At 70.9% G+C, this 54,756-nt stretch carries 54 protein-coding genes and 1 riboswitch (2 of these 55 cut by a window edge); of the genes, 23 read left to right on the top strand and 31 right to left on the bottom strand.

Features of this window, described 5'->3' with window-relative positions; all coding sequences use genetic code 11:
• The 3 genes in view from E1B00_RS06460 to hda are tightly spaced (each overlapping or abutting the next) and all read left to right on the top strand, a layout consistent with a single transcriptional unit that may run on beyond the window.
• Positions 1 to 61: the end of a CDP-alcohol phosphatidyltransferase family protein gene (locus E1B00_RS06460; RefSeq protein WP_139446791.1), read on the top strand. The gene continues 500 nt to the left of window position 1, outside the view; 61 of the gene's 561 nt are visible here — the last part of the coding sequence; the start codon falls outside the window, past its left edge; its stop codon occupies positions 59 to 61.
• Entirely contained in the window at positions 58 to 1,257 is a 1,200-nt protein-coding gene (locus tag E1B00_RS06455) for an AI-2E family transporter (RefSeq protein WP_139446789.1), read from the top strand. Before E1B00_RS06460 ends, E1B00_RS06455 begins: the two co-directional genes overlap by 4 nt.
• Positions 1,254 to 1,937: a DnaA regulatory inactivator Hda gene (hda, locus tag E1B00_RS06450; RefSeq protein WP_139446787.1), complete on the top strand. Its 684-nt coding sequence runs from the start codon at positions 1,254 to 1,256 to the stop codon at positions 1,935 to 1,937. Before E1B00_RS06455 ends, hda begins: the two co-directional genes overlap by 4 nt.
• Before the next feature lie 12 nt (positions 1,938 to 1,949).
• Here hda and E1B00_RS06445 read toward each other — a convergent pair whose 3' ends face one another.
• The 3 genes from E1B00_RS06445 to E1B00_RS06435 all read right to left on the bottom strand — a co-directional run bounded on the left by E1B00_RS06445 (position 1,950) and on the right by E1B00_RS06435 (position 4,962).
• Positions 1,950 to 3,053 carry a GGDEF domain-containing protein gene (locus tag E1B00_RS06445; protein WP_139446785.1) on the bottom strand — a complete coding sequence of 368 codons (1,104 nt, stop codon included), beginning with the start codon at positions 3,051 to 3,053 and terminating at the stop codon, positions 1,950 to 1,952.
• Positions 3,054 to 3,274: 221 nt separating this feature from the next.
• Positions 3,275 to 3,967 (bottom strand): N-acetylmuramate alpha-1-phosphate uridylyltransferase MurU, encoded by a 693-nt coding sequence (murU, locus tag E1B00_RS06440; RefSeq protein ID WP_139446782.1) that lies wholly within the window; start codon positions 3,965 to 3,967, stop codon positions 3,275 to 3,277.
• Positions 3,964 to 4,962 carry an aminoglycoside phosphotransferase family protein gene (locus tag E1B00_RS06435; protein WP_139446779.1) on the bottom strand — a complete coding sequence of 333 codons (999 nt, stop codon included), beginning with the start codon at positions 4,960 to 4,962 and terminating at the stop codon, positions 3,964 to 3,966. Before E1B00_RS06435 ends, murU begins: the two co-directional genes overlap by 4 nt.
• Positions 4,963 to 5,094: 132 nt before the next feature.
• Here E1B00_RS06435 and E1B00_RS06430 point away from each other — a divergent pair, with 132 nt between their 5' ends.
• Together E1B00_RS06430 and E1B00_RS06425 are read left to right on the top strand one after the other, a co-directional pair.
• Positions 5,095 to 6,510 (top strand): mannose-1-phosphate guanylyltransferase/mannose-6-phosphate isomerase, encoded by a 1,416-nt coding sequence (locus tag E1B00_RS06430; RefSeq protein ID WP_139446776.1) that lies wholly within the window; start codon positions 5,095 to 5,097, stop codon positions 6,508 to 6,510.
• A 73-nt stretch (positions 6,511 to 6,583) separates the two neighbouring features.
• Complete coding sequence (locus tag E1B00_RS06425; protein WP_139446773.1) at positions 6,584 to 7,864, top strand: nucleotide sugar dehydrogenase; 1,281 nt, start codon at positions 6,584 to 6,586, stop codon at positions 7,862 to 7,864.
• Between the two features lie 64 nt (positions 7,865 to 7,928).
• Here E1B00_RS06425 and E1B00_RS06420 read toward each other — a convergent pair whose 3' ends face one another.
• Together E1B00_RS06420 and hslO are read right to left on the bottom strand one after the other, a co-directional pair.
• Positions 7,929 to 8,909: an XOO1806 family protein gene (locus E1B00_RS06420; RefSeq protein ID WP_139446769.1), complete on the bottom strand. Its 981-nt coding sequence runs from the start codon at positions 8,907 to 8,909 to the stop codon at positions 7,929 to 7,931.
• A gap of 151 nt (positions 8,910 to 9,060) precedes the next feature.
• On the bottom strand, positions 9,061 to 9,957 hold the full coding sequence (gene hslO, locus E1B00_RS06415) for an Hsp33 family molecular chaperone HslO (RefSeq protein WP_139446766.1): 897 nt from the start codon (positions 9,955 to 9,957) through the stop codon (positions 9,061 to 9,063).
• Positions 9,958 to 10,025: 68 nt separating this feature from the next.
• Between hslO and mtgA the strand changes: the two genes are divergently transcribed.
• From mtgA to E1B00_RS06400, 3 genes are all read left to right on the top strand, one after another.
• Positions 10,026 to 10,787 carry a monofunctional biosynthetic peptidoglycan transglycosylase gene (gene mtgA, locus E1B00_RS06410; RefSeq protein WP_139446764.1) on the top strand — a complete coding sequence of 254 codons (762 nt, stop codon included), beginning with the start codon at positions 10,026 to 10,028 and terminating at the stop codon, positions 10,785 to 10,787.
• A 9-nt stretch (positions 10,788 to 10,796) separates the two neighbouring features.
• On the top strand, positions 10,797 to 11,735 hold the full coding sequence (locus tag E1B00_RS06405; protein ID WP_139446762.1) for a glycosyltransferase family 2 protein: 939 nt from the start codon (positions 10,797 to 10,799) through the stop codon (positions 11,733 to 11,735).
• Positions 11,736 to 11,811: 76 nt separating this feature from the next.
• The gene (locus E1B00_RS06400) at positions 11,812 to 12,240 is read left to right on the top strand and encodes a CBS domain-containing protein (protein WP_139446760.1); all 429 of its coding nucleotides are present in this window, start codon (positions 11,812 to 11,814) and stop codon (positions 12,238 to 12,240) included.
• On the opposite strand, the gene trhA is transcribed toward E1B00_RS06400, so the two are convergent.
• From trhA to E1B00_RS06385, 3 genes are all read right to left on the bottom strand, one after another.
• Entirely contained in the window at positions 12,237 to 12,887 is a 651-nt protein-coding gene (gene trhA / locus E1B00_RS06395) for a PAQR family membrane homeostasis protein TrhA (RefSeq protein ID WP_139446757.1), read from the bottom strand. The genes E1B00_RS06400 and trhA overlap by 4 nt on opposite strands.
• Before the next feature lie 104 nt (positions 12,888 to 12,991).
• Positions 12,992 to 14,596 carry a peptide chain release factor 3 gene (locus E1B00_RS06390; protein WP_139446756.1) on the bottom strand — a complete coding sequence of 535 codons (1,605 nt, stop codon included), beginning with the start codon at positions 14,594 to 14,596 and terminating at the stop codon, positions 12,992 to 12,994.
• Positions 14,597 to 14,676: 80 nt separating this feature from the next.
• A complete protein-coding gene (locus E1B00_RS06385) occupies positions 14,677 to 15,780 on the bottom strand; it encodes a phytase (RefSeq protein ID WP_139446754.1) in 1,104 nt (367 codons plus the stop codon).
• Positions 15,781 to 15,900: 120 nt separating this feature from the next.
• A riboswitch (SAM riboswitch) is annotated at positions 15,901 to 16,017 on the top strand.
• Positions 16,018 to 16,104: 87 nt separating this feature from the next.
• Here E1B00_RS06385 and metX point away from each other — a divergent pair.
• Genes metX through E1B00_RS06370 form a run of 3 tightly spaced genes read left to right on the top strand, consistent with a single transcriptional unit; the run spans position 16,105 to position 19,393 of the window.
• A complete protein-coding gene (gene metX, locus E1B00_RS06380) occupies positions 16,105 to 17,151 on the top strand; it encodes a homoserine O-succinyltransferase MetX (protein ID WP_139446752.1) in 1,047 nt (348 codons plus the stop codon).
• Positions 17,148 to 18,338: a cystathionine gamma-synthase gene (metB, locus tag E1B00_RS06375; RefSeq protein ID WP_139446750.1), complete on the top strand. Its 1,191-nt coding sequence runs from the start codon at positions 17,148 to 17,150 to the stop codon at positions 18,336 to 18,338. The genes metX and metB overlap by 4 nt, the downstream gene beginning before the upstream one ends.
• A complete protein-coding gene (locus tag E1B00_RS06370; RefSeq protein ID WP_139446748.1) occupies positions 18,335 to 19,393 on the top strand; it encodes a homoserine dehydrogenase in 1,059 nt (352 codons plus the stop codon). Before metB ends, E1B00_RS06370 begins: the two co-directional genes overlap by 4 nt.
• 13 nt (positions 19,394 to 19,406) lie before the next feature.
• On the opposite strand, the gene E1B00_RS06365 is transcribed toward E1B00_RS06370, so the two are convergent.
• Both E1B00_RS06365 and E1B00_RS06360 read right to left on the bottom strand, forming a co-directional pair.
• A complete protein-coding gene (locus E1B00_RS06365; RefSeq protein ID WP_139446746.1) occupies positions 19,407 to 21,131 on the bottom strand; it encodes a hypothetical protein in 1,725 nt (574 codons plus the stop codon).
• A 128-nt stretch (positions 21,132 to 21,259) separates the two neighbouring features.
• Entirely contained in the window at positions 21,260 to 22,384 is a 1,125-nt protein-coding gene (locus E1B00_RS06360) for an NHL repeat-containing protein (protein WP_139446745.1), read from the bottom strand.
• 150 nt (positions 22,385 to 22,534) lie between these two features.
• Between E1B00_RS06360 and E1B00_RS06355 the strand changes: the two genes are divergently transcribed.
• A complete protein-coding gene (locus E1B00_RS06355; RefSeq protein WP_139446742.1) occupies positions 22,535 to 24,865 on the top strand; it encodes a TonB-dependent receptor plug domain-containing protein in 2,331 nt (776 codons plus the stop codon).
• A gap of 611 nt (positions 24,866 to 25,476) precedes the next feature.
• Here E1B00_RS06355 and E1B00_RS06350 read toward each other — a convergent pair.
• The 4 genes from E1B00_RS06350 to E1B00_RS06335 form a co-directional block, all read right to left on the bottom strand.
• A complete protein-coding gene (locus E1B00_RS06350; protein ID WP_139446740.1) occupies positions 25,477 to 26,244 on the bottom strand; it encodes a M23 family metallopeptidase in 768 nt (255 codons plus the stop codon).
• Entirely contained in the window at positions 26,241 to 28,445 is a 2,205-nt protein-coding gene (locus tag E1B00_RS06345) for a putative bifunctional diguanylate cyclase/phosphodiesterase (protein ID WP_176693134.1), read from the bottom strand. The genes E1B00_RS06350 and E1B00_RS06345 overlap by 4 nt, the downstream gene beginning before the upstream one ends.
• A gap of 41 nt (positions 28,446 to 28,486) precedes the next feature.
• The gene (locus E1B00_RS06340; protein WP_139446736.1) at positions 28,487 to 31,546 is read right to left on the bottom strand and encodes a ligand-binding sensor domain-containing diguanylate cyclase; all 3,060 of its coding nucleotides are present in this window, start codon (positions 31,544 to 31,546) and stop codon (positions 28,487 to 28,489) included.
• A gap of 114 nt (positions 31,547 to 31,660) precedes the next feature.
• A complete protein-coding gene (locus E1B00_RS06335) occupies positions 31,661 to 33,043 on the bottom strand; it encodes an L-serine ammonia-lyase (RefSeq protein WP_139446734.1) in 1,383 nt (460 codons plus the stop codon).
• Between the two features lie 84 nt (positions 33,044 to 33,127).
• Here E1B00_RS06335 and E1B00_RS06330 point away from each other — a divergent pair, with 84 nt between their 5' ends.
• Positions 33,128 to 33,355, top strand: a complete 228-nt coding sequence (locus E1B00_RS06330) for a glutaredoxin family protein (protein WP_139446732.1) — start codon at positions 33,128 to 33,130, stop codon at positions 33,353 to 33,355.
• A 6-nt stretch (positions 33,356 to 33,361) separates the two neighbouring features.
• Here E1B00_RS06330 and E1B00_RS06325 read toward each other — a convergent pair whose 3' ends face one another.
• From E1B00_RS06325 to E1B00_RS06315, 3 genes are read right to left on the bottom strand one after another with little or no spacing between them, the layout of a single operon-like run.
• Positions 33,362 to 33,907, bottom strand: a complete 546-nt coding sequence (locus E1B00_RS06325) for a YceI family protein (protein ID WP_139446730.1) — start codon at positions 33,905 to 33,907, stop codon at positions 33,362 to 33,364.
• Between the two features lie 2 nt (positions 33,908 to 33,909).
• Complete coding sequence (locus E1B00_RS06320; protein WP_139446728.1) at positions 33,910 to 34,515, bottom strand: cytochrome b; 606 nt, start codon at positions 34,513 to 34,515, stop codon at positions 33,910 to 33,912.
• Positions 34,499 to 35,128, bottom strand: coding sequence for a YceI family protein (locus tag E1B00_RS06315; RefSeq protein WP_246048496.1), 630 nt, complete (start codon positions 35,126 to 35,128; stop codon positions 34,499 to 34,501). Before E1B00_RS06315 ends, E1B00_RS06320 begins: the two co-directional genes overlap by 17 nt.
• Positions 35,129 to 35,200: 72 nt before the next feature.
• Between E1B00_RS06315 and E1B00_RS06310 the strand changes: the two genes are divergently transcribed.
• Positions 35,201 to 36,814, top strand: a complete 1,614-nt coding sequence (locus E1B00_RS06310) for an ATP-binding protein (protein ID WP_246048494.1) — start codon at positions 35,201 to 35,203, stop codon at positions 36,812 to 36,814.
• Here the strand turns inward: E1B00_RS06310 and hemE are convergent.
• From hemE to E1B00_RS06290, 4 genes are all read right to left on the bottom strand, one after another.
• Complete coding sequence (gene hemE, locus E1B00_RS06305; protein WP_139446724.1) at positions 36,811 to 37,878, bottom strand: uroporphyrinogen decarboxylase; 1,068 nt, start codon at positions 37,876 to 37,878, stop codon at positions 36,811 to 36,813. The two genes, E1B00_RS06310 and hemE, sit on opposite strands and share 4 nt — an antisense overlap.
• A gap of 64 nt (positions 37,879 to 37,942) precedes the next feature.
• Positions 37,943 to 38,197, bottom strand: a complete 255-nt coding sequence (locus E1B00_RS06300; protein ID WP_139446722.1) for a WGR domain-containing protein — start codon at positions 38,195 to 38,197, stop codon at positions 37,943 to 37,945.
• Positions 38,198 to 38,857: 660 nt separating this feature from the next.
• A complete protein-coding gene (gene aroB, locus E1B00_RS06295) occupies positions 38,858 to 39,937 on the bottom strand; it encodes a 3-dehydroquinate synthase (RefSeq protein WP_139446720.1) in 1,080 nt (359 codons plus the stop codon).
• Entirely contained in the window at positions 39,934 to 40,476 is a 543-nt protein-coding gene (locus E1B00_RS06290) for a shikimate kinase (protein WP_139446719.1), read from the bottom strand. The genes aroB and E1B00_RS06290 overlap by 4 nt, the downstream gene beginning before the upstream one ends.
• Before the next feature lie 24 nt (positions 40,477 to 40,500).
• Here E1B00_RS06290 and E1B00_RS06285 point away from each other — a divergent pair, with 24 nt between their 5' ends.
• On the top strand, positions 40,501 to 41,349 hold the full coding sequence (locus E1B00_RS06285; RefSeq protein WP_139446716.1) for an NAD-dependent epimerase/dehydratase family protein: 849 nt from the start codon (positions 40,501 to 40,503) through the stop codon (positions 41,347 to 41,349).
• A 40-nt stretch (positions 41,350 to 41,389) separates the two neighbouring features.
• Positions 41,390 to 41,602, top strand: a complete 213-nt coding sequence (locus tag E1B00_RS06280; RefSeq protein ID WP_139446714.1) for a dodecin family protein — start codon at positions 41,390 to 41,392, stop codon at positions 41,600 to 41,602.
• Here E1B00_RS06280 and E1B00_RS06275 read toward each other — a convergent pair.
• The gene (locus tag E1B00_RS06275; RefSeq protein ID WP_139446712.1) at positions 41,595 to 42,407 is read right to left on the bottom strand and encodes a kinase; all 813 of its coding nucleotides are present in this window, start codon (positions 42,405 to 42,407) and stop codon (positions 41,595 to 41,597) included. The genes E1B00_RS06280 and E1B00_RS06275 overlap by 8 nt on opposite strands.
• Before the next feature lie 67 nt (positions 42,408 to 42,474).
• On the opposite strand from E1B00_RS06275, the gene pdxH reads away from it, so the two are divergent.
• Positions 42,475 to 43,068 carry a pyridoxamine 5'-phosphate oxidase gene (gene pdxH, locus E1B00_RS06270; protein ID WP_139446709.1) on the top strand — a complete coding sequence of 198 codons (594 nt, stop codon included), beginning with the start codon at positions 42,475 to 42,477 and terminating at the stop codon, positions 43,066 to 43,068.
• Complete coding sequence (locus E1B00_RS06265; RefSeq protein ID WP_139446707.1) at positions 43,065 to 43,859, top strand: ABC transporter substrate-binding protein; 795 nt, start codon at positions 43,065 to 43,067, stop codon at positions 43,857 to 43,859. Before pdxH ends, E1B00_RS06265 begins: the two co-directional genes overlap by 4 nt.
• Before the next feature lies 1 nt (position 43,860).
• Here E1B00_RS06265 and E1B00_RS06260 read toward each other — a convergent pair whose 3' ends face one another.
• The 7 genes from E1B00_RS06260 to E1B00_RS06230 all read right to left on the bottom strand — a co-directional run bounded on the left by E1B00_RS06260 (position 43,861) and on the right by E1B00_RS06230 (position 49,409).
• Positions 43,861 to 44,880: a phosphotransferase family protein gene (locus E1B00_RS06260; RefSeq protein WP_139446705.1), complete on the bottom strand. Its 1,020-nt coding sequence runs from the start codon at positions 44,878 to 44,880 to the stop codon at positions 43,861 to 43,863.
• A complete protein-coding gene (locus E1B00_RS06255) occupies positions 44,877 to 45,377 on the bottom strand; it encodes a metal-dependent hydrolase (RefSeq protein ID WP_139446703.1) in 501 nt (166 codons plus the stop codon). Before E1B00_RS06255 ends, E1B00_RS06260 begins: the two co-directional genes overlap by 4 nt.
• A gap of 2 nt (positions 45,378 to 45,379) precedes the next feature.
• Complete coding sequence (locus E1B00_RS06250) at positions 45,380 to 46,651, bottom strand: acyl-CoA dehydrogenase family protein (protein WP_139446701.1); 1,272 nt, start codon at positions 46,649 to 46,651, stop codon at positions 45,380 to 45,382.
• A gap of 31 nt (positions 46,652 to 46,682) precedes the next feature.
• Entirely contained in the window at positions 46,683 to 47,366 is a 684-nt protein-coding gene (locus E1B00_RS06245) for a histidine phosphatase family protein (protein ID WP_139446699.1), read from the bottom strand.
• Complete coding sequence (locus E1B00_RS06240; protein ID WP_139446697.1) at positions 47,363 to 47,806, bottom strand: DUF4426 domain-containing protein; 444 nt, start codon at positions 47,804 to 47,806, stop codon at positions 47,363 to 47,365. The genes E1B00_RS06245 and E1B00_RS06240 overlap by 4 nt, the downstream gene beginning before the upstream one ends.
• A gap of 72 nt (positions 47,807 to 47,878) precedes the next feature.
• Positions 47,879 to 48,700 (bottom strand): pyrroline-5-carboxylate reductase, encoded by an 822-nt coding sequence (gene proC, locus E1B00_RS06235; protein WP_139446695.1) that lies wholly within the window; start codon positions 48,698 to 48,700, stop codon positions 47,879 to 47,881.
• A 28-nt stretch (positions 48,701 to 48,728) separates the two neighbouring features.
• Positions 48,729 to 49,409 carry a YggS family pyridoxal phosphate-dependent enzyme gene (locus E1B00_RS06230; RefSeq protein ID WP_246048492.1) on the bottom strand — a complete coding sequence of 227 codons (681 nt, stop codon included), beginning with the start codon at positions 49,407 to 49,409 and terminating at the stop codon, positions 48,729 to 48,731.
• Positions 49,410 to 49,503: 94 nt separating this feature from the next.
• On the opposite strand from E1B00_RS06230, the gene E1B00_RS06225 reads away from it, so the two are divergent.
• The 5 genes from E1B00_RS06225 (at position 49,504) to E1B00_RS06205 (ending at position 53,835) form a co-directional block, all read left to right on the top strand.
• Positions 49,504 to 50,541 (top strand): type IV pilus twitching motility protein PilT, encoded by a 1,038-nt coding sequence (locus tag E1B00_RS06225; RefSeq protein WP_139446691.1) that lies wholly within the window; start codon positions 49,504 to 49,506, stop codon positions 50,539 to 50,541.
• A gap of 82 nt (positions 50,542 to 50,623) precedes the next feature.
• A complete protein-coding gene (locus tag E1B00_RS06220; protein WP_034213074.1) occupies positions 50,624 to 51,754 on the top strand; it encodes a PilT/PilU family type 4a pilus ATPase in 1,131 nt (376 codons plus the stop codon).
• A gap of 94 nt (positions 51,755 to 51,848) precedes the next feature.
• On the top strand, positions 51,849 to 52,424 hold the full coding sequence (locus E1B00_RS06215) for a YqgE/AlgH family protein (protein ID WP_139446690.1): 576 nt from the start codon (positions 51,849 to 51,851) through the stop codon (positions 52,422 to 52,424).
• Positions 52,421 to 52,888 (top strand): Holliday junction resolvase RuvX, encoded by a 468-nt coding sequence (gene ruvX / locus E1B00_RS06210; RefSeq protein WP_139446688.1) that lies wholly within the window; start codon positions 52,421 to 52,423, stop codon positions 52,886 to 52,888. Before E1B00_RS06215 ends, ruvX begins: the two co-directional genes overlap by 4 nt.
• A complete protein-coding gene (locus tag E1B00_RS06205) occupies positions 52,885 to 53,835 on the top strand; it encodes an aspartate carbamoyltransferase catalytic subunit (RefSeq protein ID WP_139446686.1) in 951 nt (316 codons plus the stop codon). Before ruvX ends, E1B00_RS06205 begins: the two co-directional genes overlap by 4 nt.
• Before the next feature lie 4 nt (positions 53,836 to 53,839).
• On the opposite strand, the gene E1B00_RS06200 is transcribed toward E1B00_RS06205, so the two are convergent.
• Together E1B00_RS06200 and gshB are read right to left on the bottom strand one after the other, a co-directional pair.
• Positions 53,840 to 54,709 carry an energy transducer TonB gene (locus E1B00_RS06200; protein WP_139446685.1) on the bottom strand — a complete coding sequence of 290 codons (870 nt, stop codon included), beginning with the start codon at positions 54,707 to 54,709 and terminating at the stop codon, positions 53,840 to 53,842.
• A 1-nt stretch (position 54,710) separates the two neighbouring features.
• Positions 54,711 to 54,756 carry the end of a glutathione synthase gene (gshB, locus tag E1B00_RS06195; RefSeq protein WP_139447753.1) on the bottom strand. Its footprint extends 911 nt past the window's final position, so the window shows 46 of its 957 coding nt (coding positions 912-957); the start codon falls outside the window, past its right edge; its stop codon occupies positions 54,711 to 54,713.

Here is a 54,756-nt window from a genome sequence, read left to right as displayed (position 1 = left end):
GGATTACGTGATCCGCTATGGTGTGCGCGCCTGGCGGCACAAGAGGACTCCCCCTGCATGAGCGCGATCCCCGATCCCTTCAGCGACCGACGCCGCTGGCAGTGGCTGGCCCTGGCGGCCGCCTTCGGCGTGCTGGTCTGGCTGCTGGCGCCGATCCTCACGCCGTTCGTGCTTTCGGCCCTGCTGGCCTGGCTGGGCGACCCGCTGGTGCGCAGGATCCAGAACAGCGGCCGCTCGCGCACCACCGGCGTGCTGCTGGTGTTCACCCTGATGACCTCGGTGATCGTGCTGGCCGTGCTGCTGCTGATCCCGCTGATCGAGAACCAGATCGGCAAGCTGATCGACTGGCTGCCGCGGTTCGGCGCCTGGCTCACCGGCACCGCCGTGCCCTGGGCCGAACAGCGCTTCAACCTCGAGCTCGCCGGCTACGTGGATCCCAGCCAGCTGATCGAGCTGCTGAAGAAACACTGGCAGGAGGCCGGCGGCATCGCCGCGAACATCTTCGGCGGCGTCTCCAAGTCCGGCCTGGCCATCCTGGGCTGGATCGCCAATCTGGCGCTGATCCCGGTGGTGACGTTCTATTTCCTGCGCGACTGGCCGGTGATGATGGCGCGCATCCGCGAACTGCTGCCGCGCCCGGTCGAGCCGCTGGTGCTCAAGCTGGCGGGCGAATCGGACCAGGTGCTGGGCGGTTTCCTGCGCGGGCAGATCAGCGTGATGATCGCGCTCGGCGTGATCTACGGCACCGGCCTGTGGCTGGTCGGCCTGGATCTGGGCATCCTGATCGGCCTGGTCGCCGGCCTGGTGAGCTTCGTGCCCTACCTGGGCGCGGCGGTGGGCATCGGCGCGGCGGTGATCGCCTCGCTGGTGCAGCACGGCGACTGGATGCACCTGCTGCTGGTGGTCGCGGTGTTCGGCGTCGGCCAGACGCTGGAGAGTTTCGTGCTGACGCCGTGGCTGGTCGGCGACCGCATCGGCCTGCATCCGGTGGCGGTGATCTTCGCGATCATGGCCGGTGGCCAGCTGTTCGGTTTCCTGGGCGTGCTGCTGGCGCTGCCGGTGGCGGCGGTGGTGATGGTGGTGCTGCGCTACGCGCATGCGCGTTATACCCACAGCAAGCTCTACGGCGCCGATGACGCCGTGCCGGCGACGGTGGCGGCGGCCGCCGCGGCCGTGCCGGTCGGCGCCGAGCCGGAGGACTTCCCCGTGGTCGACGACGACCTGCCGCCCACGGACCCGATGCCGCCGCACCCGTGAGCACGCCGCAACTGCCGCTGGCGCTGCGCACGCCGCCCGACCAGCGATTCGACGCCTTCCACGGCCAGGCCGCCGCGCGCGACGCGGTGCATGCGGCCGCGCGCGGCGCATCCGCCGACTGGCTGTTCCTTTCCGGTCCGGCCGGCAGCGGCAAGAGCCACCTGATGCTGGCGGCCTGCGCCGAGGCCGCCGCGCTCGGCCGCCGCGCCGCCTACCTGGCACTGCCGGCCTTCGCCGGCCGGCTGGACGATGCACTGGCGGCGCAGGAGGGGGCCGACCTGGTCTGCCTGGACGGCCTGGAGGCGATCGCCGGCGACCGCGGCGAAGAAGAGGCCCTGTTCCATTTCCACAACCGCGCCCGCGCCAGCGGCGCCGTGCTGTTGTATGCGGCGCGCGGCAACCCGGCCGCGCTGGGCCTGGGGCTGCCGGACCTGGTGACCCGCCTCGGCCAGTGCGTGCGCGTGGTGCTGGAGCCGCTGGACGAGGCCGGCCGCCGCGAAGTGCTGCGCCAGCGCGCCGGCCGCCGCGGCCTGGAGCTCGACGAACCGGTGCTCGACTACCTGCTGCGGCGCGTGGACCGCGACCTGGCCAGCCTGACCGCCCTGCTGGACCGGCTCGACAAGGCCAGCCTGGCGGCGCAGCGCCGCATCACCATCCCGTTCCTGCGCAGCCAGCTCTGAACCGGCTGCCGCTCAGCGCGCGACCACGATCTGGTCGCGGCCGCGGTGCTTGGCTTCATACAGCGCGGCATCGGCTCGCGCGAGCAGGTCGTTGAGCAGGTCGCCGTCGCCGTAAGTGGAAACGCCGATGCTCAGGGTCGAGCCGAAGCTGGCGGCGTGGTGCCGGTACTCGGCGGCGATGCGCCGGGCGAAACGTTCCGCCTGCGCTTCGGAGGAGTCGGGCAGCAGGCAGGCGAACTCCTCGCCGCCGAGCCGCGCGGCGAACTGGCCGGCACCGATGCAGGCCTCGATCAGCTGGCCGAGCTGGCGCAGCAGTTCGTCGCCGGCAAGGTGGCCGTGCGCGTCATTGGTGCGCTTGAAGTGGTCGACGTCGATGAACAGCACCGCCGGCTGCCGGCCGGCGCTCACCGCGTCGCGCATCGCGGTGCCAGCCAGGTTCATCCAGCCGTGGCGGTTGAGCAGGCCGGTGAGCGGGTCGGTGACCGCGCGCTGCCACAGCGTCTCGACCTCGCGGTCCAGGCGCGTGGCCAGGTTGGCGCGGGCGCGGCGCAGCACGAGGCCGGCGGTCACGCTGACCAGGAAATAAAAGGCGAAAGTGCGCTTGTCGGCCAGCGGCGCATCCACCATGCCCCAGAGCACCGCGGCCATCGCCGCCGTGCCGACCGCCAGCGCCGTCCACGCCACCTTCGGCCGCACCAGCAGCGGCAGGCAGGCCGCCGGCAGCAGCAGGAAGCCGGCCAGCGACAGCAGCGGCGCGCCCTGCCAGCTCTGCACGGGCACCAGCAGGCTGGCCAGCATCAACAGCATGAAACCCGAGCCCAGCCAGACCCGACGGCGCAGCGACACCAGGTTGCGGTACACCGCCGCCAGCACCAGCAAGCCCAGGGCGGCGGCGCCCTGCCAGGCCAGCGCCGGCCGCAGCTGTTCGATGGCCAGCATCGCGACGCGCAGCGTTTCCAGCACGGCCAGCGCCAGCAGCAGGTTCGCCAGCGGCCAGTGCAGCAGCTGGATCTGCCGACGCTGCTGTTCGCGCCGCTCGTGCGGGGGCAGTTTCGCCAGCTCGCCTTCGAGCGCGTGGTCGAGTCCGGTTTTGAGGCGGGCGAACAGCGGGATCACGGTCGGGCTTCCAGGCAAACGGGGACCCGCCGCGTGCTGCCGCAGGGCGTCCACCGGGGGCGGGCACGGCTGACAGTCACGGGGGGAAGCGGCATTAGCGGCCATGCGGCGCGCGGATGCAAGCATCGCGGCGTCAGGCTGAGAACTGCGCGTAATCTTTTCGTTGATCCGGTGCCGTTGGCCAGCGAAACCGTGTCCTCGCACACGGTTTTCGCCGTGCCTCAGCCGGCGTCCAGGGCGGCCAGCCGCTCCGGCGTGCCGACGTCGGTCCAGGTGCCGCGGTGGTGTTCGCCGCTCACCGCGCCGGCGCGCATCGCCTGCCGCAGCAGCGGCGCCAGCTTGAAGCGCGGCGGCTGCAGTTCCGCCCCGGGCGCCTCGCCGATGCAGGCCCGCCAGTCGGACAGCAGGGCGGGGCGATAGACCCCGATGCCGGAGAAGGTCAGCCGCGGCTCGCCGTCGCACCGCACCTGGCCCCGGGCATCGAGCGCGAAGTCGCCCTGCGGGTGGTGCCCGGGATTGTCCACCAGCACCAGGTGGGCCAGGCCGGCCGGCTCGCGCGGCAGCCGCGCGAAATCGTAGTCGCACCAGATGTCGCCGTTGACCGCGAGGAAGGGCGCCGCGCCCAGCCGGGCCATCGCCTGCAGCATGCCGCCGCCGGTTTCCAGCGGCTCGGGGCCCTCGTAGGAGTAGTGCAGGCGCAGGCCCCAGCGTCCGCCGTCGCCCAGGGCGGGCTCGAAACGCTCGGCCAGCCAGGAGGTGTTGACCACTACTTCGTCCACGCCCAGCGCCGCCAGCTTTTCCAGGTGCCAGACGATCAGCGGCTTGCCGCGCACCGGCAGCAGCGGCTTGGGCGTGCGTTCGGTCAGTGGGCGCATGCGCTCGCCCTTGCCGGCGGCGAAGATCAGCGCCTTCATGCCGGCAGGGTGAGGTCGCGGCCGCCGATGATGCGCTCGACCAGCTCGATCATCGGCGCGGTCTCGGGGTAACGCCGGCCGACGGTGCGGGTGTATTTCCAGACCAGGGGCAGGTCCTGCAGGTAGCCGGCCTTGCCGTCGCGGTACCAGAGCCGGCAGAAGATGCCGAGCACCTTGATGTGGCGCTGCAGGCCCATCAGGTCGAAGGCGCGCAGGAAGGCCTCGGGCCCGAGCGTGGCGATGCCGGCGTGCACCAACCGCTGGCGGTATTCCTCGACCCAGGCGTTGACGCGCGGCTCCGGCCACTCGATGTAGCAGTCGCGCAGCAGCGACACCAGGTCGTAGGTGACCGGGCCGCGCACGGCATCCTGGAAGTCGATCACGCCGGGACTGTCGCGGTCGGTGATCAGCAGGTTGCGCGAGTGGTAGTCGCGGTGCACGAACACCTGCGGCTGCAGCCGCGCATTGCTCACCAGCGCGCGGAACGCCACCTCGATCACGTCCCACTCGGTGCATTCGATCGAGTGGCCCAGGTGCCGCTGCAGCAGCCACTGCGGCATCAGCTCCATCTCGGCGACCAGGCGCGGTTCGTCGTAGGCGGGCAGGCCGTCGGTGTCGGCGTGCTGCTGCATGGCCAGCAGCGCGTCGAGCGCGTCGCCGTAGAGCCGGTCGGCGCTCGATTCGCTGAGCTCGGGTAGCAGGATGCGGTCGCCCAGGTCCTCCATCAGCACGAAGCCGCGTTCGGGGTCGGCGGCCTGGATGTCGGGCACGTGCAGGCCGGCGCGGGCCAGTCGGCCGGCGACCTCGAGCCAGGGCCGGATGTCCTCGCGGTCGGGCGGTGCGTCCATCACGATCCACTGGCGGTCGGCCGAACGGGTGCGCCAGTAGCTGCGGAAACTGGCGTCGTTGGAGGCGCGCTCGAGCGGGGCCTCGGGGTCGGCCAGGGCCTGGCGCGTCCAGGCCAGGCGCAGGGTCTCGCGGTTGGGCAGGTTCATGGAGGCGGCAGCAGGTCCGTCGGTGCTGACGGAAGTATGACCGATGCCGCCGCGCCGCGGCCTCCTTCCGGCGCCCCGATGCGACCGCGTGGCATCATGGCGGCCCGCGTCCCGCCCCGGTTTCCGCACGCCATGACCGAACTGATCCCCGTCCTGCTGTCCGGTGGTTCCGGTACGCGGCTCTGGCCCCTGTCGCGGGAGACCCATCCCAAACAGTTCCAGCCCCTGGTCGGCGAGCAGTCGCTGCTGCAGGCCACCTGGCGGCGCCTGGACGGGCTGGCCGGCGCCGGCCGCCCGATCGTGGTGGCCAACGAAGAACATCGTTTCATGGTCGCCGAACAGCTGCGCCAGGCCGGGGTCGCGCCCGCCGCCCTGCTGCTCGAGCCGGTCGGCCGCAATACCGCGCCGGCGATCGCCGCGGCGGCGCTGCAGGCGCGCTCGGGCGGCGGCGATCCGCTGCTGCTGGTGCTGCCCTCGGACCATGTGATCCGCGACGAAGCCGGGTTCCGCGCTGCCGTGCTGGCGGCGGTGGCTGCCGCCGAGGGCGGCGCGCTGGTCACCTTCGGCATCGTGCCCACCGGCGCGGAAACCGGTTACGGCTACATCCAGGCCGCGGCGGGCGAGGGCGTGCGCCCGGTCCGCCGCTTCGTCGAGAAGCCCGACCTGGCCACCGCCCAGGCCTACGTGGCGAGCGGCGAATATTTCTGGAACTCCGGCATGTTCCTGTTCCGCGCCTCGCGCTACCTCGAGGAGCTCGAGCGCTTCGCGCCGGCCATGGTCGCCGCGGTGCAAGCGGCGCTGGCCGCGGGCAAGCGCGATGCCGACTTCCTGCGCCTGGACCGCACCGCCTTCGAGGCCTGCCCGGCCGACTCGATCGATTATGCGGTGATGGAAAAGACCGCGGCCGCGGCGGTGCTGCCGATCGACGTGGGCTGGAGCGACGTCGGCTCATGGTCGGCGCTGTGGGAAATCGCCGACCAGGACGCCGACGGCAATGCCCACCACGGCGACGTGCTGGCCCTGGGCTGCCGCAACACTCTGGCCTGGGGCGGGCGCCGCCTGGTCAGCCTGCTCGGCCTGCAGGACGTCATCGTGGTCGACACCGACGACGCGCTGCTGGTGGCCGCGCGCGACCAGGTGCAGCAGGTCAAGGACATCGTCGCCCGGCTCAAGGCCGAGGGCCGCGCCCAGGCCAGCATCCACCGCAAGGTCTACCGGCCCTGGGGCAGCTACGACGGCATCGACAGCGGAGAGCGCTTCCAGGTCAAGCGCATCGTCGTGAACCCGGGCGCCAGCCTCAGCCTGCAGATGCACCACCACCGCGCCGAGCACTGGATCGTGGTCAGCGGCAGCGCCCGCGTCACCTGCGACGACAGGGTGTTCCTGCTGGCGGAGAACCAGAGCACCTACATCCCGCTCGGCAGCAGGCACCGGCTCGAGAATCCCGGCAAGGTGCCGCTGGAGCTGATCGAGGTGCAGTCCGGCAGCTACCTGGGCGAAGACGACATCGTGCGCTTCGAGGACGTCTACGGCCGGGGTGGGGCCTGATGCGGCGCCGGGGCTGGAGCGGCATCGGCTATCCTGCGCCCGAGCTGCCGCGGGGCAGCAAGGGACGTCTGGCATGAGGCCGCTGGAAGAGGTGAAGCTGGGCATAGTCGGGCTGGGATACGTCGGCCTGCCGCTGGCGCTGGAGTTCGGCCGCCATCACGACACCGTCGGTTACGACATCGACCGTCGCCGGGTCGAGACCCTGCGCGCCGGCCACGACCCCAACCTGGGCGCCGGCGCCGGGCAGTTCGCCGCCGCGCGGCGCCTGCGCCTGAGCCACGACCCGGCCGACCTCGCCGCCTGCAACGTCTACATCGTCACCGTGCCGACACCGGTGGACGAGGCCAACCGCCCCGACCTGCGGCCGCTGCAGGACGCCAGCGCGGCCATCGGCGCCGTGCTCAAGCGTGGTGACGTGGTCGTGTACGAGTCCACCGTCTATCCCGGCACCACCGAGGAAATCTGCGTGCCGGTGCTGGAGAAGGCCTCGGGCCTGCGTTTCAACGTCGACTTCACCTGCGGCTACAGCCCCGAGCGCATCAATCCCGGCGACCGCACGCGCACGCTCACCACCATCGTCAAGGTGACCTCGGGCTCGACGCCGGAGACCGCCGACTTCGTGGACGCGCTCTACGGCGGCATCATCGCCGCCGGCACCCACAAGGCCTCGTCGATCCGGGTGGCCGAGGCGGCCAAGGTGATCGAGAACACCCAGCGCGACGTCAACATCGCCCTGGTCAACGAGCTGGCGATGATCTTCAACAAGATGGGCATCGACACCCTGGAGGTCCTCCGGGCAGCGGGCAGCAAGTGGAACTTCCTGCCATTCCGGCCGGGCCTGGTCGGCGGCCACTGCATCGGCGTGGACCCGTACTACCTGACGCACAAGGCCAGTGTGCTCGGGTACCACCCCGAGCTGATGCTGGCCGCGCGCCGCATCAACAGCCGCATGGGCATCTACGTCGCGCACCGGGTGATGGCGCTGATGGCGCGCGAGCGCATCCACGTGGTCGGCGCGCGCGTGCTGGTTCTGGGCCTGACCTTCAAGGAGGACTGCCCGGACCTGCGCAACACGCGCGTCGCCGACCTGGTGCGCGAGCTGGAATCGGCCAACGCCCGCGTGGACGTGCACGACCCTTGGGCCGATGCCGACGAGGCGCGTCGGGAGCTCGGCATCGAACCCGTGGCGACCCCGGAAGCCGGGGCATACGACGCAGTGGTGATGGCCGTCGGCCACGCCTGTTTCCGGGAAATGGACGCGGCCGCGCTGCGCGCGCTCGGCAAGCCTGGCGGCTCGGTCTTCTACGACATCAAGTACGCGATGCCCGAGGGCGTCGCCGACGAACGGATCTGAATCGAGACCGGGCCAAGGAGGGCCCGCAGGGCGGAATCGGCCGCGCTCCGGGCGCGGCGCAGGCTCAGAGGTCCTGCTCGTAGCGGATGTAGGGCACCCGCGCCGATTCGTCCTTCTCGTCGTCCGCGGACGGAGCGAAGGGATTGCGGCCGTTGCTCATCAGGTTTTCGGCGCCCACGCTCAGGCGGGCCCGCCACGGCGCACGCCAGGTCACGCCGACGCCGACATTGCTGTAGCGCACGGTGCTGCCCGGGATCTCGATCACGCGGCCGACGATCTCGCCGCCGAAGTTGCCGTGGCCGGCGCTCAGGCTGAGCGTGCCGCTGTTCCACTGCGGCGGCAGGCCACCGGGCAGCTGGTTGGCCGAGACGATGCGCGCGCGCGCCAGCGTGCCGCCGATGCTGACCCAGCCGCTCTGGCCGAACTTGAGTTCGCCGAGCAGGCCGATGTCTTCCTGCTGCACTTCGGTGCTGTTGAGCGACAGCGTCAGGTCGCTGGCGCCGATGACGGACGCGGCGCCCGGCAGGGCGAGCGGGCCGTCGAGGTCGAAGCGGTTCAGGCCGAGGTTCGCGCTGATCGCGCTGCGGTCGCCCTCGAGCCTGGCCTCGGCGCGCAGGCCGGGCTGGGACAGCGCCAGCGGTGCCGCCGGGTTGGGCGAGAGGTTGGCCACCATGCAGTGCTGGGCGAGCGCGCCGAAGCTGCGCGACACCGACGTGCCTTCGCACAGCAGGCCCAGGGTCGGGTTGCTCTCGAGCGACAGGCTGGCGCCGATGCGGCGGCCATTGTCGAGCGGCAGGGTCAGGCCGGCGCCGATGGACGGGGTGTTGCTGCGGCCCAGGATGCGGTCCAGCGACGAGCGCGCGCCGGCGGTGGCGTCGGACTCGATCAGCAGGAAACCTTCGATCTGGTTGTTGCGGATGATCGGCAGCGCGGTGGTGGCGCCGTCGTCGGTGTTCTCGACCACCAGCGGCGACGGCGCCTGCGCGAACGCCCCCGTCGCCGCGAGGGCGAGGAGGGTGAGGGCGGTGGCGCGAAGCGGCAGCATGGTCTTTGTTCTTGTCCTCGGTGGCTCGCTTGGAGCCGTGCCTGACCGGGAAGTTCCCGGGTGGGGGGTGGCGACCGAATTTTACAGGAATTTAACCCTTGCCCTCCAGCCCCGGCAAGTCCCTGCCGTGGAATCCGTGACGCATTTCTCGCTATTGCAGGCTGTCCGACCCAGGCGCCGTCGGCGCCAGGCTGAACAGGGCTTCGATCTGTTCAGTTTCGAAGCGGTACTCCTGCCCGCAGAAATCGCAGTGCACCACGGCCGTCCCGTCCACCAGGGTCTCGCGGGCCTCGGCCTGCCCCAGGCTGCGCAGCATGTCGCCGACCCGCTCGCGGGAGCAGGAGCAGGCGAAGGCCAGGGCGCGGCGGTCGAGCAGCTGCACGCCTTCCTCGTGGAAGAGGCGCCAGAGCAGGGTCTGAACCGGCTGGTCCGCAAGCTCCTCGTCGCCCAGGGTCTCGAACAGGGCGTTGCAGCGGTCCCAGCCGTCCGGGTCGCCGTGGCCGCCGGGCAGCTGCTGCAGCATGATGCCGGCCGCCCGGCCGCGCTGGCTGGCCAGCAGGACCCGGGTCGGCAGCTGTTCGGACTGCTCGAAGTAGCCCTCGAAGGCCGCGGCCAGGCTGTCGGCGTCCAGCCCGACCAGGCCCTGGTAGCGGGTGGTTTCGGAGGCGCCGGGTGGGGTCGACTCGATCGTGATCGCCAGCAGCGAGCCCGGGCCGAAGGCGCGCGGGGTCAGCGGACTGGGAATGGGCTCGTCGAAGTGGGCGATGCCGCGCAGGGTGCCGGCGGCGGTGCATTCGGCGAACAGGGTGCGCAGGGCACCGGTGCCACGCAGCTGCACGCTCAGGCGGCCGTCGATCTTGGCGTGGCCGGTGAACAGCGCGGCCGCGGCGCAGGTCTCGCCCAGGCGCGCGGCCACCGGCAGCGGGTATTCGGTGCGGCCGGCGATCTCGAGCCAGGTCTGGTCCAGATGCACCACGACGCCGCGCACGCCGGAGCGTTCGAGCAGGAAGCGGGTGAGGGTGTCGCGGTCGGGGTGGGCGTCGCTCATGCCCGGCATTGTACCGCCGCCCGCCGCGGGGCTTCAGTCCAGACCCCCTGCGCCCGCACACTGTGCGCATGCCCCAGGCCATCCGTTTGTCCGATCTTCCATCCCCGCGACCGCGCCGCCGCTGGCTGCGCCGGTTGCTGTGGCTGCCAGTGCTGTTCGTCGGCGTCACCGGCCTGCAGGTACTGGTGCCGCGCTTCGTGGACGCGCCGACCAGCGCCTTCATGGTCTGGCGGCAGCTCGAGGGCGCCGGCGAGCAGGGCTTCACGCTGCGGCACGAATGGCGCGACTACGACCAGCTTTCGCCGCACCTGCCGATCGCGCTGGTGGCGGCCGAAGACCAGAAGTTCCCGCTGCACCACGGCTTCGACCTGGACGCCATCGACAGGGCGCTCGACCGCAATGCCCGCGGCGGCCGCGTGCGTGGCGCCAGCACCATCAGCCAGCAGGTCGCCAAGAACCTGTACCTGTGGGGCGGCGGCGGTTACGCGCGCAAGGCGCTGGAGGCCTGGTACACGCTGCTGATCGAAATGACCTGGCCCAAGCGCCGCATCCTCGAGGTCTACGCCAACATCGCCGAGTTCGGCGATGGCGTGTACGGTGCGGAAGCCGCGGCGCAGACCTTCTTCGGCAAACCCGCCAGCCGCCTGACGCCGGCCGAAAGCGCCCGCCTGGCCGCGGTGCTGCCGAATCCGAAAAAATACAGTGCGCGCAATCCCGGACCCTACGTGCAGCGACGCGCCGCCTGGATCCAGCGCAACGCCCGCAACCTCGGCGGCGCGGCCTACCTGGAAGCGCCGCCCGACCCCAACAAGCGCGGAACCAGAAGGTAAGATGCCGGCATGACCGAGCGCCGCTCCATCACCTTCGTCATTGCCGCCTTCAACGAGCAGGACGCGCTGCCGCTGATGCACGCGCGACTGGCCCGGGTGATGGACGCGCTGGACGCCGACGCGCAGGTGCTCTACGTCGACGACGGCAGCCGCGACGGCACCTGGGAGGTGATGCAGCAGCTGGCGGCGGACGATCCGCGGGTGGGCCTGCTGCGCCTGGCGCGCAACTTCGGCAAGGAGCTCGCGCTCACCGCCGGCCTGGATCATGTCGACACCGATGCCGCGATGATCCTCGACGCCGATGGGCAGGACCCGCCGGAACTGGCCGCGCAGTTCGTCGCCCGCTGGCGCGAGGGGTACGACGTGGTCTACGGCACCCGCCTGCGCCGCGACGGCGAAACCTGGCTCAAGCGCGCCACCGCCTCGGCGTTCTACCGCGTGATGGGCTGGCTGTCGGACACGCGGATCCCGCGCGATACCGGCGACTTCCGGCTGATTTCGCGGCGGGTGCTCGATGCGCTGCGGCAGACGCGCGAACGCCAGCGCTTCATGAAGGGGCTGTTCGCCTGGGTCGGCTTCCGGCAGGTGTCCTTCCCCTACGAGCGCGAGGCGCGCGTGGCCGGCGGCAGCAAGTTCAACTACTGGCGGCTCTGGAACCTGGCGCTCGAGGGCATCACCAGCTTCTCGACGGTGCCGCTGCGGCTGGCGACCTACGTCGGCGTGTTCACCGCGCTGGCGGCCTTCGCCTGGGGCCTGTGGATCATCGCCCGCACCGTGCTGTGGGGCGACCCGGTGCAGGGCTGGCCGTCGCTGATGACCGTCATGCTGTTCCTCGGGGGCCTGCAGCTCGTGGCCCTGGGCATCGTCGGCGAGTACCTGGGCCGGCTCTACGTCGAGGTCAAGCAGCGCCCGCTCTACCTGGTCGGCGACTGGCGTCCGCGCCGCTGAGCCGCGTCTCCGCGGCAGGTGAAACCGGCCGGGCAGGGGTCTATGATCGGGCCCAGGTGCAGCGGAGGGCAGTCAGATGCGCAACGTGAACCAGATCCTCGAGGGCAAGGCCGGCCGCCTCGTCGCGGTGCCGCAGGAAGCGCCCGTGCTCGAGGTGATCCGGCTGATGGCCGAACACCACATCGGCTCGGTCCTGGTCATGCAGGGCCACGACCTGGTGGGCATCGCCACCGAACGCGACTACGCGCGCAAGGTCATCCTGCAGGGCCGTTCGTCGGCCGACACGCCGGTCGCGCAGATCATGTCCAGCCCGGTCGTGACCGTCTTGCCGACCGACACCGCCCAGACCTGCATGCAGCTGATGACGGCCCGCAAGATCCGCCACCTGCCCGTGGTCGAGGACGGCCGCGTGCTCGGCCTGGTTTCGATCGGCGACCTGGTGAAGGCGGTTATCGAGGACCAGCAGCAGGAAATCGCCCAGCTCCAGCAATACATCGCCAGCTAGGCCGGCAGCACCTGCTGCGCCACCGCCACGAAGTGGCAGGCGCTGCCCACCAGCACGAAGCCATGCCAGATGGCGTGTGCGAACGGAATCCGCCGGCTCATGTAGAACACCGTGCCCAAGGTGTAGGCGATGCCGCCCGCCAGCAGCCAGGCCGTGGTTTCATGCGGGATGTTGCGCAGGAAGGGCCCGACGGCGGTCACCACCATCCAGCCCATCGCGATGTAGATCAGGGTGGACAGGCCTTTGAAGCGGCCGGTGAAGAACAGCTTGAACACCACGCCCGCCACGGCCAGGGTCCAGATCGCCGCGAACAGCCACCAGCCGCCGTCGTCGCGCAGGCCAACCAGGGTGAAGGGCGTGTAGGTGCCGGCGATCAGGACGAAGATCGCGCAGTGGTCGAAGACCTTGTAGCGACCGCGCACCACGTGGTCGGTGCTGGCGTGGTACAGGGTCGAGGCGACGTAGAGCAGCACCAGCGCGACGCCGAAGACGATGGCGCCGGCCAGCTGCCAGCCGTTGCCGTAACGCGCCGACATCGCCACCAGCACGATGCCGCCGATGGCCGCCGCCACCGCGCCCAGGCCATGGGTGATGGCGTTGGCGAGTTCCTCGCGCGGGGATTCGTGGTCGTGCTCGTAGTCCGTCATGGCCGCAGAGTGCGGGCAATTGCTGGAGTCTTGACTCGAATCCGGGGTCAGAGTGCATTTAACTTCTGCGGCACCGAAGATAAATGCACTCTGACCCCGGAACTTCAGTCCACCGCGACGGCGTGGGCGTGCTCGCGGGTGGCGGCGAACTCCAGGTCCGGCCAGCGCTCCATCGTCAGCTGCAGGTTCACGCGCGAGGGCGCCAGGTAGACCAGCTGGCCGGCCGCGTCGATCGCCAGGTTCATCGCCGCCTTCTCGCGGAACTCCTCCAGCTTCTTCGCGGTGCCGCCCTTGATCCAGCGCGCCGTCGCCACGGTCACCGGCTCGAAACTCGCGTCCACGCTGTACTCGTCCTTCAGCCGGTAGGCCACCACGTCGAACTGCAGGGTGCCGACGGCGCCCAGGATCAGGTCGTTGCTCATCAGCGGCTTGAAGAACTGGGTCGCGCCTTCCTCGCTCAGTTGGGCCAGGCCCTTCTGCAGCTGCTTGAGCTTGAGCGGGTCGCGCAGGCGGGCGCGGCGGAACAGCTCCGGCGCGAAGTTCGGGATGCCGGTGAACGACAGGTTCTCGCCCGCGGTGAAGGTGTCGCCGATCGAGATGGTGCCGTGGTTGTGCAGGCCGATCACGTCGCCCGGGTACGCCGTCTCGACGATCTCGCGGTCGCTGGCCATGAAGGTCAGCGCATTGGCGAGCTTGTGCTCCTTGCCGCTGCGCACGTGGAAGGCCTTCATGCCGCCCTCGTACTTGCCCGAGCACACGCGCAGGAAGGCGACGCGGTCGCGGTGCTGCGGGTCCATGTTTGCCTGGATCTTGAACACGAAGCCCGAGAAGGTTTCTTCCTCGGCCGACACCTCGCGCGAGGTCGTGGCGCGCGGCTTGGGCGACGGTGCGTGTTCGACGAAGAAGTCGAGCAGCGGCTGCACCCCGAAGTTGTTCACGCCCGAGCCGAAGAACACCGGCGTCTGCTTGCCGGCGAGGTAGGCGTCCTTGTCGAAGGAATGGCTGGCGCCCTGCACCAGCTCGAGCTCGTCGCGCAGGCCGGCCAGCATGTCGGCACCGATGCGCTCGGCCAGGCCGGGCGCGTCCAGCGACGGGAAGATGGTCGAGTCCTGGCGGGTGAAGTTGCGGCCGGGCTCGTACAGGTGCACCTCGCCGGTGATCAGGTGCACCACGCCCTTCAGGCGCTGGCCCATGCCGATCGGCCAGGTGACCGGCGCGCACTGGATGCCCAGCACCGTCTCCACTTCATCCAGCAGGTCGATCGGGTCCTTGCCCTCGCGGTCGAGCTTGTTGATGAAGGTCATGATCGGCGTGTCGCGCAGCCGGCAGACTTCCATCAGCTTGATCGTGCGCTCTTCGACGCCCTTGGCGACGTCGATCACCATCAGCGCGCTGTCCACGGCAGTGAGCACGCGGTAGGTGTCCTCGCCGAAGTCGGCGTGGCCCGGCGTGTCGAGCAGGTTGACGATGCGGCCCTCGTAGGGGAACTGCATCACCGACGACGTCACCGAGATGCCGCGCTCCTTCTCCAGCGCCATCCAGTCCGAGGTGGCGTGGCGCGCGGCCTTGCGGCCCTTCACCGAGCCGGCCATCTGGATCGCGCCACCGAACAGCAGCAGCTTTTCGGTCAGCGTGGTCTTGCCCGCGTCGGGGTGCGAGATGATCGCGAAGGTGCGGCGGCGCCGGGTCTGGCTGAGGTGTTCGGACATGGTCTGCGGCGCGGGCGGGCCGCGGCGGGGGTCGGTTCGGGAAGGCGGCGATTATACCCGTCCGCAGCGGCCCCGGCGGCTCAGCGGCAGGCCGTGCGCAGCTCCAGTGCCCGGGCGATGTCGCGCCAGTCGAAGGCGCCGACGCCGCGGTCGTCGTGCGCCGCATACAGCACGCCGGCGGGGAAACGCGCGGTCGCCGACTGCTGCAGCCAGATGCCGTCGGTCAGTGCGACCTTGCCGCCCGTGAAGCTGCCCAGGTAGCCCAGCTCGCGGCGGTCGAAGACGTGGAATACGGTCAGGTCGCTGCTCTGGTCGGTGGTGATCCAGTAGCCGCTGCCGTCGGGGCAGGTCCACAGCGCCACGCCTTCGGCCTGGGCCTTGAAGCGCTCGCGCGGCAGGCTGCGGCGCGTGTACTTGCCGTCCAGCGTGTACACCCGCAGCGTGGTGCCGACCCGTACGTCCTCTTCGGCGATCAGCAGTCGGTCGTGCATGGTATCGCCGGCGATCGATTCGACCATGCGCAGCGCGCCGGCCTCGGTGGTGTCGCCGAAATGCCCGGTGTAGTCGACGCCGGCCAGGGCGCCGCCGGCGAAGCGCAGGCGGTAGCGCTTCACGCGCTGGTCGAGCTCGGACAGCGGCGGCACGGTCTCGGTGCGGTAGTCGGCCATGAAGCTGTCGGTGACCAGCATCTCCAGCTCGCCGGGCGCGGTTTCCGTCAGCCACAGGCCGTAGGGGCTGCGCAGCTGTTCGGCGCCGACCAGGCCGACCGGCGAGAAGTCCGGCAGGCGCAGCACCTGCACGCGGTGGTTGTCGCGTTCGACCACGAACAGCAGGTCGCCGCGCACCGCGATGCCGTTGGGCCGGTTGAACTGCCCGGGCTTCTCGCCGCGTTCGCCGAAGCGGCGCAGCTCCTGGCCGGTGTCGCCGTCGTAGACCACCAGCAGGTGGGTCTCCTTGGCGGTGGCGATCAGCCAGGTCCGGCCCTCGGGGCTCTGCCAGGAGGCGACCGAATCGATCTCGTCGGCCACGGTTTCCGGGGTCATGAAACTTTCCGGCACCGAGGTCGCCTCGGCGCCGAAAACGCGCGCGGGCATGACCCGGGAGGAGGGATCGGGGGCGCCGGGGGTGGTGCAGCCGGCGGTCAGCAGGGCGAGGGCGAGGGCGGCGGTCAGGGCGTTTTTCATGACGGAAGTATGCGCAGGCCGGGCGGCTCCCGCCACGGGTGGGGCGGTCGTATCCCATCTCTTCATCCGCATGAAGGGATTGACAGGTCCCCGCCGGCGGGTTCAAGCTCCCTCCCGCAACACCCATCGAGACCGGCTGAGGGGTAGGCCCGAAGACGCCGGGGCAACCCATGCGGAAGCAATTCCGCATGAAGGTGCCAATTCCTGCGGGGACGCCAGTCCGCCGAGAGATGGGTCGTATCGCTCCCCGCGCCGCGGGGGCGCACGACGGCCGCTTTCACCGCAAGAAGCTCCTTGGGTCCCGAACCTTCAAGGAGATGTGTGATGAGCCTGACGCCTTCCCCCGCCCACGACGCCGTGGCCGCCGCCCCCGAGTTCTGCGCTTTCGACGCCGGCGCGGCGCCGGTGTCGCGCGCGGCCCGCCGCTTCGTGCTCGACCTGCGCCTGGACCTGCGCCATGCCGGTTCCCGCTCGGTCGTGGTGCGCGGCGAGTGGATCGGGCCGGCGGACGCACCGGTGGTGCTGGTGGCCGGCGGCATCTCGGCCAACCGCCACGTCAGCGGCGCGGGCGGCAGCGAACCCGGCTGGTGGGATGCGCAGGTCGGTCCCGGCCGCGCCATCGACACCGATCGCCTGCGCGTGCTCGCGATCGACTGGCTGGGCTCCGACGGCAGCCTGGACGCGCCGATCGACAGCGCCGACCAGGCCGATGCGCTGGCCGCCGTTCTCGACCGGCTCGGCGTCGCCCGCGTCGCGGCCTTCGTCGGCGCGTCCTACGGCGCCATGGTCGGGCTGCAGTTCGCGGCGCGGCATGGGCATCGGCTCGGCCGGCTCGTGGCGATCTCGGGCGCGCATCGCGCCCATCCCTATTCCAGCGCCTGGCGCGCCCTGCAGCGCCAGTGCGTGGCGCTGGGCCGCAGCGAAGGCGGCGTCAGCCAGGGCCTGGCGCTGGCGCGGCAGTGGGCGATGCTGAGCTACCGCACGCCGGAGGAATTCGCCGAACGTTTCGACGCGCCGGCGGTGCTCGATGGCGAACAGGCCCGCTGCGCCGCCGAGGACTACCTGGAAAGCTGCGGCCGCCGCTACGCCGCGCGCTGGACCAGCACCGCCTTCCTGCGCCTGTCGGAATCGATCGACCTGCACCGCGTGGATCCCGCCGCCGTGCGCGTGCCGACCACCGTGGTCGCGATCGACGAGGACCGGCTGGTGCCGCTGTCGGACCTGCAGACGCTGGTCGAATCGCTGGGCGCGCCGGCGCGGCTGCGCCAGCTGCGTTCCCGCTACGGCCACGACGCCTTCCTGAAGGAGGAGGCGGCGATCGCCGATGTGCTCACCGAAGCCCTGGCCGCGTGTGCCGGAGGTGCGGCATGAGCGCCCGCTGTCCCGCCACCGCCGCCGTTCGGGCCGGCATCGACTGCGACAGCGCCTACGGCGCGGTGACGCCGCCGATCGTGCTGTCGAGCAACTTCAGCTTCGCCGGCTTCGAGCAGAAACGGAAGTACGACTACACCCGCAGCGGCAATCCGACCCGCGATCAGCTGGGTGAGGCCCTGGCCGAGCTGGAAGGCGGCGCCGGCGGTGTCGTCACCAATACCGGAATGTCGGCGATCACGCTCGTGCTCGAGGCCCTGCTGCAGCCCGGCGACCGCCTGGTGGTGACCCACGACTGCTACGGCGGCAGCTGGCGCCTGTTCGATGCGCTGGCGCGCAAGGGCCGCTTCGAGCTGGTGCTGGCGAACCTCGCCGACCCGCTGGCGCTGGCCGCGGCGCTGGCGAAGCCGACCCGCCTGGTCTGGATCGAAACGCCGTCCAACCCGCTGCTGCGCATCACCGACCTGCGCGAGGTCATCCTCAATGCCCACGCCGCCGGCGCGCTCGCGCTGGTGGACAACACCTTCCTGTCGCCGGCCCTGCAGCGGCCGATCGAGTTCGGCGCCGACCTGGTCCTGCATTCGACCACCAAGTACATCAACGGCCACAGCGACGTGGTCGGCGGCGCCGTGGTGGCGCGCGATCCCGCGCTGCACGAGTCGCTGGTCTGGTGGGCGAACGCGCTCGGCCTTACCGGCTCGCCCTTCGACAGCTTCCTGACCCTGCGCGGCCTGCGCACGCTCGACGCCCGCCTGCGCGTGCACCAGGAAAACGCCGTCGCCCTGGCCGAACGCCTGCAGCGCCACCCCGCCGTCGCGGCCGTGCACTATCCTGGCCTGGCCACGCACCCGGGCCATGCGCTGGCGGCGCGCCAGCAGCGCGGTTTCGGCGCGATGATCTCGTTCGAGCTGGCGGGCGGCGTGCCGGCGGTGCGCGCCTTCCTCGAAGGCCTGCGCCACTTCACCCTGGCCGAATCGCTAGGCGGGGTGGAGAGCCTGGTCGCGCATCCGGCGACGATGACGCATGCGGCGATGTCGGCCGAGGCGCGCCGCGTCGCCGGCATCGGCGAGGGCCTGCTGCGCCTGTCGGTCGGCATCGAAGCGCTGGAGGACCTCGAGGCCGACATCGGGTCCGGGCTGCAGCGCGCCGCACGCGTCGCCGCCGGCAGCGGCGAGGTGGTGCGATGAGCGGCCGGCCGCAGGTGGCCGAAGTCGCGAAACCGGCGCCGCGCCGGATCGCCCTTCTCGGCGTGGGAACGGTCGGCCGCGCCCTGCTCGAACGCCTGCGCGCGCTCGACGACCCGCGGCTGCCGCTGGGCCTGGTCGCGAACTCGCGGCGCCGGCTGCCGCTGATCGGCGCGTCCTCGCCGCGGGCCTGGCCCGACGCGCTGGCGCAGGGCGAGCCGCACGACGGTTCCGGCGCACTGCCCGGGCTGGCGCCGGGCGACATCGTCGTGGACGCGACCGCCAGCGCCGAACTCGCGGCCTGGCATCCGCGCTGGCTGCGCCAGGGCCTGCACGTGGTCAGCGCCAACAAGCTCGGCCTCGGCGGACCGCTGCTGCGCCAGCACGAGATCCGCGCGCTGGCCACCGACGGCCGCCACTACGGCGACGCCGCCACCGTCGGCGCCGGCCTGCCGCTGCTGCGCACGCTTCGCGAACTGCGCGCCGGCGGCGACCGCATCGGCGCCGTGGTCGGCGTGCTGTCGGGCACCCTGGCCTGGCTGTTCGACGGTTACGACGGGTGCGAGCCGTTTTCGGCGCGGGTACGCGCCGCTGTGGCGCAGGGTTACGCCGAGCCCGATCCGCGCGTGGACCTGTCGGGCGAGGACGTCTGCCGCAAGCTGCTGATCCTGGCGCGCACCGCCGGCTATCCGCTGGAGCAGGCCGAGGTGCGTGTGGACTCGCTGCTGACGCCGGCGCTCGCCGCCGCGGCGCCGGACCACGTGGACGCCGCGCTGGCGGAACTCGACGGCCCGCTGGCCGAACGCGCGGCGCGCACCGCCCGCGACGGCAAGGTGCTGCGCTACGTGGCGCGCTTCGACGCCGCCGGTGCGCGCATCGGCCTGGAGGCGCTGCCGGCGGACGATCCGCTGGCCGTGGGCCGCGGCTGCGACAACCGGGTCGCGATCTGGAGCACGCGCTACCGCGACCGCCCGCTGCAGATCCAGGGCCCGGGCGCCGGCGCCGAGGTCACCGCCGCGGCGCTGCTGGACGATCTGCTGCGCATCGTCGCCAGCTGAGCCCGCGCGGACCTCAGGCGTGGATCCAGAAGGCGAACTCGGCGAACTTCGCGTCCCGCCACCAGCCGGCGCCGCCGTGGCCGTAGCGGAAGTTGCTGGCGCCGGCCTGGCTCTGCAGCGGTGACAGCACCACGCCGTCGGCGCCGCGGCGGGCGTGGTGTTCGGCGGTTTCCGGCACTACCGGCACGATGTGCCCGGAGCGGCCTTCGACCCGGCGGCGCGCCACGATCAGGGCCACGCCGCCCTGGTTGGCGACGTCCTGCAGCTTGTCCATCGTCCCGGTCTGGCGCCAGCCGAAGGCCGGACCGAAATCGCGCAGCCAGCGGAACAGGTCGTTCGCGCGGACTTCGCTGACGGTATTGCCGATCAATGGTGCGACCTCGTCGCCGGCCTGCAGCGCCAGCAGCGCCCGCGGCGTCCACCACACGCGCGGCAGGTAGACGCCGGCGAAATGGCAGTAGTCGTGCGCGTAGATGTTGCAGAAGGTCGCGCGGTCGGTCGGCTGGTAGCGCGCGTGCGAGGCTTTCTCCACGTCCAGCCAGTCGATGATCGCCGCCAGTTCGGCGCGCAGCTGGGCGGCATCGGTGCCGCGGCGGCCCGGCGGCAGCGGATGGCCCGGCCAGCCCGGTTCGTTGAGCGAGTGCGCACCGGCTGCGTCCTTGCGCCGGGTGATGCGTCCGGCCGGGCGCGGCAGGTGCACGGCGCGGATGCCGGTGGCGGGCGGTTCGGGGGACGGCACCACGACAGGGATCGGTGCGGCGCCCGGGTCGGGCTTGAGGAAGTCGGTATGGGCGAATCCGCGCAGCAGGGCGCCGGAAAGGCTGGTCTCCACTTCCAGGAAACCGTTCACCGCGCGGGCCGCCAGCGCGCGCACGGGATGGCCATCCGGGAGCTCGGCGACGACATTGGCGGTGGTGGGGCGGGAGATGCGCGGTTCGTGCCGCAGCCGAAGGGTCGAGATGCGGGTGTCCACGCGCAGCGCGCGGCCGGTGGCGGTCACCGGGCTGGGCGGCGGCACGATCGCTTCGCCGGGCGCCGGTTCGGGCAGCGCCGGCGACGCGCCTGGCGCAACCGTATGCGCCAGCCGCAGGTAGTCGAACAGCAGCTCGCCGTAGTACTTGCCGTCGTCGTTGCGGTGGCCCTGCTGCAGGCCGCGCTCGGGCCGGAATCCGCCGGTGTTGTAGCGGATGCCCAGCGCGCACATCTCGCGGTCGTCCAGCGCATCGCGGCGCGTCCAGCCGAAATGCCTCAGACCCTCGCGCAGCAGGGCGACGCAGTGGCCCAGCGACTGTTCGAAGTTGGCGTAGCGCTTGTCCAGGAAATAGCCCGGGTCGTCGCGGAAGAACTGCAGGTCGCGCTGGAACAGGCCGAAGCCGCGGCAGAACTTGTGCGCCTTGGCGGCCGCGGGACGGTAGGCCGGCACGTGCGCCGCCATGTCCACCAGCGCCTGGTGCGCCAGCGCGAACATCTCGTGGCCGCGGGGTTCGGCCTCGAGCGCGGCGCGCGTGCGCGGGAAGGCGCGGCGGCCGCGGTCGGCGTCCAGCGTGTCGCCGACGCAGAGCTCGAGGATGCGGGCTTCGGAAAGATTCTTGCGCCGCAGCAGCGGCCAGACTTCGCCGGTTTCCTGGCAGGCGATGGCGGTCATCAGGTCGACCGTCAGCGGCGTGCCGGCAAGCGCCGGTTCGATGCGGGCCTGGAAGCGGGACTTGAACCACTGAACATCGCTGCGGTTGGGCATGGCGGATTCCCCCGGCTGGACGGCCCCGTTCCCGGCGCGGCGGGAACGGAGCCTGTCACCGCACCAACGAGCGGGTGTGCGGGGATCGGCCAAACGCGGAGGCCGGGCCAAACCCGGCCCCGGGCGCATCAGGGCGCGGGGCAGTCCTGGCGCAGGCCCAGCGCCGTGGCGACCTCGCGCCAGTCGAAGGCGCCGACCGCCTTGTCATCGTGCACCGCGTAGAAGACGCCCTTGGGGAAACGCGCCGTCGGCGCCTGGTGCAGCCAGACGCCGTCGGTGTTGGCGACGGTCCGGCCGGCGAAGGCGCCCAGCGGTTCCAGGGTCTTGCGGTCGTAGACGTGGAAGAGGCTGCGGTCCTTGTACTGGTCGGTCGCCAGCCAGTAGCCGCTGCCGTCGGCGCAGCCCCACAGCGCCAGGCCCTCGGCCTGCGCCTTGAAGCGGCCCAGTCCGATGGTGCGGCCGCGGAACTCGCCGGCGAGGCTGTACTCGCGAACCGCGGTGCCGGTCTTGAGGTCTTCCTCCGAGATCAGCAGGCGGTCGTGGGCCGGGTCGCCCCAGAGCGATTCGGGCACGCGGATCGCGCCGGCCTCCGTGGTGTCGCCGAAGGCGCCTGCGTTCACCGCCGACACGGCGTCGCCGTCGATGTGCAAGAGATAACGCTGCACGCGCCGGGCGAGTTCGGGCAGCGGGGGCGGAATCTCGTCGCCGTTCGCGTCCTCGCCGGCCATGTAGGCGTCGGTGACCAGGACCTCGAGCTCGCCGGAGGCGTGCTCGCGCACCCACAGGCCGTAGGGCTTGCGCAGCTCCTTCTCGCCGAAGGTGGCGACCGTGGCCAGCGAGGGCAGGGACAGGACCTGCACGCGCTGGTTGTCGCGTTCGACCACGAACACATGGTTGCCGTGCACCGACACGCCGTTGGGCCGCTTGAACTGTCCGGGGCGGCTGCCCTCGGTGCCGATGCCGCGGATCGTCGCGCCGGTGTCGCCGTCGTACAGCACCAGACCCTTGCCCTCCTTCGCCGTGGCGAACAGCCAGACCTTGCCGTCGCCCGAGGCCCAGGCCGCCGGCGAGTCGATGTTGTCCTTCGGGGTCTCGGCGGTGACGAAGGTTTCGGCGACCGTGGCGTAGTCGATGCCGGCGTCGCGGATCAGCGGGTCGACCTCGGCGGTCTCGTCGGGTTCGCGGTCGGGCGTGGAGGCGCAGCCGGCGGACAGCGCGACCGCGACGGCGAGTGAAAGCAGGCGGAAAGGCATGCGTGAACTCCGTGCAGGGTTTCGGTAAGTGGGCTCGGGTGACGTTTGTATCGCAGTCGTGCGGCGGAGATGTGACAGCGTTTCGCTGTCATGTTTCCGCCACGGGCGGGCCGTACAAATTGCGGTTTATCTCCCGGGGAAGCTCCAGCAATGAAAAAGAATCTACTCGCCTCCAGCCTGTCGCGCGCGCTGGCCGGTGCACTCGTGGTCGCCGCCGGCGGTGCCTTCGCCCAGGACCCCGCGCCGGCCGCGCCGGACGGTGCGGTCAAGGAGCTGGACACCATCGTCGTGCAGGGCGAGATCAGCTACCGCGACCGCGCCGATGACATCGCGCCGACCTTGTCCTACGACCTGGAGTATTTCCAGCGCTTCGAGCCGCTCACCGTCGGCGACATGCTCAAGCGCGTACCCTCGGTCGCCTTCGTTTCCGACGTGCTCGAATACGACGGCGCCCAGCTGCGCGGCCTGGACCCGGGCTACACCCAGATCCTGATCAACGGCAAGAAGGTGCCCGGCGCCGGCGGCGACCGCAGCTTCTTCGTCGACCGCATCCCGGCCGAGCTGGTCGAACGCATCGAGATCGTGCGCGCGCCCAGCGCCAACCGCAGCGGCGACGCCGTGGCCGGCGCGCTCAACATCATCCTGCGCGACGCCTACGAGTTCGACGGCGCCTACGTGCGCGCCGGCGCGCTGCGGTTCGACGATGGCGAGGTGAAGCCGACCTACGGCGCGGTGGCGGCCGGCGAAGTCGGCGGGGGGCGCCTGCTGGGCGGATTCAATGTCCAGGGCCGCTACAACCCCAAGCGCAAGTTCAGCACGCGTTTCGAAGAGCCGGGCGGCGATTTCGTCGACCGCGAGGACCAGACCGACGTGCGCGACGGCGACGACTACTCCGCCAACGTCTCCTACAGCCGGCCGATCGGCACCGGCGAGCTCAAGCTCACCGGCCTGTATGTGCTGACCGACCGTACCCAGACCGAGGACTCGATCGAATACAACGACCCGACCAGCACCAGCCGCGACAACCTGCTGTCGGTCAACCGCCAGATCGTCGACATCGACCAGACCAACCTGACCTTTGGCCTGGGCTACGAATTCGACATGGCCGGCGGCCGCAGCGAGATCGACCTCGGCTACGCCGGCTTCGAGGACGAGACCTTCGACACCGAGGAAGAGACCAGCTACGACGACGATGACACGCCGCCCAGCTTCGACGAGACCGAGGGCGCGCGCATCCTCACCGACACCGACGACACGGAGCTGAGCCTCAAGCTAGCCCACAAGCGCCAGTTCACCGCCACCGAACTGGAGTTCGGCCTGGATTACCTGGACAAGGCCCGCGACACCGCCCGCCAGGTGAGCGAAGTGGACAACGACGTCGAAGGCGACCCGTTGCCGCCCTATGCCGACTTCGACCGCAACACCAGCACCATCGACGAGCGCCGCATCGATCCCTACCTGATGCTCTCCGGCGCCGGCCAGGTGCTGGAATGGCAGGCAGGCCTGCGCTACGAGTCCACCGACGTGGACGTGGATGCCGACGGCGACGGCGAGTCCAACGACTACGCCGTGCTGCTGCCCTCGGCCAGCCTGCGCTGGAACCTCACCGAAGACGACCGCCTGAACCTGTCGCTGGGCCGCACCGTGCGTCGCCCGAACTTCGACTTCATCCTGCCGCTGACCCTGGAGGAGGAGTACGGCGACAGCGACTTCGCCGGCAACCCGCAGCTCGACCCGGAAACCGCCTGGGGCATCGACCTGGGCTTCGAGCGCCGCCTCGGCCGCCAGGGCATCGTTGGCGTGAACCTGTTCTACCGCGATGTCACCGACCTGATCGAAGTGGTGAACACCGGCGCGCCCAGCGCGACGGCGATCGGCGACTACGAGGAAGAGGTCGAGGAATTCCTGGACGAGAACCCGGGTGCCGACGAGAACACGCCGGGCTATCCGGAATTCGATCCGCAGAGCTTCGTCTACACCGCCGCCAACGTCGGCGACGGCAAGGTCTATGGCGTCGAGTTCGACGCCTCGACGCCGCTGACCGCGCTCGGTCTGCCCAACACCGGCGTGTTCGTGAACTACTCCTGGCTCGACAGTTCGGTGGACGACGAGTTCGGCGAACGCCGCTTCAACAACCAGGCGCGCTACGTCTACAACGTCGGTTTCATCCAGGACCTGCCGTCGTGGGGCGCGTCCTTCGGCGCCAGCTACCGCAAGCAGGGCGATGCCGAGCTGCGGGTGCTGGCCGAAGAAGTCCGGACCAGCTACGGCGCCGACCTCGAGGTCTTCATCGAAAAGCGCTTCGGCGAGAACCTGTCGGTGCGCCTGACCGGCTCGAACCTGCTCGACGCCGACAAGGACGAGGCCTTCCACAAGTTCGACAACGCCTTCGACCAGTTCGACCGCGACTACGACGAGTACGAGCTCGAGACCGAATCCGCCGGCCCGGTCTGCCAGCTGATCGCGCGCTATTCGTTCTGATCCCTCGCGCTTGGCCGGACGCTGCGGGCCTTCTGGCTCGCGGCGTTCTTGTTCCGGTGCCGGCTGCTCGAGCCGGGGTCGTTCGAGGCGACAGGCCGCCGTATGTGAGGTCGCGGCGCCGGGGTCGTTCTAGGCGATAGGCCGCCGTACGAGGGTCCTTTCCCGGGGACGCCGTGAATACGTCCCTGTAGGCTTTTCGAAAACGTCCATGTTTTCGAAACCCCGGGAAAGGACCCTCGCACGGCGGCCTGCGGACCAGCCGGGCCGGGCGTCGAGTTTGAGAAACTCGCTTTGGCGAAGCTCCTGGTTTTGCCTTCCTGTTTCGCTGGCCAGGATGGGCCTAGAAGCCCGTTCCGTCCACCCTGCAAGCGTCCGTGCCTTCTGGAGGCACGCGCTTGTCCCAACGGCTCGCGACACTGCTACGCGGCGACGACGTAGACAGGAGGGGGTCCCTGAAGTGGAGGGCAGGATGCCCGCAACGGCCGCGAATCGGTGGGCAGGACGCCGCGCCGACTGAGCGGGCAGGGACCCCCTCCTGTCTACGGCGGCGCACGCCGGATCAACCGAACACGAGCAATTGACCTACTTGCGCGAAAGCGCAAGGGCAGCAATCAGCGCAGGGGCAGGAAGCCGTGGGGGCCGATCATGCGGAAGGGGACCGAGACAAGACGCCCGCCGCCGTTGACCTGCACCGCGAAGTGCAGATGCGGACCACTGGAGAAACCGGTGCTGCCGGCGTAACCGATGACCTGCCCGAGCGTCACCGCCTGTCCCGCCTGCACCGTGACGCCGCCCTCGCGCAGATGCGCATACAGCCCCATGCTGCCATCGTCGTGCAGCACCCGGACCAGGTTGGCGCGAGCGGCCAGCGAACGGTCCGTGCCGCCCTCGTTGAAACCCGACGTCGCCTGCATCACCACGCCCGGGCGTGCGGCGAGCACCGGCGTACCCTCGGCCACGATCAGGTCCACCGCGTAGCGGTTGGCCTCGTCGGCGTGGCTGTAGCCACCGTGGAATCCCTGGCCCAGCTCGAAATCCGATTCCTCGACGGGGAGCGAATAGACCATGTCGCGCGGCACCGCATGCGGCTCCCCGGGCGTGGCCGAAAGAACCAGCGACTGCGGTCCACCGTCGGCGGCCAGGCGCGCCAGCACCACGCGCTCGCGCGGCGCCAGGACCCGCTGCACCGGCAGCGCCGGCTCGCTGGCGGGAGCGGCGCCGACGGCGCTGAGCGTCACCTCCACCGGGCCGTCCATGCGGCTGCGCGCCACTGCCAGCAGTGCGTCGCCCTGGCGCACCGTTTCCAGTTCCGCCACGCCTTCGTTGGCGCCGGCGGTGGCCGCGGCCGAAAGCAGCAGGCCGTAAAACCAGCGCCTCATGCCGAGGGCTCCGGGCGGGCGAAATATTCGGCGATCGGCGCCGGCTGGTCCACGGCGTAACCCTGCACGTAGTCCACGCCCAGGGCCATCAGGGCCTGGCGGTCGCGTTCGGTTTCGGTGTGTTCGGCGATGCTGCGCTTGTCGAGCACGTGCGCGATCTCGTTGATGGAGCGCACCACGGCCTCGGCCAGCGGCGAGTTCTGCATGTCGCGCACGAAGCTGCCGTCGATCTTGAAGTAGTCCACGTCCAGGGCCCGCAGGTAGTTGAAGGAGCAGAAGCCGGTGCCGAAGTCGTCGAGCGCGAAACGGCAGCCGAGGCTGCGCATCTCGGTGATGAAGCGCTGGGCCCGCGCGAGGTCGCGGACCGCGCTGGTCTCGGTCACCTCGAAACACAGGCGGTCGGCCGGGAAGCTGCTGCGGCGCAGGCGTTCGGCGACAAAACCGAAGAAGGCCTCGTCGATCATCGCTTCGCCGGAAAGGTTGATGCAGCAGGTGGACACCGAGGCCGCGGCCTGCGGATTGGCCTCGAGCCAGGCCAGGGTCTGGCCGATCACTTCGCGGTCGATGCGCGTGCCCAGGTGGAAACGTTCGGCGGCCGGCATGAACTGGCCGGGCAGCATGACCTCGCCCGTGCGCGGGTCGCGCAGGCGCAGCAGCACTTCGAAATGCCGGCCGCGCTGCTCGCCGGCGCGCAGCGGCACGATGCTCTGGCAGTAGAGCTCCAGCGCGTGCTCGGCCAGCGCCTCGCGCAGCCGCACCACCCAGCGCATCGCCGAGGTGCGGTCGAGCAGATCGCCGCCGTCCACGCTGGCCAGGCAGACCCGGTTTCCGCCCTGCTCCTTGGCGGTGAAACAGGCGGCGTCGGCCTGCGACAGCAGCTGCGCGTATTCGCCCTGGCCGGGCAGGAAGGCGACCAGGCCGGCGCTGGCCGTGGTGCCCAGCATCTGGCCGTCCCAGCCGCAGCGGTAGCCCTCGATCGCGCGCAGCAGGGTGCGCACGCGGTCTTCGGCGACCATCGGCGTGCAGTTGCGCAGCAGCAGCGCGAACTCGTCGCCGCCGGTGCGCGCCAGCACGTCGTCGCGGTGGCGGTGCGCCTCGATCACGCCGGCCACGCCGCGGATCAGCGCGTCGCCGGCGACGTGGCTGGCGGTGTCGTTGATCAGCTTGAGATGGTCCAGGTCGACATAGGCCAGGGCCATCGGCGGCGGCGCCGGCTTCGCCAGCTCGACCCGCACCCGCTCCTCGAAGGCGTTGCGGTTGGCCAGCCCGGTCAGCGGGTCCACGGTGGCGCGCTGGGTGAGCGTGGCCGCGGTGACGCGCTGCTGGTGCATGGCGAAGGCCAGGATCATCGGCAGGGCCGAGACCACGATCAGGAAGGCCAGCAGGTTCACGCCGTCGCGCGTCACCTGCGGCGCCGGATAGCCGGCCAGGCCGAAACCGGCGAGGCCCGCGATCAGCAGCATGGTCACCGCGATGGCGGCGGCGGTGTGCAGCGGCGGAAAACGGATCGCGCTCCAGACCAGGATGCCCAGCGGCAGCGCGACCAGGCCCAGCGCGTAGTGGCCGCCCAGGCTTCCGCCCCAGGCCATCAGCAGGTAGCTGGCGGTGAGGGCGATGTTCCAGAGCAGGCGTTCGGGTTCGGGCGCGTAGTCGGCGGTACCCGGCGTCGTCAGCCGCAGGTCGCGCGGCGACAGCGCCAGCATCATCGCCGGTGCGACGCTGGTCACGCCCAGCAGGTCGCCGAGGAACCAGCGGGTCAGGGCCGCGCCCATCGCGTCCGCGGGGATCACGCCCGCCTGCTGCATGCCGATCGTGCCGATGCCGGCGCTGAGCGCCGACATCACCGCGCCGCCGAGCAGGGCGCGCAGGCCGAAGCGCACGGTCAGCGGGTCGTGCGCCGGCAGCCGCAGCACCAGCCAGGCGCCGACCAGCACGCCGATGAAATTGCTGGTCAGCGACCAGGGCAGGAAGGTCAGCGGCACCGGGTCGAACAGCAGGTGCACCAGCAGGCCGCCCACCGGCACGAACGGCGCCCAGCGCAGGCCGTAGCGCACGACACCCGCCAGGGCGATGCCCGACGCCGGCCAGAACAGGGCGACCTGGCCGGGCCCGTCGATCAGCAGGGTCGAATAACCGCCGCAGGCAACGTAGAGGGCCACCAGCAGGGTGAAGATGGCCGCACGGCGGGTCGGTTCGCGCATGCCCGAAGCATAGGCCGCCGCCGCCGCCGGAACTAGGGGCGTCAGCCCCTGGGCTGCAGGTTGGGCGAGGCCAGCAGGTCGAGTTTTCCCAGTTCGAGCAGTCGGTCCGGGTCGCCCCGGAGCGCGTGCAGCAGTCCGTCCAGGTCGGCCTCGGGCTTGGGCCGGAATGCCGCCCAGCCGTTGCGGCCGTGGCCCTTCACGTAATACAGGGCACGGTCGGCCAGTTCGACCATCTGCTCCCAGCCCAGGCTGCCGCGGGCGTCGCGGAACAGCGGGCATTCGATGAAGCCGATCGAGCAGGTCAGGCGCAGCGGTTCGGCGCCGCCGATCTCGAAGCGGTGGTTGGAGATGGCGCCGCGGATGCGTTCGCCCAGCATCGCCAGGTGCCGGTTGGGCATGGGCCGGAAGACGATCAGGAACTCCTCGCCGCCCCAGCGCGCGATGTAGTCGCCGGTGCGCACCAGCTGGCCCAGGATCGCGGCGAACTGCTGCAGCACGCGGTCGCCGGCCTGGTGGCCATGCGTGTCGTTGACCGCCTTGAAGTGGTCGATGTCGATCAGGGCGAACACCATCACCTCGCCGGGCCCGCCGCGGCGCAGGGTCTCGCGGTCGTAGAAGGCGATGTCGGCCGGGATCTGGTTGCTCAGGTAGCGGCGGTTGCGCAGCCCGGTCAGCGGGTCGGTCTGGCTGGCATCCTCCAGCCGCAGGTTGGCCACCTCCAGCGCTTCGGTGCGCTGGCGCACCAGCAGCTCGAGCGCGTCGCGCTGGCGCCGGTGCGCCCCGCGCTGGAGCCGGAAGCCGGCGTAAACCAGACTGGCCAGGAGCACCGCCAGCAGCGCGCGGAACAGCCCGGTTTCGTGGAAACGCGGCTGGATCGAAAAACCGAACTGCGCCGGCGCGTCGCTCCACACTTCGGCGTTGTTGGCGCCGACCGCCTCGAACACGTAGGGGCCGGGAGGCAGGTTGGTGTAGTTGACCGTGCGCCGGGTGGTGTCCTCGAGCGTGCGCCAGTCGGCGTCGTAACCGAGCAGGCGGTAGCGCAGATCCACGCTCTTGGGATCCTGGAAACTGAGTACGGAGAACTCGAAGCTGAGGTCGCGTGCGTCCTGCGGCAGCGTCCAGTCGGCGGCCGGGTCGGCGTCGCGCCACTGTTCGCCCACCCGGACGCGCTCGACCACGGTGCGCGGGGCGACGTCGTTCTTGACGATCCCGCCGGTGGCCATCGCCACCAGGCCGTCGCGCGTGGGCAGCCACAGTTCGCCGTCGAGCAGGAAACCCTTGGCGTTGCCGGCGCCGTTGCAGCAGTAGCCCTTCTGGCCGCCGCGGCGGTCGCCGCGCTCGTTGAGCAGCATCTCGCCGCGCACGCGGTCGCCGCGGCCGGCGGCCAGGTCGCGCAGGTCCGCCAGCGGCACGCGCAGGATGCCGCGGATGCCCGCGACCCAGAGGTAACCGTGGGCGTCCTCGGCGATATAGAAGGCCGAGTTCACCGGCATGCCCTGGTCGCGGCCGAAACCGGTCCAGCGTTTGCCGTCGAACAGGAATATCTCTTCCGACAGCGCGCCGATCACCAGCTCGCCGTTCTTGAGCTCCTGGATGGCGGTGACGTCGAGGTCGGCGCGCAGGCCGTTTTCCAGGCCCAGCGGCTCGACCCGCTCGCCGGTGACTTCGTACAGGCCCGACTGGCTGCCGACCAGCAGGCGGCCGTCGCGGGTCTCGTGCAGCACACGGGTGCGCGGATCGCGCAGGCCCTGGGCCGCGCCGAAGGCGGTGAGCTCGCCGCGCGCCCAGCGGAACAGGCCCTGGGTGGTGGTGAACCAGAGCGCGCCGCGATGGTCGCGCAGGATGCCGTTGATCTGCGCGCTGCGCATCGGCGCGAACTCCGGCGGCTGTTCGAGCCGGTCGCCGCGCAGCACGGCGACGCCGCGGCGGGTGCCGATCCAGACGGTGTCGTCCTCGGGCAGCAGGGTGTAGGCGTTGGGATGCGGCAGCGCATCGCCCTCGACCACCTGTTCGAATCGGTTGTCCTTGAGCACGCTCAGGCCGCTGTTGGTGCCGGCCCAGATGCGGCCGTCGCGGCCGCGGGCCACCGACCACAGGATCGGGTCGCGCAGTCCCTCGCGGGCGCCGTAGCGTCGGGTCCAGCCGTTCCAGAGCCGGGTCAGGCCCTCCCACTGGCTGCCCAGCCACAGGTTGCCCTCGCGGTCCTCGTACACGGCGCGCACCGCCGCACCGGTGCGGTCGTTCTCGATCAGCTCGACCACGCGCCCGGCGCGCAGCCGCGCCAGGTTCTCGACCATGCCGACCCAGAGGTTGCCGTCGCGGTCCTCGGCCATCGCCTCGATCGGCGTGCGCGACAGCGGTTCGCCGCCCTCGTGCCGCAGCCACTCATCGCCCTCGCGGTAGAACAGGCCGGCGCTGGTGCCGGCCCAGAGCCGCCCCTGCGACTGGCTGAGCTGGGTGACGACGGTATCGGCGTCCTCGGGCGGCAGCGGCAGCAGCTCGACCACGCCGCCGGCGATGCGGAACACCCGGCCGAGGCTGCCTACCCACAGTTCGTCGCCGCGGGCGAGCAGGGCCGTGGCCGCGCGCGGCAGCGGATAGGCCATCTCCAGCCCGGTCTCGCTGGCCCGGTAGATGCCGTCCGGCGCCGCCACCATCAGTTCGCCCGAAGGCATGGCGACGATGTCGTGGGTGTCGAGCGCGCGCGTGGGATCCGCGCCCGCCACCGGCAGCGCGTGGAAACCGGTTTCGTCGCGCAGCGAGAGGCCGCGGTAGGTGGCGATCCAGAGCCGGTTCCTTTCGTCCACGTGCAGGTCGTGGATCCAGATGCCGCGCAGTCCCGGCGTGTTCTCCGGATTGAAGGCGGTGAAGCGGATGCCGTCGAAACGCGCCAGGCCGGCCTGGGTTCCGACCCACAGGTACCCCTGGCGGTCCTGGGTGATGGCCAGGGCGCTGATCTGCGGCAGCCCTTCCTCGATGCTCCAGCTGTTGCGCACGTAGTGGTGGAAGGACTTTTCCGGGTCCAGCGCCGCAGCGGCCCCCGGCATGGCCAGCGCCGGTACGAGCAGTGCGGTCAGCGACAGGGCGCGCAGTCTGGGCACGGCGGATGTCCGGAGAAGGACGGGCTTGCCCCGAATATCAACCCTCGCCCCGGGGCTGGCAAGGGGCCGGCGGACACTTCGTGATGCCCGTCGCGCTGGCGCCGGGCAGTCGGGCTAACACTCGATGACGTTCACCGCCAGGCCGCCGCGCGAGGTTTCCTTGTATTTGTCCTGCATGTCGCGGCCGGTGTCGCGCATGGTCTTGATCACCTTGTCCAGGCTGACCTTGTGCTTGCCGTCGCCGCGCAGGGCCATGCGCGAGGCGTTGATCGCCTTCACCGCGCCCATCGCGTTGCGTTCGATGCAGGGGATCTGCACCAGGCCGCCGATCGGGTCGCAGGTCAGGCCGAGGTTGTGTTCCATGCCGATCTCGGCCGCATTCTCGATCTGGCCCGGCGTGCCGCCGAGCGCGGCGGTGAGGCCGGCCGCGGCCATCGAGCAGGCCACGCCGACTTCGCCCTGGCATCCGACTTCGGCGCCGGAGATCGAGGCGTTTTCCTTGTAGAGGATGCCGATCGCGGCGGCGGTGAGCATGAAGTCGAACACGCCCTGTTCGTTTGCGCCGGGAATGAAGCGGTCGTAGTAGTGCAGCACGGCCGGGATGATGCCGGCGGCGCCGTTGGTGGGCGCGGTGACGACGCGGCCGCCGGCGGCGTTTTCCTCGTTCACCGCCAGCGCGTACAGGTTCACCCAGTCGAGCACCGTCAGCGGGTCGCGCATGCCGGCTTCGGGCTTGGACGAGAGCTCGGCGTGCAGCGTGGGTGCGCGCCGCGACACATGCAGGCCGCCGGGCAGCGTACCCTTCTCGCGGATGCCGCGGGCAGTGCAGTCCTGCATCGCCCGCCAGATCTCGCGCAGGCCGGCCACGATCTGTTCATCGCTGCGCCAGGCGCGTTCGTTGGCGAACATCATCGCGGCGATGCTAAGGCCGTGCCGCTCGCACTGCTGCAGCAGTTCGTCGCCGGAATGGAAGGGATAGGGAAGGTCGGTGGTGTCGGCGACGATGCGGTCTTCCGCGGCCTCATCCTGGTTCACCACGAAACCGCCGCCGACCGAATAGTAGTCGCGGGTGGCGATGACGCCGCCGTCGGCGTCGAAGGCGGTGAAGCGCATGCCGTTGGTGTGGAAGGGCAGCTTCTGCCGTTTGTTCATGATCAGGTCGTGCTTCTCGTCGAAGCCGATCTCGCGCTTGCCGAGCAGCAGGAGCTTCTTCTGGCCGCGGATGCGTTCGAGCGCCGCCGGGATCAGGTCCGGGTCGATCTGATTCGGCCAGTGGCCTTCCAGGCCCATCAGCACGGCCTTGTCGGTGCCGTGGCCGCGGCCGGTCAGGGCCAGCGAACCGAACACCTCGGCACGCACGCGGGTGGTACGTTCGAGTTCGCCGTTCTCCTCGAGCCAGTGGCTGACGAAACGCGCCGCGGCGCGCATCGGGCCCACCGTGTGCGAGGACGAAGGTCCGATGCCGATCTTGAAGAGGTCGAAGACGCTGACGGCCATGACTGCGGGCTTCCCTGGAAGTGGCCGTATTCTATGCGCCCCACGCCAAAGCCGACTGTACGCCGGCGAACTGCCCGGACCCCGATGCGACTGACCCTGATCCAGAAGGACGACTGCCACCTGTGCGACCTGGCCTGGGAACGTTTGGCCGAGGCCGGCGTCGCCGACTTCGACCCGCTGTGGATCGACGACGACCTGGGCCTGCAGTCCCGCTACGGCGAACGCATCCCGGTGCTGCGGCGCGAGGACACCGGCGCCGAACTGGACTGGCCCTTCGGCGCCGAGGCGGTGCGGGATTTCCTGTCGGGCTGAGCGCCCTTAGTTGACCGGCGCCAGCACCAGCCGGGTATTCACCACCACCTCGTCGGGCAGCAGCTCGGTATCGGTCCAGTCGCCGGTGCCGACCTGGAAGGCCAGGCGGCTGAGCCTGGCCTCGCCCTGCAGCACCGGTTTCGCGCCGGGCGTCCAGGTGAAGCTCAGCGGCACCGGTCGGCTGACGCCGCGCAGGCTCAGCGTGCCCTCGGCGACGAAGCGGTTGCCGCCGAGCGCGCGGAAGCGCGTGGCGGTGTAGCGCGCCTCGGGCAGGGTGCCGGCGTCGAAGAACTCGCTGCCCACCAGCATCTCGTCGCGTTCGACGTTGTCGGTGCTCGCACTGGCCAGGGCGATGCGCACGTCGAAGCGGCTGGTCGCCAGGGCCTGGGGATCGAAGCGGATCTGCGGCGTGAACGTGCCGAAGCGGCCCTCGAAGGCCTCGCCCTGGTAGGTCGCGGTGAAACCTAGGCGCGAGCCGGGCTGGGCCGCGTAGTCGGCGGCGGAGGCCAGCGGCGCCAGGGCGAGCAGGGTGGCGAACAGCAGGGTGCGCATGGTCAGGATCCGGAAGCGGGGGGAATCGGTTCGACCGGCGCCGGCGGCGCGGGTTCCCGCGGCTTGAGCAGCGGCAGCATGCGCACCAGGGTGCGGTCGCGGTCGAAATAGTGATGCTTGAGCGCGGCCAGTGCATGCGCGGTGACGATCGCGGCCAGCACCAGGAACAGGGTTTCGTGCAGGTCGTGGGCGAAGGCCTTCACGGCCGGGTCGTAACCGCTGAGTTTTGGCAATGAGAACTGCCCGAACCACTTGAGCGGGAAACCCGAGGCCGAGTTGAACAGCCAGCCGCTCAGCGGCATGGCCAGCAGCACCACGTACAGCGCGCCGTGGGTGACGGCGGCTACCAGCACCTGCCAGCGCGGCGTGCCCGGCACCGGCTGCGGAGCGCCGGCGGCCAGGCGCCACAGCAGGCGCAGCGCGGTCAGGCCGAGCACGGTGAGCCCGAAGCTCTTGTGCAGCGCATACACCTGCACCTTGAACGGCGAGTTCGACAGCTCGTCCATCAGCAGGCCGACTGCGCACAGGCACAGCACCATCACCACGGTCAGCCAGTGGATGCCGAGGCTGACCCAGCCCCAGCGCTGCGCGTCATTGCGGATCGGCATCGTCGGTCTCCGGTGCGGCAGGCGCGGCGGCGCCGCGGTCGTGGATGGCTTCGGCCTCGATCAGCAGCTCCACCTCGTGACCGATCACGTTGGGCCAGGTGTCGATGCCGAAGCTGCGGCGGTCCAGGCGCGCGGTTGCCGAAAAGCCGGCGGTGCGGCGGAAGGTGAGCGGGTGCCGTTTGAGCGCGTTCAGGCGGACGTCCAGCACCACCGGGTGGCTGCGGCCGCGCAGGCTGAGCTGGCCGGTGACCCGCGCCTGGTCCGGGCCGATCGGTTCAACCGCGGTGGAGACGAAGTGCGCTTCCGGATGGTCGCCGGCGTCGAGGAAGGCCGGCGCGAGCACTTTGCGGGTCCAGTCGGCGTCGCCCAGGTCGAGGCTCGACAGCGGCAGCCGGACCTCGAGGCGCGCGGCGCGCCAGTCCTCCGGGTCGAACTCCAGCACACCGGTGGCGCCGGCGAAGGTGCCGACCGCACGCGAGAGGCCGGCATGGTCGACGCGGAAGGCCACGCGCGTATGCACCGGGTCGAGCCGGAACGCCTCGTTCCCGGCGACGGCCGGCGCGGCGGGCAGGGCCAGCAGCAGCAACAGCCAGAGTCGAGGGATCAGGGGCATGGGTTTTCTTACAGCCAAGGGAACGCGGCGTGGCTAGTCTAGGCCGGCCGGGTTAACGGGGGGTGGATGGCGGTGAAACCCAATGTTGCGTGCACGCAGGCCCTGGGGCGCTGGCTGCTCTGGCTGTGCGGCCTGCTGGCCGGCGGCCTCGCCTTCGCCGGCACGCCGCTGCCGCCGCTGCCCGTGGCGCAGGTGCATCGCGACGGGCGAGCCGTCGAGCTGCCGGCCGGCGATCGCTGGCTGCGCCTGCGCCAGGGTGACCGCGACCTCCGGCTGTCCGCGCCACGGCAGGGCCTGCGCCATCGCTACTGGCTCGAGGGCCACGACGCGGGCTGGATCGAACTGCCGCCGGGGCAGGCGCGCCTCTACCAGCAGGTGCTTCCGGGTCGCCACCGCCTGCGGATCCAGGTCGCGGACTCCGGCGGGGGCTGGCGGCCGGAGCAGGCGCTGGAACTGCTGGTCGAACCGGTGTGGTGGCGCACGCCCGCGGCGCTGCTGGCGGCCGGCCTGGGCCTGCTCGCCTTCATGGCCTGGCTGGCGGCGTGGCACCGCGCGCGGCGCGCGCGGCGGCAGGCGCTGGTGCTGAGCCGCGAGCGGCAGGCATTGGCCGAACAGCATTCCGACGCCAAGACCCGCTTCCTCGCGACCCTGGGTCACGAGATCCGTACGCCGATGACCGGCGTGCTCGGCATGGCCGAACTGCTGCAGGGCAGCGCGCTGGAGCCGCGCCAGCGTGCCCAGGTCGAGGCGATCCAGCGCGCCGGCCGACACCTGCTGCGCCTGGTCAACGACGCGCTCGACCTGGCCTGCATCGAAGCCGGCCGGCTGCAGCTGGAATCGGCGTCGTTCGAACTGCGGCCGCTATTGCAGGATGTCGCCGGCCTGCTGCAGCCGCTGGCCGAAGCCAAGCCGCTGCGGCTGAGCCTGCACTGCGATCCCGCGCTGCCGGCCGCACTCGAGGGCGACGCCACGCGCCTGCGCCAGATCCTGTTCAACCTCGGCCACAACGCCATCAAGTTCTGCGAAAGCGGCGTAGTGCGGCTGAGGGTGCGGCCGATGGCGCCGCGGGGCATCGTGCTCGAGGTCGAGGACACCGGGCCGGGGCTGGATCCCGATCGGCAGGCGCGGCTGTTCCAGCGGTTCGAGCCCGGTGCGAAGGCCGGCAGCGGCCTGGGCCTGGCGATCAGCCAGGAGCTGGCGGTGGCGATGGGTGGCGCCATCCGCGTGCACAGCGAAGCCGGCCGCGGCGCCTGTTTCCAGGTCGAGCTTCCGCTGGCCGCGGCATCGTCGGGGCCGGTCGCGACGCCGCCGCCGCCGGCGGCCGCGTCCCGACGCGTGCTGTTGGTCGAAGACGAACCGCTGGTGGCCGAAGTGGTGACCGCGCTGCTGCAGCGCCAGGGCCATTGCGTGGTGCATGCGCCGCAGGGCCTGGCGGCGCTGGCCGAGCTTGAGGCCGGCGGCTTCGACCTCGCCCTGCTCGACCTCGACCTGCCGGGCATCGACGGCTTCGCGCTGGCGCGCCTGGTGCGGGCCCGCGGCCACCGGCTGCCGATGCTGGCGCTGACCGCGCGCTCCGACCTCGATGCCGAGCCGGCCGCACGCGCCGCCGGCATGGACGGATTCCTGCGCAAACCGGTCACCGGCGACATGCTCGCCGGCGCGCTGGCGGCCGCCGCGGGCGACTAGCGGCGGCTGTGCGCGTGCACGGCATCCACGAGCACGCGCACGTGTTCGGGATCCATGTCCGGGCTCATGCCGTGGCCGAGGTTGAAGATGTGGCCGTCGCGCGAACCGCCGTTGGCGGCGGCGTAGTCGTCCAGCGCCCGCGCGGCTTCGGCGCGGATGCCTTCGGGCGAGGCGTACAGCGTCACCGGGTCCAGGTTGCCCTGCAGCGCCACGCGGCCGCCGGTGCGGCGGCGAGCCTCGCCCAGCGACACGGTCCAGTCCACGCCCAGGCCTTCGGCGCCGGTGGCGGCGAGCTCTTCCAGGTAGGGCGCATTGCCCTTGCCGAACAGGATCAGCGGCGTGCGCTCGGCGCCGTCACCGCGCGGCAGTTCGGCGGCGATGCGCTGCAGGTAGCGCAGCGAGAACTCGCGGTAGACGTGTGGGGCCAGCACGCCGCCCCAGGTGTCGAACACCTGCAGCGCCTGCGCCCCGGCTTCGCGCTGGGCGGCGAGGTAGGCGATCACGGCGTCGGTGGTGACCTCGAGCAGCCGGTGCAGGGCCGCCGGTTCGTTCAGCGCCATCGACTTGATGCGGGCGAAATCCTTGCTGCCGCCGCCCTCGACCATGTAGCAGGCCAGGGTCCAGGGGCTGCCTGAAAAACCGATCAGCGGGACGCTGCCGTCGAGCTCGCGGCGGATCAGGCTCACTGCATCCATCACGTAGCGCAGCGAGCTGGCCATGTCGGGCACCGCCAGCTTCGCGATGTCGGCCGGCGTGCGCACCGGACGCTCGAACTTCGGGCCTTCGCCGTCGGCGAAATACAGGCCCAGGCCCATGGCGTCGGGCACGGTGAGGATGTCGGAGAACAGGATGGCCGCGTCGAGTTGGTAGCGGCGCAGCGGCTGCAGGGTGACTTCGCAGGCCAGTTCGGGGTTCGTCGCCAGGCCCATGAAGCTCCCGGCCTGCTGGCGGGTGGCGCGGTACTCCGGCAGGTAGCGGCCGGCCTGGCGCATCAGCCACACCGGGGTGCAGTCCACGGGTTCGCGGCGCAGGGCACGCAGGAAGCGGTCGTTCTTCGGGGTCACGGCGTCAATCCATCGGTGCGGGGCGTCCGCACGGTTGTCATCGGGGCGCGTCCGCGGGGCGGACTCATCGGGGTGCGTCCGCACCCTGGGCGAACATCACCAGGAATCCCTTGCGCACCTGGGCGTCGCGGGCCTTCTCGAAGGCCGCCAGGGCGGCGTCGCGCTCCAGGTACTGTTCGCGCTTGAGCTGGGCCTTGCCGCCGATCTGGCCGGACTCGCGCAGCAGGGTCCAGCCGCCCAGCAGGTCCTGCTGGAGGATCAGCTGGACGTACTTGGGGGCTTCTCCAGCGAGCGGTTTTTGCTGCAGCAGCAGGCGCATAGGGGCGCCATTGTAGCCGCTGGCGGGCCGTTCCGGACGCCTCCACGCTCCGGACCTGCGCCGTCAGCAGGCCCAGCGGCCCGCTCACTTCCGTAGTCGATCCCCACCCGGATCGGGCGTGGTGCCGGGATCGTGCTTGGCGACGTGCCGCCGTACGTCAGGCGTCGGTGCCGGGATCGTCCTTGGCGGTAGTCCGCCGTACGTGAGGTCTCTTCCCGGGGACGCCGTGAATCCATCCATGGAGGCTCTTCGAAAACGTCCCTGTTTTCGAAGCCCCGGGAAGAGACCTCACGCACGACGGCCTGCGGACCAGCCGGGCCGGGTTATCGAATCCGTGAAGCTCGCTTGGGCAAAGCGATTGGCGTCTCTGCTTTCGAGCTGCGGCTCGCCCGGGTCTGCCCCGAAGCCACTTCCATCCAAGCAGCGAGCTTCGTGCCTTCTGGGGGCACGCGCTTGTCCCCTCGGCTCGCCAGGATGAGTCGTGGCGACGCCGCAGACCGGAGGGGGTGCCTGAAGTGGAGGGCAGGATGCCCGCAAGGGCCGCGAGTGAGTTGGGCAGGATGCCGCTTACGCCCGAGCGGGCAGGTACCCCCTCTGGTCTGCGGCGGCGCACGCCAGATCACCCGAAAACGAGCAGGTGACCTGCTTGCGCAGCAAGCCTCAGGCGTCGAGGACCGCGCGGATGTCGGCTTCGGGTACGGCGCTGGCGACTTCGGCGCGACCCAGGCCCGACCAGAGGATCAGCCGCAGCGCACCGGAGACCGCCTTCTTGTCGAGCTTCATGCGCGCCAGCAGCGCGTCGCCGGAAAGACCCGGCGGCAGCGCCACCGGCAGCTCCAGGCGCTCGAGCAGCGTGGCCAGGCGCGCCGTATCGGACCAGGGCGCCCGGCCCAGATCGGCCGACAGCCGAGCGGCCAGCACCATGCCGACCGCGACCGCCTCGCCGTGCAGCAGCCCGCCGTAACCCTGCTCGGTTTCGATGGCGTGGCCGAAGGTGTGCCCGAAGTTGAGCAGCATGCGCTCGCCCTGCTCGGTCTCGTCGCGCGCGACGATGCCGGCCTTGTGTGCGCAGCTGACGGCGATCGCCTCAGCCAGCGCCTCCGGGTCGCGGGCCAGCAGCGCTTCGGCGTTCGCTTCCAGCCAGTCGAAGAAGACCGGGTCGGCGATGGCCCCGTATTTCACGACCTCGGCCAGGCCGGCGCGCAGCTCGCGCCCGGGCAGCGTGTCGAGCGTGGCCGTATCGGCGAACACCGCCGACGGCTGGTGGAAGGCGCCGACCAGGTTCTTGCCCTGCGGCAGGTCCACCGCGGTCTTGCCGCCGACCGAGGAGTCGACCATCGCCAGCAGCGTGGTCGGCAGCTGCACGAAACCGACGCCGCGCATCCAGCAGGCCGCGGCGAACCCGGCGAGGTCGCCGACCACGCCGCCGCCGAGCGCGATCACGGTCGCATCGCGGCTGGCGCCGAGTGCGGCCAGGGCCGCCATCACGTCGCCGAAGCGCGCGAGGGTTTTTTCCTGTTCGCCCGGCGGCAGCACCAGCTTGCCGAAAGACTTCCCCGCCAGTGCGGCTTCGACCCGCGCCAGGTAGTGCGGCGCGACGTTGCGGTCGGTGACGACCAGGGCGTGGCGGCCAGGAACGCGCGCGGCCAGGCCGGCGCCGTCGTCGAGCAGACCGCGGCCGATGCGGATCGGATAGGCGCGGGCGCCCAGCTCGACCTGCAGTTCGCGCACCGTGCTCATGCCGCCACCTCGCTGCGCTGCCAGCGCTGTTCGAGCAGGGCGCCGAGGCGTTCGGCGGCGATCGGCACGGTCAGCCCGTCGGCGTCGAAGGCCAGATCGGCGACGGCGTCGTAGATCGGTCCGCGTTCGACCGCCAGCGATTCCAGCCGGGCCCGCTTGTCGCCGAAAGCCAGCAGCGGCCGGCTGCGGTCGCGCGCCAGGCGTTCGATCTGCTGCGAGACGCTGACCTGCAGGTGCACCACGAAACCCCGCTCGCGCAGCCGCCGGCGGTTGTCCTCGGCCAGCACGGCGCCGCCGCCGGTGGCCACCAGCTGGCCGTGGCCGCGCATCAGTTCGGCGATCAGGGCGGTTTCGCGCGCGCGGAAGCCGGCTTCGCCCTCGCACTCGAAGATCAGCGGCACCGGCGCGCCCGTCACTTCCTCCAGGCGGTGGTCGCAGTCCACGAAGGCCAGGCCCAGCCGCGCCGCCAGGCGCTTGCCGATCGAGGTCTTGCCGGCGCCCATCGGGCCGACCAGGACGAGGTTGGGGGCGGGATTCATGGGTCACGATGCTAGCATCCCGCCATGGCTGCATCGTCGAAAAACCGCGCCCAGGCTGGCGCTGCGGGCCGCGTGCTGGTGATCGCCGGCGCCGGCGACGTCGGCGGACGCCTGGCCTTGCGCCGCGCCGACATGGGGAACGATGTGATCGCCTTGCGCCGCCGCGAGCTGGCGATGGCGCCGGGCATCCGCACGCTGCGTGCCGACCTCGCCAGCGGCGAAGGCCTCGCGCGCCTGCCGCGGCGCGTGGACGCGCTGGTGTTCTGCGCGGCGCCGGACCAGCGCGACGAAGCCGCCTACCGCGCGCTCTACCTCGACGGCCTGCGCCGGCTGATGGATGCCTGCGAGGCACCGCGGCTGATCTTCGTCTCGTCCACCGCGGTGTACGGCCAGGACGCCGGCGAGTGGGTGGACGAGGCGTCGCCGGCGGAGCCGCCGGCCTTCAACGGCCGCGTCCTGCGCCAGGCGGAAGAGGCCCTCGCGCCGCACGGCGGCGGCATCGCGCTGCGGCTGTCGGGCCTCTACGGGCCCGGCCGCGAGATGATGCTGCGCAAGGCCCGCGCCGGCGAACCGGGCCGGCCGCACTGGACCAACCGCCTGCACGTCGACGACGCCGCCGCGGCGCTGTCGCACCTGCTGGATGCGGACGCGCCGCACGCCTGCTATGTCGGCAGCGACGACCTGCCCGCGCTCGAGTCGGAGGTCCTGGACTGGCTGCGTTCGAAGCAGGGTCTGCCGGCGGTTCCCGCGGCGACCGGGGCGGTCACCGGTCGCCGCCTGCGCAACGCCCGCCTGCGGGCCAGCGGCTGGGCGCCGGCCCATCCCGACTACCGCGCCGGTTACGGCGCCCTGCTGGCGGGGCCGGGCGTATAGTCGGTCGGGCCCGTTCCGGGCCACCCCTCAGGAGCAGATCATGGCAACGGCTACCGTCACCAAGGTGATCGAAGTTTCGTCCTCCTCCAAGAAAGGCATCGAGGACGCCGTGCAGGGCGGACTCAAGAAGGTCGCCAAGAGCGTGAAGAACATCAAGGGCGCCTGGGTCAACGACATCAAGGTCATCACCGACGATGCCGGCAGCGTGACCGAGTGGCGCGTGAACATGCGCGTGAGCTTCGTCGTCAGCTGATCGGCCGCCGTCGCGCGTCCAGCGCGACCACCCGGTCGGCGAGGGCCGGCAGCGTGCGCAGCGCCTGCCGGCCCACCCGCTCGAAGCCCTGCAGGAAGTCCCCGACCTGGGCACGGCTCATCGCCGCATGGCCCGGGCGCTGCGACTGCATCCGGCGCTCCTGCTGCCAGCGCCAGCCAGGCACGGTCTCGAACCCGGGCGGCTGCAGCCAGGTCAGCCAGTCCAGGCGTTGCCAGAGCGGCGCGTAATCGCCGAGTGCGGAATTGCACCACTGGCGCCAGCGGCCGTCGGCATCGTGTTCGCGCTCCAGCGCATTGATCGGCGCGCGCAGCGCCGCGTCCGATTCGGGCGGTGTTTTCAGGAACCAGCCTTCGAAGACCAGCAGCTGCGGCAGGCGCGCCGGCTGGATCCAGCGCGAGGGCGGCCGCCGGGTGTCGGCGAGTTTGTCGAATCGGGGCAGGGCGACAGCGTCGCCGCGGCGCAGCGCGTCCAGCGTGGCCAGGGCCAGGGGCAGGTCGTGGGTGCCCGGCGGACCGCGCCGGGCCAGCAGCGGATGCACCCGGCGCGCGAGCCCGCGGCGGGCGCCGCGCCCGAGATAGAAGTCATCGATGGACAGCGCCAGCGCATCGATGCCGCGCGCGTCCGCGAGCCGGACCATCTGCGCGGCCAGGGTCGACTTGCCGGTGCCGGGCAGGCCGGCCACGCCGTAGACGGGCACCCGGCCGCGCAGCGACAGCGCTTCGTCGAGCCGGTCGGCGACGAAGCCTGGCGAAAATCCCGGCGCGGGGTGCAGGACGGGCGGCATTGGGAGGACAATAGCGAAAAGGCGGGACGGCCATGACGATCATCCCGCGCCGAACCGAGGACGCCCGATGACCGACCTGTACGCCGAAGCCCTGGCCACCTTCGCCCAGCTGATCGAACAGGCCAAGGCGGCCGGCGATCCCGACGCCACGGCCATGACGCTGGCCACCGCCGACGCGCAGGGCCGCCCGGCCGCGCGCACCGTGCTGCTGAAGGCCTTCGATCCGCGCGGCTTCGTCTTTTACACCAACTACCAGAGCCGCAAGGGCCGCCAGCTGACCGAGAACCCGCACGCCGCCCTGCTGTTCCTGTGGAAGACGCTGCGCGACCAGGTGCAGGTGAAAATCGAGGGCACGGTGGAGCCGGTGGACCTGGCCGAAGCCGACGCCTACTTCGCCTCGCGGCCGCGCCCCAGCCAGATCGGCGCCTGGGCCTCGCTGCAGTCGCAGACGCTGGATTCGCGCGACACCTTCGAGGCGCGCATCGACGCCTTCGAGAAGAAGTTCGAGGGCATCGAGGTGCCGCGCCCGCCGCACTGGTCGGGCTTCCGCGTGGTGCCCGAGATGATCGAGTTCTGGTACGGCGCGCGGTTCCGGCTGCACGAGCGCCAGCACTACGAGCGCGTGGACGGCGCCTGGGCCAAGCGGATGCTGTATCCGTGAGTTTCGGCCCGCGCCGCATCGTCTGCCTGACCGAGGAGCCGACCGAAGTCCTGTACGCGCTGGGCGAACAGGACCGCATCGTTGGCATCAGCGGCTTCACGGTGCGACCCGCCAGGGCGCGCAAGGAGAAGCCCAAGGTCAGCGCCTTCACGTCGGCGAAGATCGGCGAGATCCTCAAGCTGCAGCCGGATTTTGTCGTGGGGTTCTCCGACATCCAGGCCGACATCGCCGCCGAGCTGATCCGGCAGGGTGTGGAAGTCTGGATCAGCAACCATCGCAGCGTGGCGGAGATCCTGGATTACGTGCGGCGATTGGGCGCGCTGGTCGGCGCCGGCGAGCGCGCCGATGCCTATGCCGATGAACTCAAGCGCGGGCTCGACGCCATCGGGGAGGTGTCAGTCACGCTGCCGCGCCGGCCGAAGGTCTATTTCGAGGAATGGGACGAGCCGCGCATCACCGGCATCCGCTGGGTCGCGGAGCTGGTGCGGCTCGCCGGCGGCGACGACATCTTCCCGGAACGCGCGACCGAATCCCTGGCGAAGAACCGCATCCTGCCCGACGACACGGAAATCATCGCGCGCGCGCCCGACATCGTGTTCGGCTCCTGGTGCGGCAAGAAGTTCCAGCCCGGCAAAGTGTCCGCGCGTCCGGGCTGGGAGAACGTGCCCGCCGTGCGCGACGGCGAACTGCACGAGATCAAGTCGCCGGTCATCCTGCAGCCCGGGCCGGCGGCGCTGACCGACGGCGTGCGGGAGATGGCGGCGCACATCCGCCGCTGGGCGCTGCGCTGATTCAGTCGAGGGCCTGGAGCCCCAGCTGCGCCAGCATCTCGGTCATGCGCCCGGCCTGCATCGCCTGTTCGCTCGAGGCGTTGCCTTGTTCGGCGCGTTTGGCCACGCCCTGGGCGATGGCGGCGAGGCGGAAGAAGCTGAAGGCCAGCACGAAGGGCCAGTCGGCGGGAATGGCGCGGCCGGTGAGCTGCGAATAACGCGCCAGCAGCGCCGCTTCGTCGGGAATGCCGAGCGCGGCGCGGTCGAGCCCGGCCAGGCCGGGCAAGGCCGGATTGCGCGGCAGCCGCAGCGCCATGCAGAAGTAGCCGAGGTCGGCCAGCGGGTGGCCGAGCGTGCTCAGCTCCCAGTCGACGATGGCGGTCACGCGCGGCTGCACGGGGTCGAACATCAGGTTGTCGATGCGGAAGTCGCCGTGCGTCAGCGCCACGCTGCCGTCGTCGGCGGGGCAGCGGGCCGGCAGCGTCTGGATCAGTGCGTCCATCGCCGGGATCGGACGTGTTTCGCTCGCGCGGTACTGCTCGCCCCAGCGCTTGAGCTGGCGTTCGAAGTAGTTGCCGGGTTTGCCGTAGTCCGACAGGCCGACCGCGGCGGGGTCCACCGAATGCAGCGCCGCCATCGCGGCGATGATCGCGTCGTAGGTCGCGCCGCGTTCCGCCGGCGTGGCCTCGGGCAGGGACGGGTCCCAGAAGATGCGGCCCTCGACGAACTGCATCAGGTAGAACATCGAGCCGATCACCGACTCGTCCGTGCACAGGTGCAGCGGCCGGGCCACCGGCACCGGGCCGCCGTGCAGGGCGACCAGCACGCGGAACTCGCGGTCCACCGCATGCGCGGACGGCAGCAGCTGGCCCGGCGGCTTGCGGCGCAGCACGTATTTCCCGCTCGCGGCTTCGACCAGGTAGGTCGGGTTCGACTGGCCGCCCTTGAACTTGGTGGCGGTGAGCGGCCCGCGGAAGCCGTCGACCTGTGCTTCGAGATAGGTCGCCAGGCTTTCGGCGGGCAGGGCGAGTTTGTCGGTCATCGGGGCGGGGTTCCGTTCGCGCGTCGTGCCAGCGCCTGGCCGCCGACCAGGGCGAGCCCCAGTCCGCCGGCGGCGAAGCAGATCAGGTGCAGCGTTTCGATGGATACGGCGCTGAGCCAGGGGTTGCCGGCCAGCAGCGGCCAGAAGGGGGTCATGTCGGCGTGCATCACCGCGTCGAGCGCGACGTGGGAGAAGGTGCCGACGTAGGCGCCCGCGAACGAGGAAGCCCAGGTGAAAGGCGGGTGCGCGATCCGCAGCAACCGCAAGGCGAACTCGCTGATCGGTCGCCCGATGATTCCGGCGATCGTGCCGATCACCAGCGCACCCGGCACGGTGTGCGTGTAGCCGTGCAGCACGTCCCAGCCGCGCAGGATGCCGACCAGCGGCTCGATGTCCATCAGCACCTGCGCGCCGCCGAACACCATGAAGCTGAAACGGCGCCCGCCGATCGCCTTGAACACCAGGCCCGGCCCGAGATGGATCGGCGTGAACGGCATGCTCAGCCCTTGAGCATCGAACGCGCCAGCGAGGCGATGTGCACCTCGTCGGGGCCGTCGGCCAGGCGCAGGGAACGCGCGCCGGCATAGGCCTGGGCCAGGAAGTGGTCCTGCGACAGGCCGCCGGCGCCGTGCACCTGCATCGCCCGGTCGATCACGGCGCAGGCCATGCGCGGGGCGACGATCTTGATCATTCCGACAAGATCGCGGGCACGCTGCACATCGACCTGATCGCTGGACGACGTGGACCCCTGCGCCTTTTTCCCATGCAGCCCGTGCGCATCCAGCGCCGCGGCCGCCTGCAGCGTCAGCAGCCGCGCCTGTTCGATCTCGCAGCGGCTCAGCGCGATCGCCTCCTGCGCCATGCCGTGCTGGCCGATCGGCCGGCCGAAGGCTTCGCGCGTGCGGGCGCGTTCGACCATCGCCTCCAGCGCCCGCTGCGCCAGGCCGATCAGACGCATGCAGTGGTGGATGCGGCCCGGCCCCAGCCGCGCCTGGGCAATCTCGAAACCGCTGCCGGACTCGCGCAGGCGGTTGGCCACCGGCACGCGCACGTTGGTGAATTCGAGCTCGACATGGCCATGCGGCGCGTCGTCGTAGCCGAACACGGTGAGCGGGCGCACCACGCGCACGCCCGGCGTATCCATCGGCACCAGCACCATCGACTGCCGCCGGTGCGCCGGCGCGTCCGGGTCGGTCACGCCCATCACGATCAGGATCCGGCAGCGCGGGTCGCCCGCGCCCGTGGTCCACCACTTGCGGCCGTTGATCACGTACTGATCGCCTTCGCGCACGATCGGCAGGGCGATGTTGGTGGCGTCGGAGCTGGCGACATCGGGTTCGGTCATCGCGAAGGCCGAGCGGATCTCGCCGGCCAGGAGCTTCGGCAGCCACGGCGCCTGCTGTTCCGGCGTGGCGAAGTGCAGCAGCACCTCCATGTTGCCGGTGTCGGGCGCGCTGCAGTTGAAGACTTCGGGCGCATGCAGCGAGCGGCCGGTGAGCTCGGCGATCGGCGCGTAGTCGAGGTTGCTCAGCCCCGAACCGCGCTCCGGGTCGGGCAGGAACAGGTTCCAGAGGCCGGCGGCCTTCGCCTCGGCCTTGAGCGCCTCGAGTCCCGGCGGAATCGTCCAGCGCGTGGCCGGGTCGGCGGCGTGCGCGGCGAACTGCGCTTCGGCCGGCATCACCTTCTCGGCGATGAAGGCGGCGACCTTCGCCTGCAGCTCGCGCGAGCGGTCGGAAAAGGGGAACAGCGTGGCGGGGCGCGATGCGGTCATCGGATTCTCGCGGAGGCGCTGGCGCGCCGGGTCAGTAGTACGTCCACAGCTCGCGTTCGCCGTGCAGGTGCGGCAGCGCGTTCCAGCTGCCCAGGCGCAGGCGGCCGGCGTGCGGGTGGAATTCGCTCAGCGCACTGTTGCGCAGCGCCAGGTTCAGTTCGACGGCGCGGTGGTCGGGCACGTCCAGGGCGATCTGGGCCAGGCGCGAGATCACGCCGCCCGAGCTCAGCACCAGGGCCTCGCCGTCGCCGGCCAGGGCCTCGAGCCGCTCGCCGGCGGCGTGCACGCGCGCGCCGAACGTGGCCCAGGATTCCGGCAGGTCCGGCAGTTCGTCGCGCGCCCAGGCCAGCAGCGCGGCCTGCAGCATCGCGCCGACGTCGCGCGGCCTGCCGCTGCGGCTGGCGATGGCGACCGGGTGGTCGGCGTTGCGGGTCAGCCAGGTGCTGAAGACAGCCTGATGGTCGAATTCCGCGAAGCCTTCGTCGGCGACCGGTTCCGGCAGGTCCAGGCCCTGGGCGGCGAAGGCCGCGGCCACGCCCTCGGCGGTCTGCCGGTGCCGGCGCATGCCGCCCACCACCACCGCCTTGAAGCGGTGCCCGCCGCGGGCCAGCCACTCGCCCAGCCGGCGCGACTGTTCGTGCCCGCGCTCGGACAGGTTGTCGTAGTCGGCGGCGCCGTAGCTCGCCTGTCCGTGGCGAACCAGCAGCAGGCTCACTGGGGGAAGAACTCCTGGCGGAAGCTGGCCTTGATCGGCGCGGCGCCCTCGGTGCTGACCTGGACTTCGAAGTTCAGCGTTTCCTGGCCCTGGATGCGCGCCTCGGCCAGGTAGTAGATCGCCTCGCCCTCGCGCACTTCGCGCACGCGCAGCTCCGAACGCTGGCCGTTGAGGTTGGTGGCGGCGACGGTGACCGTGGCCGGCACCGCCTGGTCGGCGCCGGGCTCGCCGCGGCGGACCGAGACATTGACCAGGGCGCGGTTGGCCGAACGGGTGATGCCGTACTGGCGCGCGACGTCCGCCGTCAGGCTGGTGGTCGGCACGGCGTTGTAGTGCACGACGAGCTCGCCGGAGCGGACCGAGTTCTGGCCCAGCGCGGGCAGGGCGAACAGCAGTCCGGACACCAGGATGGAGAACAGAAGGAAGTGCGAACGACGCATGGCCTGACCTCCTTGGGGCGGGAAGGCATCATCTCGCCGCGGCCGCGGTCTGTCATCCACGGCGCGTGACGATCAGCCGTTTCCAGCGGCCAGCTCCCGGCCCCGGCGCGTGGCCGCGGCGATGGCCTGGTCCACCAGCTGGCGGAAGCCGCTGGCCTCGAAGGTTTCCAGCGCCGCCTGGGTGGTGCCGCCGGGCGAGGTGACCCGCTGGCGCAGCACGGCCGCCGGTTCGCCCGATTCGCTGAGCATGCGCGCGGCGCCCAGCAGGGTCTGCAGCACCAGCACGCGGGCGGTTTCCGGCGCCAGGCCCTGGGCTACGCCGGCGGCCTGCATCGCCTCGGCCAGCAGGAACGCGTAGGCCGGGCCGCTGCCGGAGACGGCGGTGACCGCATCCATCAGCCCCTCGTCGGGGATCCAGGCGGTGATGCCTGCGGCCTGCATCAGGGTTTCGGCGGCCTTGCGCTGCGCCAGCGACACCCGGCCGTTGGCAAACAGGCCAGTGGCGCCCGCCCCGAGCAGGGCGGGCGTGTTGGGCATGCTCCGCACCACCGCCTGGTCGCCGCCCAGCCATTGGTCGATCTGGGCGGTGGTGATGCCGGCGGCGATCGAGACCAGCAGCGGACGCTGGGCCTGCGCCAGCGGCGCCAGGGATTCGCAGACGCTGCGCATCACCTGGGGTTTGACCGCCAGCAGCCAGGTGCCGGCGCCTGCCGCGGCTTCGACGCCGGTGGCGCGCACGCGCACCCCGAAGTCGCTGGCCAGGGCCTCGCGCAAGGCTTCGACCGGTTCGGCCACGCGCAGCGCTTCGGGCGCGTGGCCGCGGGCGATCAGGCCGCCGATCAGGCTGCGGGCCATGTTGCCGCCGCCGATGAATGTTATGGGGTGTCTGTCCATGCCGGCACCGTAAAGGAAAGGAGTGGCCTCAGTCACGCCGGCCGAACAGGGCGGTGCCGATGCGCACCAGGGTCGAGCCCTCGGCGATGGCCAACGCGTAGTCGTCGCTCATGCCCATGGACAGCGTGTCCACCGAAGGATGCGCGGCGGCCAGCCGGTCCTGCAGCGCCTTCAGGCGGCGGAACGCGTCCCGCCGGTGGGCCGGATCGGGGTGCGGCTCGGGGATGGCCATCAGCCCGCGCAGCCGCAGCCGGGGCGCCGCGGCAATGCGCCCGGCCAGGGCCATTACGTCGGCGGGTGCGCAGCCGGACTTGCTGGCTTCACCGTCGACATTCACCTGGATCAGGACATTCAGCGGCGGCCGGTCGGCCGGCCGCGCCTGGCCGAGGGCGTCCACCAGCTTGGGGCGGTCGAGCGAGTGCACCCAGTCGAAATGCTCGGCGGCCTCGCGGCTCTTGTTCGACTGCAGGTGGCCGATCAGGTGCCACTCCAGGTCCAGGTCGGCCAGCGCCTGCCGCTTGGCCACACCTTCCTGAACATAGTTCTCGCCGAAGGCGCGCTGGCCCACGGCGGCGAGGGCGCGCACCGCTTCCGCGGGCCGGGTCTTGGACACCGCCAGCAGCTTCACCGCCCCTGGCCGGCCGGACAAGGTTGCCGCGTTTTCAATACCTTGCAAGACGCCGTGCAGGGTCCGGGCGAACGATTCCATGGATGGCATTGACCTCTGTGGATAGCGCTATACTGCCCCGGGGGCACGCGATCGCCTATTCATTAATTGGATGCGCCGCTAAGGGGATTTGAAGATGGACATCGCCGAACTTCTGGCATTCTCGGTCAAGAACAAGGCCTCCGACCTGCACCTGTCGGCCGGCCTGCCGCCCATGATCCGCGTCGACGGCGACGTCCGCCGCATCAACATCCCCGCCCTGGACCACAAGCAGGTGCACGCGCTGGTGTACGACATCATGTCGGACAAGCAGCGGCGCGACTACGAGGAATTCCTCGAGGTCGACTTCTCCTTCGAAATTCCCGGCCTGGCGCGCTTCCGCGTCAACGCCTTCAACCAGAACCGCGGCGCCGGCGCGGTGTTCCGCACCATTCCCAGCCAGATCCTGACGCTCGAGGAGCTGGCGGCGCCGAAGATCTTCTCCGAACTCGTGCAGCAGCCCCAGGGCCTGGTCCTGGTGACCGGCCCAACCGGCTCGGGCAAGTCCACGACGCTGGCCGCCATGGTCGACAGCGTCAACAAGAACGAGTTCGGCCACATCCTCACCGTCGAGGACCCGATCGAGTTCGTGCATACCTCGCAGAAGTGCCTGGTGAACCAGCGCGAAGTCCACCGCGACACGCACGGCTTCAACGAGGCCCTGCGTTCGGCCCTGCGCGAAGACCCCGACTACATCCTGGTCGGCGAAATGCGCGACCTGGAAACCATCCGCCTGGCGCTGACCGCCGCGGAGACCGGCCACCTGGTGTTCGCCACCCTGCACACCTCGTCGGCGGCCAAGACCATCGACCGCATCATCGACGTGTTCCCGGCCGGCGAGAAGCCGATGGTGCGCTCGATGCTGTCGGAGTCGCTGCGTGCGGTCATTTCGCAGTCGCTGCTCAAGAAGGTCGGCGGCGGCCGCGTCGCGGCGCACGAGATCATGATCGCGACCCCGGCCATCCGGAACCTGATCCGCGAGGACAAGGTCGCCCAGATGTACTCGTCGATCCAGACCGGCCAGGCCTATGGCATGCAGACGCTCGACCAGTGCCTGCAGGACATGGTCAAGCGCGGCCTGGTGACGAAGCTGCAGGCCAAGGAATACGCCAAGGAAAAGAAGCTTTTCGAATGACGTCACGGCCGGTGGGGGCTGGCAGGACGCCGCATGAACACCGCACCCGGGCCAAGGCCCCGGGTGCACCACAGGAGCACGCATGAGCAGCATCGACTTCACCTCCTTCCTGAAGCTGATGGCGCACAAGAAGGCCTCGGACCTGTTCATCACGGCCGGCGTTCCGCCGTCGATGAAGGTCAACGGCAAGCTCTCGCCGATCACCCAGAACCCGCTCACGCCGCAGCAGTCGCGCGACCTGGTGCTGAACGTGATGAATCCCTCGCAGCGCGAGGAGTTCGAAAAGACCCACGAGTGCAACTTCGCGATCGGCGTCTCCGGCGTCGGCCGCTTCCGTGTGTCCTGCTTCTACCAGCGCAACCAGGTCGGCATGGTGCTGCGCCGCATCGAGACGCGCATCCCGACGGTCGAGGAGCTGAACCTGCCGGCTGTCATCAAGACCCTGGCGATGACCAAGCGCGGCATCATCCTGTTCGTCGGCGCGACCGGTACCGGCAAGTCGACCTCGCTGGCGGCGATGATCGGCTACCGCAACATGAACTCCTCGGGCCACATCATCACGATCGAGGACCCGATCGAGTTCGTGCACAAGCACGAGGGCTGCATCATCACCCAGCGCGAGGTCGGCATCGACACCGACAGCTGGGAGGCGGCGCTGAAGAACACCCTGCGCCAGGCGCCCGACGTGATCATGATCGGCGAGGTGCGTACCCGCGAGGGCATGGACCACGCCATCGCCTTCGCCGAGACCGGCCATCTGGTGCTGTGCACGCTGCACGCGAACAACGCCAACCAGGCGATGGACCGCATCATCAACTTCTTCCCGGAAGACCGCCGCAGCCAGCTGCTCATGGACCTGTCCATGAACCTCAAGGGCGTGGTCGCGCAGCAGCTGATCCCCACCCCGGATGGCAAGGCGCGCCGCGTGGCCATGGAGATCCTGCTGGGCACGCCGCTGGTGCAGGACTACATCCGCGACGGCGAGATCCACAAGATCAAGGACGTGATGAAGGAGTCGACCAACCTGGGCATGAAGACCTTCGACCAGGCCCTGTTCGAGCTCTACCAGGCCGGCGAGATCAGCTACGAGGACGCCCTGCGTTTCGCCGACTCCGCGAACGAAGTGCGCCTGAAGATCAAGCTGGCCCAGGGTGGCGACGCCCGCACCCTGTCGCAGGGTCTGGACGGCGTGGAGCTGTCCGAGGTCAAGTAGGCCTCCGGCCAGGCACTCGGAAGACGCCGGGCTTGCCCGGCGTTTTTCGTTTCCGGCGCCGGCCGGCCGCGCCGGGCGCGGTAGAATGCCGGCCATGTCGCGCACCCCGACCCCCGCCGGAAACTTCCTGGCCAACCACTTCCTGATCGCCATGCCGGCGCTGGAAGACCCGAACTTCCAGCGTTCGGTGACCCTGATCTGCCAGCACGATGCCGAGGGCGCCATGGGCATCGTCATCAACCGCGTCGCCGACTACACACTGGGCGAACTGCTGGCGCAGATGGAGCTGTCCGCGGACGAAGGCCTGGCCGCCGTGCCCCTGGTCGCCGGCGGCCCGGTGCAGCCGGACCGCGGCTTCGTCCTGCACGACGACCCGCGCGACTGGAGCTCCACCCTGCGCTTCGGCGACGGGCTGGCGGTGACGACCTCGCGCGACATCCTGACCGCGATGGCCGGTGGCGACGGCCCGGGCAATGTCCTGGTCGCGCTGGGTTATGCCGGCTGGACCGCGGGCCAGCTCGAGGCCGAACTTGCCGAGAACAGCTGGCTGACCGTGCCGGCCGACCGCGACATCCTGTTCCATCGCCCGCTGGACCAGCGCTGGCAGGCCGCGGCGTTCAGCGCCGGTGTGGACCTGGCGCGGCTGACCGGATACGCGGGCCACGCATGACGACGCTGACCACCCTGCTGGGCTTCGACGTCGGCGCGCGCCGCATCGGAGTGGCGGTCGGCAACACGGTGTCGGCCAGCGCCCGCGAGCTTGGCGTGCTCGATGTGTTCGACAGCGGCCCGGATTGGGCGCGCCTGGACCGCTGGGTGCAGGAGTGGCGGCCCGACGGCCTGGTGGTCGGCGATCCGGCCACGCTCGACGGCGGCGACCAGCCCATCCGACAGCGCGCCCGCGGTTTCGCCCGTGCCCTCGCCAAGCGCTACTCGCTGCCGGTGCAGCAGGTGGACGAACGCCGCAGCTCGATCGAGGCCGCCCAGCGTTTCGCCGCCGGCCGCGCCGCCGGCGCCCGCAAGAAGCACCAGGCCGCGCAGCTCGATGCGCTCGCCGCCGTGGTCATCCTCGAGCGCTGGCTGTCCGAGCCCCATTCCCGCCTTTCCCTGGATTCCGAGCCCGCCGCCCCATGAGCCACGACCTGCAGCTGCAACCCGACGGCCGCCTGCGCCACCTGCTGACCCTGGAAGGCCTGCCGGCCGCGACGATCACCGGGTTGCTCGACGCCGCCGAGGCGCTGCGTCCGCACGCCCACCGCGGCACCGCGCTGCGCGACCGCCTGGCCGGGCGTAGCCTGTGCACGCTGTTCTTCGAAACCTCCACGCGCACCCGCAGCAGCTTCCAGCTGGCGGCGACCCGCCTGGGCATGGACGTGCTGAACTTCGACCTCGCGACCTCGTCCACCAAGAAGGGCGAAAGCGCGCTCGACACCCTGCGCACGCTCGAGGCGATGGGCGTGGACAGCTTCGTGATCCGCCACGCCGACAACGGCGCCGTCGCCGCACTGGCCGCCGGCGCCGCGCCGGGCACCCGCATCATCAACGCAGGCGACGGCCGGTCCGCGCACCCGACCCAGGGCCTGCTCGACATGCTCACGCTGCGCCAGCACAAGGGCGCCGATTTCTCGCGCCTGGCCGTGCTGATCGCCGGCGACCTGAAACATTCGCGCGTCGCCCGATCGGACCTGCACGCGCTGCGCGCGCTGGGCTGCGGCGAGATCCGCGTCTGCGGCCCCGCCAACCTGCTGCCGGGCGACGACGTGCTGCAGGGCTGCCGGGTCTTCCATGACTTCGACCAGGCGGTGGCCGGCGTGGACGCGGCGATCATGCTGCGCCTGCAGCGCGAGCGCATGGACGAAGGCCTGGTGCCCTCGCTAGAGGGCTATTACAAGGACTACGGCCTGAGCCCGGCACGGCTGGCGCTGGCGAAACCCGATGCGATCGTCATGCACCCGGGGCCGATGAACCGCGGCGTCGAGATCGATGGCGGCGTCGCCGACGGTCCGCAGTCGGTGATCCTGCAGCAGGTCGCCAATGGCCTGCCGATGCGCATGGCGGTGATCGCTGCGCTGATGGGCTGACGCACTATTCGGTGGCGACCGTGCCGTTGAGGTAGTCGAAGGTGCGGGTGATGTGCAGCACGTCGATGTTTTCCTTGGTCGCCGGCAGCGGCGGGAAGGGTTCGGCCAGGCGCACGCTGCGCATCGCCGCCTGGTCGAGCACGCCCAGGCCGCTGCTGCGGTTGAGCACGATCTCCTCGATGCTGCCGTCGCGCTGCACGGCCACGGTGATCACCAGGCGCCCGCCCAGGCCGCGGCGGCGCGCCTCGTCGGGGTAGTTGAGGTTGCCGACGCGTTCGACCTTGGCGACCCAGGCCCGCAGATAGGTCGCGTATTCGTATTCGCGGGTGCTGGCGGTGACGAACTTGCGGCGGGGGCGCTTGGCCAGCAGCTCCTGGCGGCGCTCGATCTCGGCGGCCAGGCGCGCCATCTCCATGTTCTGCTCGATCAGTTCGCGGCCCTGGGGCAGGGCGCTGGGCTCGGTGTCGCGCTGGTCCTTGGGCAGGGGCAGGGCGCGGTCGCTGGCGCCGGTGGTGGTCAGCAGGCGCGGGGTCGGTTCCGGTTCGGGCGGCGGGGCCTGGGCGATCAGGACTTCCGGGGACAGGCCCGGGTCGGGCTTGGGCACCGGGGCCAGCTGCTCTTCGCGCGGGCGTTGCGCCCGGTCCTGGTCGCCGCCGCCCTGGTTGTTGGCCTGGGCGATGAAGTCCGCGTCCTCCGGGGCCTCGTCGCTGCGGGTCTCGGTCAGGATCACGTCCAGGGTCGGGGTGACCGGGGCGGCGGCATCCCGGGCGAAGCCCACGCCCAGGATCAGCACCCCGAAAGCGACCAGGGACAGCGCCAGGGTGGCACTGAGCCGCTCGGCGGGGCCGATCTGGCCGGGAACGACGGCCGCCATCTCAGCCGCGGCCGGCCCGGCGGGCCTCGATGGCGTCGAACAGCTGG

Source organism: Arenimonas terrae (assembly GCF_006265115.1).
Classification (GTDB): domain Bacteria; phylum Pseudomonadota; class Gammaproteobacteria; order Xanthomonadales; family Xanthomonadaceae; genus Arenimonas; species Arenimonas terrae.
The sequence above is the reverse complement of the archived record's forward strand: the minus strand, read 5'-3'. Positions and strand labels throughout refer to the sequence as shown.

Coding starts and splice junctions, on each gene's coding strand:
- E1B00_RS06425 (WP_139446773.1), top strand. CDS start 6,584: ATGAGGCCGCTGGAAGAGGTGAAGCTGGGCATAGTCGGGCTGGGATAC.
- E1B00_RS06320 (WP_139446728.1), bottom strand. CDS start 34,515: ATGCCGATCCGCAATGACGCGCAGCGCTGGGGCTGGGTCAGCCTCGGC.
- E1B00_RS06385 (WP_139446754.1), bottom strand. CDS start 15,780: ATGAAAAACGCCCTGACCGCCGCCCTCGCCCTCGCCCTGCTGACCGCC.
- E1B00_RS06300 (WP_139446722.1), bottom strand. CDS start 38,197: ATGCGCCTGCTGCTGCAGCAAAAACCGCTCGCTGGAGAAGCCCCCAAG.
- murU (WP_139446782.1), bottom strand. CDS start 3,967: ATGAAGGCGCTGATCTTCGCCGCCGGCAAGGGCGAGCGCATGCGCCCA.
- E1B00_RS06225 (WP_139446691.1), top strand. CDS start 49,504: ATGGACATCGCCGAACTTCTGGCATTCTCGGTCAAGAACAAGGCCTCC.
- E1B00_RS06220 (WP_034213074.1), top strand. CDS start 50,624: ATGAGCAGCATCGACTTCACCTCCTTCCTGAAGCTGATGGCGCACAAG.
- E1B00_RS06360 (WP_139446745.1), bottom strand. CDS start 22,384: ATGCCTTTCCGCCTGCTTTCACTCGCCGTCGCGGTCGCGCTGTCCGCC.
- E1B00_RS06370 (WP_139446748.1), top strand. CDS start 18,335: ATGAGCGGCCGGCCGCAGGTGGCCGAAGTCGCGAAACCGGCGCCGCGC.
- E1B00_RS06345 (WP_176693134.1), bottom strand. CDS start 28,445: ATGCGCGAACCGACCCGCCGTGCGGCCATCTTCACCCTGCTGGTGGCC.
- E1B00_RS06250 (WP_139446701.1), bottom strand. CDS start 46,651: ATGACCGCATCGCGCCCCGCCACGCTGTTCCCCTTTTCCGACCGCTCG.
- E1B00_RS06355 (WP_139446742.1), top strand. CDS start 22,535: ATGAAAAAGAATCTACTCGCCTCCAGCCTGTCGCGCGCGCTGGCCGGT.
- E1B00_RS06215 (WP_139446690.1), top strand. CDS start 51,849: ATGTCGCGCACCCCGACCCCCGCCGGAAACTTCCTGGCCAACCACTTC.
- E1B00_RS06455 (WP_139446789.1), top strand. CDS start 58: ATGAGCGCGATCCCCGATCCCTTCAGCGACCGACGCCGCTGGCAGTGG.
- hslO (WP_139446766.1), bottom strand. CDS start 9,957: ATGAGCGACGCCCACCCCGACCGCGACACCCTCACCCGCTTCCTGCTC.
- mtgA (WP_139446764.1), top strand. CDS start 10,026: ATGCCCCAGGCCATCCGTTTGTCCGATCTTCCATCCCCGCGACCGCGC.
- E1B00_RS06405 (WP_139446762.1), top strand. CDS start 10,797: ATGACCGAGCGCCGCTCCATCACCTTCGTCATTGCCGCCTTCAACGAG.
- E1B00_RS06335 (WP_139446734.1), bottom strand. CDS start 33,043: ATGGCCGTCAGCGTCTTCGACCTCTTCAAGATCGGCATCGGACCTTCG.
- E1B00_RS06350 (WP_139446740.1), bottom strand. CDS start 26,244: ATGAGGCGCTGGTTTTACGGCCTGCTGCTTTCGGCCGCGGCCACCGCC.
- E1B00_RS06420 (WP_139446769.1), bottom strand. CDS start 8,909: ATGCTGCCGCTTCGCGCCACCGCCCTCACCCTCCTCGCCCTCGCGGCG.
- E1B00_RS06365 (WP_139446746.1), bottom strand. CDS start 21,131: ATGCCCAACCGCAGCGATGTTCAGTGGTTCAAGTCCCGCTTCCAGGCC.
- E1B00_RS06430 (WP_139446776.1), top strand. CDS start 5,095: ATGACCGAACTGATCCCCGTCCTGCTGTCCGGTGGTTCCGGTACGCGG.
- E1B00_RS06240 (WP_139446697.1), bottom strand. CDS start 47,806: ATGCGTCGTTCGCACTTCCTTCTGTTCTCCATCCTGGTGTCCGGACTG.
- pdxH (WP_139446709.1), top strand. CDS start 42,475: ATGACCGACCTGTACGCCGAAGCCCTGGCCACCTTCGCCCAGCTGATC.
- metX (WP_139446752.1), top strand. CDS start 16,105: ATGAGCCTGACGCCTTCCCCCGCCCACGACGCCGTGGCCGCCGCCCCC.
- E1B00_RS06325 (WP_139446730.1), bottom strand. CDS start 33,907: ATGCGCACCCTGCTGTTCGCCACCCTGCTCGCCCTGGCGCCGCTGGCC.
- E1B00_RS06230 (WP_246048492.1), bottom strand. CDS start 49,409: ATGGAATCGTTCGCCCGGACCCTGCACGGCGTCTTGCAAGGTATTGAA.
- ruvX (WP_139446688.1), top strand. CDS start 52,421: ATGACGACGCTGACCACCCTGCTGGGCTTCGACGTCGGCGCGCGCCGC.
- E1B00_RS06315 (WP_246048496.1), bottom strand. CDS start 35,128: ATGCCCCTGATCCCTCGACTCTGGCTGTTGCTGCTGCTGGCCCTGCCC.
- proC (WP_139446695.1), bottom strand. CDS start 48,700: ATGGACAGACACCCCATAACATTCATCGGCGGCGGCAACATGGCCCGC.
- E1B00_RS06390 (WP_139446756.1), bottom strand. CDS start 14,596: ATGTCCGAACACCTCAGCCAGACCCGGCGCCGCCGCACCTTCGCGATC.
- E1B00_RS06205 (WP_139446686.1), top strand. CDS start 52,885: ATGAGCCACGACCTGCAGCTGCAACCCGACGGCCGCCTGCGCCACCTG.
- E1B00_RS06280 (WP_139446714.1), top strand. CDS start 41,390: ATGGCAACGGCTACCGTCACCAAGGTGATCGAAGTTTCGTCCTCCTCC.
- E1B00_RS06200 (WP_139446685.1), bottom strand. CDS start 54,709: ATGGCGGCCGTCGTTCCCGGCCAGATCGGCCCCGCCGAGCGGCTCAGT.
- metB (WP_139446750.1), top strand. CDS start 17,148: ATGAGCGCCCGCTGTCCCGCCACCGCCGCCGTTCGGGCCGGCATCGAC.
- aroB (WP_139446720.1), bottom strand. CDS start 39,937: ATGAGCACGGTGCGCGAACTGCAGGTCGAGCTGGGCGCCCGCGCCTAT.
- E1B00_RS06275 (WP_139446712.1), bottom strand. CDS start 42,407: ATGCCGCCCGTCCTGCACCCCGCGCCGGGATTTTCGCCAGGCTTCGTC.
- E1B00_RS06255 (WP_139446703.1), bottom strand. CDS start 45,377: ATGCCGTTCACGCCGATCCATCTCGGGCCGGGCCTGGTGTTCAAGGCG.
- E1B00_RS06330 (WP_139446732.1), top strand. CDS start 33,128: ATGCGACTGACCCTGATCCAGAAGGACGACTGCCACCTGTGCGACCTG.
- E1B00_RS06290 (WP_139446719.1), bottom strand. CDS start 40,476: ATGAATCCCGCCCCCAACCTCGTCCTGGTCGGCCCGATGGGCGCCGGC.
- E1B00_RS06435 (WP_139446779.1), bottom strand. CDS start 4,962: ATGAACCTGCCCAACCGCGAGACCCTGCGCCTGGCCTGGACGCGCCAG.
- E1B00_RS06260 (WP_139446705.1), bottom strand. CDS start 44,880: ATGACCGACAAACTCGCCCTGCCCGCCGAAAGCCTGGCGACCTATCTC.
- E1B00_RS06285 (WP_139446716.1), top strand. CDS start 40,501: ATGGCTGCATCGTCGAAAAACCGCGCCCAGGCTGGCGCTGCGGGCCGC.
- E1B00_RS06400 (WP_139446760.1), top strand. CDS start 11,812: ATGCGCAACGTGAACCAGATCCTCGAGGGCAAGGCCGGCCGCCTCGTC.
- trhA (WP_139446757.1), bottom strand. CDS start 12,887: ATGACGGACTACGAGCACGACCACGAATCCCCGCGCGAGGAACTCGCC.